This is a genomic window from Enterocloster citroniae, assembly GCF_040545455.1.
GTDB lineage: Bacteria > Bacillota > Clostridia > Lachnospirales > Lachnospiraceae > Enterocloster > Enterocloster citroniae.
In genome coordinates, this window is the sequence record NZ_JBEPLZ010000027.1 from 1 (window position 1) to 57,671 (window position 57,671).

A 57,671-nucleotide genomic window follows, 5' to 3' on the forward strand; every position below is an offset into this window, starting at 1 on the left:
TAAGGTGTTTCTTGCTCATAGATACCTCCAATCCGAAGGCAGAACCGGAACCACTATACCGGAAGATGACCGAAAAAGGAACCATGAAGTTGCAGCTGCAACTCTATGGCTCCCTGTTCATGTAATTCTAAGTGCAACAGCTTATGTTGCATTTAACTTTTCAATTAACCACATTTTATCGAACTCCCCCCTTCTCTTTATCCGCTACAATCTCCAAGAGCTCTGCTGCCACCTGCGCTGACTTAATTCTCATCAAATTGTCCCAGGCATCTTGTTTCCCCAAAAGATTCATACCGCCATGCCATACAAGCTCATCATCTATGATTGCAAAATGCTCTGCAATATCCTCTCCTGTGATCACATGAATACCGTTTCGCTGCATTTCACATATTAGTCCGTAACAAAATTCCGAACTCCCATAAGAAAGATTCTGAGGATCCAATGTAACAACAGTCACCCCGCATCCAGCTTCCTGTCTTGCTTTCACAAGATAAGAAAAACGTTTTACCTTTTCCAGTGTAAGCTTTGGGCTTGAAACAATAATTCTCTTCTCCGCTTCTACCAGATCCTGTTCAAATACATCCGTATAATTATCACTGTCATAAATAGCATTTGCAGTCTGCTTTGGAAAAATTCCATTTGCAATCAACTGAAATCCTGTACGTTTGTATGTTCGCAGCCGCTTAGCATACATATTATCAAAGGTTCTGATGTGTGAGTCTATATAATCATAGACAATAACTTCGCTCTTGCCCTCATAATCACGGTTCAGTCTTCCCAGGTACTGCTCCAGCCGTCCGGAAAATGAAACCGGCGCGGCCAGCATCAGCGTATCTAGTCTCGGATAATCAAAACCTTCTCCTATCTTCTGACCTGTCGCCACCAAAATAAGGCTCTGATTCCTGGAGATCTCTTTTAATTGCTGCCTTACATGTGAGTTTTCTTTATCACTATTATCTCCATAGAGAATCAATACATGATCCGCATCCATTTGCAGGTGATCATACAGATACTTTGCCTGTTCTTTATATCTGGTCAGAATGACCGGCGTTCTTCCTTTTTTCACACATGCTCTCGTATCCTCAAGAATCATATCGTTTCGAACATGGCTGCTGCTGATCAGGGAATATGCTTCATTAATATCATTTCTGCTCTCATCGGTATCAATTACTCTTGTATATCTCGGATACACATAATGACCGATTCCCTGCTCAATAGCGCGTTCCTTTGCTGTATAACGGTGACGGACCGGTCCAAGCAACATATAAATGATTTTATCCAGATTATCACTTCTGTTAGGCGTTGCCGAAACCCCGTACACATATCTGGCATTGACCTTTTGCATCACTACTACCGAGGTATTAGAACCGCAATGATGACACTCATCCATCAAAACCATACCATAAGAATTAATGCGGTCATTAAATTTCCCTTTACTATAAACAGATCCTACCATCGCCACATCTATAATACCGGTCAGCGTATTCTTACTTCCATGCAGAACTCCGATCACACTTTCCCTACGTTTTTCCCTGCCGCTTTTTGTTTTATAGATTGGCGGTTCCTCATCTATTATCAGGAATTTATTCAGTTCATCTACCCACTGTTCCAGCAGTTCCTTACTTTGAATCAATATGAGTGTGTTTACTTTTCTTTCTGAAATCAGATAACTGCATACTACCGTTTTTCCAAAGGCAGTTGCTGCACTAAGCACTCCCTGATCATAGGCAAGCAGCCTGTTTGCCGCCAAATCCTGCTGCATCCGAAGATCTCCTTGAAAGGTAATCCTTATCGGTCTTCCCTTTTCCCTGTGGTCCTCGATTTCATAGTCGATTCCTGCTTCCCGGCAGGATGCTATCAGACTGTCACGAAGTCCTCTCGGAATACAGATATAGCCATCCTCATCCTTCCCCATATATACTGCACTGAAATTATAATAATTGGAATAACCAAGTCTTTTATTTTTATAAAACACAGGGTTATCAAATGCCGCCATGCTTCTAATCTGATTTTGCAGATGCGGCATTAAATTCAGTGCATCAACATATACACCGTTCCCCAGTATAATATGCATTTTTCCTATAATATCCGACTTCACAAAGCCATCCTTTTTTCTCCATGGTTTAGGTCTGTTTTGTTGCATAACCGCAACTGGAATGTCTCCATAACCCGAAAGTTCTTCCTGCCAGTCTTTCATCCGTCTTATGATATCCTCCATGGAAAGTTTCTTTGTATGATTCAAAAGAATATCCCACTGATCCGGATAAGCATTCCAGTTTTTATCGACAAATGCACTATTTCCAGTTTTAAGTGCCCTTCCCTGTAATGGCAGCGCTATCAAATTTCCTATACTGCTTGCCACATCCTGTGACGGGTACATGCGGTCATAATAATGAAATGATTTCAGATTAATAGATGCAGACCCTTTGTCCAATAACAAAAATCCGAAATTTCTTGCAAGTGATGCAGATACCGGTTTCTTAAAAAAGATCCATACATGAGCACCCCTGCCGGACCTTGACCGTTCCACCAGGGGTGTAATACCGTTACTCTCACAGATTAATCGCAGTGCATCAACTTCCTCATTCCATTCTTCCGTAACATTAGCAAAATCCGTCTGCTCCGCTCCTTTTTCATGATTATCAAAATCAAATACAATAAATCGGCAAGTGCCATCAGAAAATAGCGGATATACCCCCAGTACGTCAGATCCATCTTCTTTATATCCAACAAGATGATCTATTATTTTTTCCGGCGTAAGCTTCGTCCATTCCCTATGTTCACAAGCTTCACAGCTTAATTTCTCTTTGCGCTGCTTCGGACATATCCTGTCATTCCATCTGTTATTGCACTGTGGAAAATAGCCGCCTTTTCTTCCTCTTTTAGCATACACATCCGTTCGGCCCCAGAAAAATGAAAAAAACTGGTTAGCCAAATCCTTTGTAATATATCTGTCCAGGATGCGCCCACCCTGATCCGGATCATACTCTTCAATTTTCTCAATTTTCTCTATAAAAATATTGGACGTTTCACAGGGAATATTGGCCCTTGACAGCTGGTCTTTTAATCGTCTGTTTTCGTCTTGAAGACTCCGTATTATTTTTCGGAGAGAATCCAGATTGTATGCTTGTATGTGCATGAAAATGGCACCTGCCTTTTTATAAATTTCCTGTCGCTTTTATTTTTACTCATTTCTATTAGCTTTTACTATCAGTCTATATGGTCCGTCAAAGAAGATATCATTACATCGGACATCTTATAATTACCAGGTATTAAACAGGACGTCATTTGGCATACTTTCGTTTTCCCTTGGTGGATCTCCACCACAACACTTATCAAACCAGCATTTTATATTCTCTGTAAACCATTTTCTAACCAATCTATAAGCACATAAAGACTATACCATATATTTTTAAGCTTATATATTGATGTATATACGGAAAAGTAATGTTATTGCTAGTTGAATATACGTAAACATTCTAGAACCAGTACCCTTTCACAAAACAAAAATGCCTTTGCACTTCATAATACCACCTTCTCCAAATTCCCTACGTCATCCTTTAATCCTCTTTTACAACAGGACAATACTTTCTATATGTATCCTCTTCTTTCAGATTTTTTGTAACAACTATATCACTGACATTTTCATAATTTTTGTTTAATTCACTATTATTGTAAGTTGCCTTGGCGGAAGCGTCATACTCTACTCCACCATCCTCCGTTTACCGTTCCATTATCTTTCTGCTGACCTCTCTCACTGAACCTAACTGCCTTTCAAACATTATATCCCATAATTCCAGACATTTAGCAGCAATCTGATTATCTGTAACTTTATTAGAATTAGCCGTTTCATCATATAAAGTTATAATTAATTTTGAAATCTCATCTTCTATACCCCATTGCTTTCTCAAATCTTCTAGTTTCATCTGCAAAATATTTTCACATAGCTGTATAATAATGTCTGCATAGTCAACAATAGAAACTGCGTTTTCCTCTAGATAATGAATAAACGCCTGTACTGTCCTTCTGCTTATCTTAGCTTTCATAAACTCTTGCAAGAACTGTCTATCGTGCTTGGCATCAACATATTTATCATAGAATATTCTAGATAACGGAAACTCTACATCCATATCAATATTATTATAATTAAGAATTATATTTTTTGCCTTCTCCCGATAATCGTTAACATTCAAATAGATTACTGCCATATCCAATATGGCCCTTATTTGATCTTCGCCATTAGATTTGACAGACAATATAATCGTTTCAAATTCAGCATACCGTATATAAAATTCACAAGCAGCATGTCCTCCCATCTCTACAAGTTGTTTATCCTCAGATTCAAAACATTTCTTTATAATATTAATAATCCTTTCTACTACAATATATTTATGGTTAATATCCCTTACAGCCAGTAAGGAATTATCCATCTTGTTGCTTAAGCTGTATAATGATGGAGCAATAGGTATGTCGTCTTCCTTTCTTGGACTTCGCGTCCGTAACAAAGACTGATAACCAGCTCCTCATTCGCAGCGTTCGTTTTATGCAGGTTGAATCGCCTTAGGTGCATTCGTGTCACACCACAGTAGATTGAATAGGCAATGAGTAAAACTGGTGCTTATCCATTGCATGATTAAATCTTAAGGAGTGACAAATTTATGAACGCAGTAGGTATCGATGTTTCTAAAGGTAAAAGTGTGGTTGCTATCATGCGCCCTTTCGGTGAGATTGTTGCTGCGCCTTTCGAGGTCAAACACACGGCCAGTGACATTCAGTCTCTTGTTGGACTTATCAATTCCGTTGACGGTGAATCCCGTATTGTCATGGAGCACACCGGACGTTATTATGAAGTCCTTGCACACCAACTTTCCGAGGCCAACTTATTCGTCAGCGCCATCAACCCAAAGCTTATCAAGGACTTTGATAATGATTCCCTTCGTAAGGTTAAGTCTGATAAAGCGGATGCCGTCAAAATCGCCCGATATGCACTTGACAAGTGGCAAAATCTCAAACAGTATAGTGTTATGGATGAATTACGCAATCAGCTCAAAACCATGAACCGTCAGTTCGGCTTTTACATGAAGCACAAGACGGCTATGAAGAATAACCTCATCGGCATCCTTGATCAAACCTATCCTGGCGTCAATACCTACTTTGACAGTCCTGCACGTAATGACGGCAGCCAGAAATGGGTTGATTTTGCATCCACTTACTGGCATGTGGACTGTGTTCGTAAGATGTCCTTAAATGCCTTCATTGACCACTATCAGAAGTGGTGCAAAAGAAAGAAGTACAACTTCAGCCGGCCAAAAGCTGAGGAAATCTATGGAAAAGCAAAGGAACTTGTTCCTGTACTTCCAAAGGACGAAGTAACTAAACTCATTATCAAGCAAGCGGTTGACCAACTTAACAGTGCCTCTGTAACTGTGGAAGAATTGCGTTCCCTCATGAACGAAACAGCCTCTAAGCTCCCAGAATATCCTATCGTCATGCAGATGAAAGGCATAGGTCTATCACTTGGTCCACAACTCATGGCTGAGCTTGGCGATGTGACCCGTTTCACTCACAAAGGCGCACTCACAGCTTTTGCCGGCGTGGATCCTGGTGTGAATGAATCTGGCTCTTATGAGCAAAAGAGTGTTCCTACTTCCAAACGAGGCTCCGCAGATCTCCGCAAGACCCTGTTTCAGGTAATGGATGTTTTAATCAAAACCATGCCTCAGGATGATCCTGTTTATCAGTTCCTCGATAAGAAACGTGCTCAAGGTAAGCCTTATTACGTCTACATGACTGCCGGAGCCAATAAATTTTTACGAATCTACTATGGTCGGGTGAAAGAATATCTTTCATCACTTCCAGAATCCGAATAGCTTCCTAACGATTTCCTTTAGACCAGCACGGGTGTGGTGGTCTTGTTTTGATACCTATTTTTCAACCTGTATAAAATTTTCAATTTTCATAAATTTAGCCTTGACTTTTTATTTGCAGGCTTTGTATTTAGGATATAGAAGAAAGAACATATCTTTTGAATCATGAAAACTTGCCATTCGAATATCTAACTCATATAAATATATGATCTTTTCTTCTGTCCACTCTCTGTCAATATTATAGGATGGCCATAAAGCATACAAGGCCGCAAAACGTACAGCCGGATTTTCATCCTTTGTCAATCCTTCAATAACATCTTTAAACTGTAAAAATAGTTTTTCATCTTCCCAGAGAAAATGTCCAATTGTTCTTGCGGCACTTCCCCTAACACAGTTTAATGCATTACTATGTAACATTTCGCAGCTTTTCATTTCTTTATCTTCAGAATTTGTTACATTGGGTTTGTTTAATTCTGGATTACAATGTTTTAAAGCAATATTCTTTAATTGTTGCATTATTTCTGATGACCAACAAAAATCACTTATTTTTTCAAGTATTCCACAGAAATACGAAGCTCTATGTGTTTCCATATCACACGGAAATGTAAGTAACATCTTTTCTATAACTTTAAAATCAACTGTCTCCAGAGTTTCCGACATTTCCACACCCAAAAACATAGCATCAATAAAAGCAGGTAACACCCGTTCCTTATTCTCTAAGACAAGTTCTATCATTTCTTTTGGATGCTGTTTTACTGCTGTTTGGAAATCGTTCGCATACATTTTATAGGAACTTTCAATAAATCCATCTTTTACTTCAACCGAATTGAAATGGTTTCTATTTTTTAATTTATTGTTAGTTATTATTTGAAGCCACTGTGCCTTACCAATATTTTTTCCTGAGACGGGCGATTTTACCCATCCTAAATGGCCATTCAGATTACCATAAAGTAACGGGACTTTATAAAAGCGCCTATCAAGTACATGCAATAAATCTTTTGTTTTTTTACTAATCCTATCTTCTGGTAAGCATTGTAACAGTTTATACTGCAAATCTCCCCAAAAACTCCAATATACAGGATTATAATCTTTACTTTTGTTCTGTTCAATTCTTCTCTTATACCATTCAGGCGCATTGGGCGAAATATATTTGCAAATTACATTTTCTATCACTAATAATTCTTCTTTGTCGCATCTGATTGCATGAATTTTCAAAACTTCTTTTACAAGCCCCAATTCATCTTCTCCCCCACTGGTATAATCAAAAATATTTTTATTCAAATCCATGCTAAGATAACGTATTACCTGATTACTATATTGAGAAGATAAATATGCTAAACTAGTCAAAATTATTTCATTAAATACATAATATCCCTTCCCCATATATAATTCATAATATCCCCAAAAAGCATCTGGAGATTTACGGATTAATGCTATAGTGGCTTTTTTGACTAACTCAACACAGGCTCTTTCAATATTTCTTTTATGCATATACCTTCCTGACCAATCACTATACTTTACTTCCCATCCATTTTCTTTTGGGATATATGAAAGTAATTCATCAAGCACAAATTCTGAATTTTCTATTAAAAAAGGATTATCTGAATCTACTAATTCTTCTTCATAACGGTATATGTAACTTCCCTGACTTTTAACCTTATTTTTTAACCAAAATGAAATAAGTCTGATAGTCCTTGTTTCAAATTGTTTCATCATAGATATTATATTTATATAAACTTCTTTTGCGTACTCAGGATAATGTTCATAAAACAGCATCCTAAGTTCAAACATTTCATCACTTTCCTGTGTAATATCATGAAGAAAGCATCTCATGAACTGTTCGTCATCATTTCTATTACTAAAAGCATACTTCTTTATGAAAGATATATCCTCACCATCTAAATTGGGACTAATGCTCTGCAATAAATTAAAAACTACAACTTTTTTTTCCGGCTCCGAATACCATCGTTCTAATATGCCTTGATTTCTTAAGATTACCACATATTGCTTTCTCGAAAATATTGCATTATCCAATAAATAATTTCCGTAAATCTTATTTTCACAATTATCAATAATAAATTGCGAGATATTATCATCTGGTTCTTTAATTTGTCCTAGTGTTTCATAAAAAACATATTTTACATAATATCTTACACTATCTGAAATTAACATTTTCTCGCCAGCAAAAATAAAATCTCTACTGTCATATTCCAGTACATTTTGTAAAAACATTTGTACCTGATATCTTCTTCCAGGATTTTGTTTTTCTTTTTCTCCTATAATATTTTCTATGGTTTGTCCATCAAAATATTTCTCCATCATTCTCTGAGAAATAAAATAATCTAAAATCGATTGATGTACAAATCCAACTTTATTATTTTGAACCATAATAATTTCTGATGATATCAGATAATCTAAACCGGCTTGTTCAACATGTAAAATTTGTTTTGGAACATATAAACGGCCCGTTTTATCTAAACTATCAACGATACTTATTTTAGTTTCATTGATGACCCTCTGCTGCAATCCTACAACTACACCTTTTTTACATATTTGCTCAAACCATTTATCTATCAAATGGCTGGTAGTTAAACAATCTATATAGAATTCTTCTTTGTCCAAATGTTGCCAAATATATAAATTGCTAGGTATTCTTAATAATTTTTTTAATTTATATGACAATTGCTCATAATTTTCACCTATGATTTCTTTTACTACATCTTCTTCGAAATCGTTTACTCTAACTATTTCCCAATCATTCTCCGGTGAGTCCTGCTTTTCGAATAGTGAATTTATATTATTATCATTTTCAAGATCATATGTCCTACAGACAAATACTAAAACTATTTTCTTCTTTCTTTCATAATTCAAATATTTTATCTGCCTAATTAGTTCCATACAAACTGCAAGAGCTTCACTAGAATATGCCTGTGTCCACCTTAAAGCATCTAATTGGTCTAAAATAATTACCGCATTTTCATTTCTCGAAATAAGATGTATTGAATGTGCAATTGAATTTGGAAAGCCTAACTCTTGTCCCCAAAATTCACAGTTCTTATGTGGTATTCGCCGGTCAAGTTTTATTGCAATATGTGGAATATTCTTTTCCTCACAGTAATTTAAAATTGCTTCTGTACACCCACTTTTTCCATAGCCTGCATTTCCAGAAATAATTATCGATTCTTCATTTGCAATTTCCTTTATGCAATCGTCAAACTCTTTTCTAAATATCAAGCCCCCCTGTAACGGCCTGAAATTCTCTCTATATTCTTGATTAACCTCACTAATCCTTGGCAAAATCCTTTTATCACCATCTTTCAAACGGAATGCAATCCCTTGTTTTGTAAAATACTCAATTAATACTGTTTGTGTAATTTCTTTTCCCAATATATCTTCCATGACTATAAACGAAAGAAAAGCATTATAAACTGTTTTTCTTTCGCTGCTAAATAAATATTTTATATTTTGAAATATAAGTTCTTGCAATTCATATTCGGATATCTGCTTATAATAAATTCTCTTTAAATAATCTATACTTTTTAAAACTTCAGCCTCTACATCGCTATTTAGACTCATTTCAGAACAAAAACTTTTATAGAATTTTCGAAATTCCTTGCTGCTTTTCATAATTTGTATAGAATAAAATTCTTCTGCTATACCACTGGTATTACATGCCCGATTATGTAAATCAAATAAAAAGGTACAAGCCATCGGACTAACCAATGCCACTTTTCTACTACAATCCCTGTTTAACTGAATTTTCCACGCAGATAATATATTTTTCGCCTTTAAATCAGAGATATCCCAATACTCTTTACTTGCATTTCGTGCTTTACATTGCTGATTTTCCTTTTCACCATCAAGAGTTGTTATTAGGATATCTGTGCCAATTTCATCAGTACCAAGTGCTTCTACTACTACACTGTAATTTATTTCATTTAAAATGTTAAGAAGCTCATAAATTATACAGTTTATTTCATACCTATTACCCTCTTTATCTGCTCTTCCACCTTTTTCAAATGGCACTGTTTTCTTCCTCCTCCAGAACAAAATGCTTTTAATAATTATCCGATGTTTCTTGTCCCGCTTTTTCGGTCAAGAAAATGAGCTGTCCGATCTATTATCTTTACTGTACATAAGTTGTTTTTCTTTAAATGCCCCACTATTTTTATCCTCGTTAGTCTGTACTCATTCCTATTCTTCATCTACTTTCGACACAATTCGACACAAACCTCGCAATGCGGTGGGACAAAAAGTTTATACTACATGGCAAAAAGATATATACAGATACACAACGGGGTGAATTTACCTGCTAATTTACCCCACTTACCCCTTTCAGTTGTAAATCACCCCTTTTATTAACTTTACTCCACCTATACTTATATAGAATAGGAACTATCTAATCTTTCTTACTCAATCCTTTTGATAATTGCTTCTGGGCTAGTTGATTGATTCTAAATGAAATTGCTTTTAAAATTATCAGACACCTATTAAATAAATCATCATCAATTTCAACAATTCCACTTTTAGGTATCGGAACCAATTTCATATTTTTCCACCTACTTACATTAACTACCCCCTTATCATGTACAATCGTATTTCTTATTTCTTTTATATCTATTAAAGTGCAATAATCAATTTGATATTTAATTCCATCATAAACATACCAAGTATTATAAGGATCCTCATTCTTTAGGAAATATTCTTTAATAAGATTAATCAAAGAATGTATTGATTGCCCATTTTTTTCTTGATTACAAATTATATTATCAGCTATCATTCTTTTCATCTTCTCAATATTATTAAATGCATCTGAATATTCGTAAATTTCTTTATATGTTATAGTTTCTTTACCCATTTTTTTGCTCTCAAAAATTAGGCTTGGATTAATGTCCAAAAATGTATATATAATATTCTTAATAAAAGTCTCAAAAGCAGACCAACAAGAAAGAAAAGTATTTTCATTAAGCCTATAATCAGCTTCCTTTTCAAGAACATTCATTGTCTTGGTACTCTTTCCCATTAGCGCTAATACAAAATCTCTTGGGTTTTGTTCTATATTGATTGAGGCTAAAGCCTTTTGTTCCACTTCTACTTTGTAAGTTTTTTTCCCAAACTTCGGTAGTTCTTCAGAATTAATTGATTGTTGATCTTTTGGCCATATTATATAAGTTACATCTTTTTCAACTATTGTATACCCTAATTCATGATTATTCGCCATCTGTTCTACTTTTGAAATAGGTAATTCTAACCGCTTTGCATATTCCTCCGCTGTAATCCATTCACATATTAGATGTATATCCTTTATTTCACGATCAGCAGCACAATAACTATACTTTTTACTTTCTTTCCATGTGTGGCTTTAATTGATTTCGTATTTGTTTCAATGATTCGCTTGAACTATCTTCTAACATTTTATTAGTTAAGCAATATGATAACTGTGTTATGTTCCTAAAATGTTGTATTTTATTTATTTCCTCACAGAAAAAAGAATAGTCTTTCTTTATGCTACGCATTTTTTTCTCCATTCTTAATAGATTTAGGTTATTTTATCAGTCAAATCGGTATTTTGCTTAATAATTTAGGTTTTGCCACATAATTTATTTAATCGTAACTAACTACATTTTCATACCTACACCGCTTTACCCCATCCCCGTTTTAGGGAAACTTATCCATCTCACTTCCCATTAAAACACAACTCCATTTTTTCAAAATAATCCCGAAAATCCGCCTGGAATCAAAGTTTCTGCACAAGAAGGCAGACGGTTTCCACATGTGGTGAGTGGATAATAATGATGTCTGAAAGACATGGCTCATCCCTGGCGGAGTTTCGCTTGTCTAACTTCATTTACATCACAAATAAAAGCACCGTTTCATGTCACACCTACTTTTATTCTTACCAGCTTTGTTCTACATAAAGTGGACTAGAATATAAGCCTACCAAATACGACTTTCTTCATCTTTTAGTTTGTCCATTAAAGAAATATTTGTTCGCCATGGTATTTGTGCAACGACCCGTTGCACAATTTCAAAGTCAGGCCAACTTTCCGCAAACTTCCTCATATATTTTATGTTTATTGGCGAAAAACCTAACATTTTTGAGAAGGCATCCTTTAATTTATTGACCATACGGTCAATGATTTTTGTGCCCCAGCCTTCCTCCTCTTGCTTTTTTAGAATACCTCTGCCGATATTCCCTTTAGAAAAATCCCTCTACTTATACTATACGCTTTTGCAACATCCAAATTATAGGGAGCAACCCGTCTCACTACGGTTCTTGCCCCGTCCTTTTGAACTATCGCAAAATTTACAACAGTTGCAGGCTGGTCTTGCAATTCCTCTTTCATAGCGTTATTCCCCCAAAGCGAAATCCAATCTTGGCGGAACCAAAAGATGTGTCCCCGCCTCAGGTTTTCATATCCTCGAGCAGCTCTTTCAGCATATTTTCCTGATATCCGGCCAGCCGTTTTTCCTTCACGCATTCCGCCGTTTTCTTCAATATAGGATGGCTGATATTTTCAAGCTTTGATTTTCCGATATCCCCTATTTTTTCTTTTGACAGGCTTTTTTCATAATCCGCAGGCGTCATTCTCCATATATGAATGCAATCCCCGAATTTCAGCCAAAGCCTGTCGGCGATACAGATCCCATCCGGATCAATATCCCCATTATAATAAACTTCGGCCCCACTGGCCAAAATATAGGGTATCAGTATCTGGGCCACGGAACGGGGCTGACCGGAAGTACACAGAAGGGTATGGTCCGAACTTTTCAGATTATGGATTAAATAGCTGAAAACCATCTCATTCTCAACTACATACACCTTCTCCCCAACTGCCTGCACGCCGATGATCCCTTTCATATTCTCCATGGTAATCACATATGTTTCTTTTCGGTCGCAGAACGTATCATAGGCCAAATGCCATCCCTGTTCCGTGAGCAGCCGAAGCCCATAACCGTGGACCATGGAAGATATGTTGTCCGGAACAATTGAAACCTGCATCAGCAGTTTCCGCCACTGATGTGCGCTTTCGGGCAATTTCATTTTTTCGCACCAGCAAATTGCGTGTATAAAAAGCAGTCCGGCAGTTGTGCCACGGTCGAAATAATGAGGATTATCTGTTATCTCAGCGGCCAGCACGGCTAACGGATATTCCTCTTCGCCGTTTTCCGGCTCTTTTAGCTTAAACACTGCGTTTCCCACATTTTGCACCAGTTGTTCCGCCTGCTTCTCATCTTTTGCATACTCCCTCATCAACAGCTGATATCCGTATTTTTTCTCAGAAATCATTTCACGCATCCATAAAAGCGCCGCCGAATTACTGCCGGCATTTTTTTCAAAATATCCGCAGATTCTGTCCAGAAACTTATTTTTTCTCTCCAGCTCTTCTTTCTGCCGGCCCTGAGTAGTAATAAGCGTCTCTCCGAAATATTCCTCCAGCACCTCTTTCATATCAACCGGCGCAAAACGTGTTTTTTGCAGTCCTTGTTCAAATTCCAGGAAAGAAAACCGGATTGTTTCCTCATAAAACACTTTGCCGATTATGCCGCCTACCGCCCGCCGCTCTTCCTCTGAAGTCCGCTTAAGCGTAATGTTTCCGGCAGCTTTTCCGTAAGATCTCCATTTTTTCCAAAATTCTTCAAAACATCTATGATATGCCTGCTGGCTTTTAAAGTATTTTGCACATTCTTTATTATTGCACATCTAATATCTTCTCACGTCCATTCCATGTATAACGGATCACCGAAACAACCTGTGAATCCTGAGGCCTTGAAAGTTCTGCAATCCGAAGTCCTTTTACCGTCTCAAAACATCCCCACAATGCCTGGGAATTCATAATATAATCAAAATCCAGCTTATGCACAAGCTCGAACATGCTGCTGATATTTTTGTCATCCACTCCTGCAAATGCCTCATCCAAAGCAATGATTCGCGGATGGTCTTCCTGCTCCGCTTTTTTATACTGTGCATTGACTGCCGCAAAAAGAGGAACATACATCGCCATAGCCTTTTCTCCGCCGCTGAAACGGTTAAACGCCGCATTGGTCAAAAACTTCCGCTCCCCTTCCCCACGTCTGAAAAACATGTGGAATTCAAACCATTTGCGATAATCCAGCGCATCCCTGACAAGGTCCATATAATTGATCATATCGCCTTTTTCTTCCAGTTTCTGCTTTTCCGTGCGGATTCTGCTTCGAAAATGCGCCGCAACCTTTTCAATATCCTCTATGGTCAGAAGCGTATAATCTCTGAGCAGAATCTGTTCAAGCTCTGCGGTATCTAATTCCATATCATTTTCCGCTTTGCAGGGTTTCCAGTCCAGAGAAAAGATAAGGCCCATAGAGGTATCCATTTCCTTCATGAGCTGCGACATATCCGAAACCCATTTCCGGCTTTCCGCAATCCGGTCCGTAAGCTGCCGGCTGATGGTCTGAGACAAAATATCCTCAAACAGCTCCCTGTCCTTCTTCTGGATCAGCAGTTCCGTCTCATCAATGGCCTGTTTCAGGATTCCGTAAAATTCTTCCAGATATACCTTTTTCCCATTCCACGAGGAAACGACCCGTACCCGCTTTCGTATTGCGCCCGCCGCGGCCTCTGTTTCCAGAGCCGCCTCTGCCGGCGTGTCAAAGCATTCCTCCAGAGATGTGCCGTAATTGACCAGACTGCCGTTATGGCGCTGATATACCTGATGAAGCGCCTGCAGCAGGTCCGTCGGCTCTCTGTTCTTATCGCTTTCCCGAAGTACCGACACCGCTCTCTTGGCACACTCAAAAATCCCCTGGCTTTCTCTGGCAAATACCAGCTTTAGTGCAAGTTCCTCTTCAAAATAATTTCTCAGGCAGGTTTCTGCTATGATTTTCTGCCGCAGACTCTCCTTTTGTTTTGGCTCATCTTCCAGAATCACCCGCAGCCTTTCCTCCAGAATAGCCAGATCTCTTTTTAAAGCATCACACTCGGTCCCAATCTCGTCCAGCTCTTTCTTCAGCTGTTTTAAGCGGTTTGCCTTTTCTGCAATTTCCGGACGGTTAAGGTACTCCTCAAACTGCCGGATCCGAATCCCGCTCTCTTTTTCTTTTGTGCTCCAGCTGCGTTTCTCCACAAAAGCATCATCCATCAGCTGTTCACTTTGAATGAGCCTATCCTTCTCTGCCCTGAGATTCTCCTGATCCGTCCTAAACTGCAGTAACGCCTGCCGGATCTCCTGCCAGATACGGCTATATTCTTCCAGCGCATCATCGGCTTCCTCATAGGCCTCTTCTGTTCTTCCGTATGGAAATGGTTTGCACTTTTGAAGCATTGTCTGGTATTGCCGGTTCTTTTTTAATATCAGCTGCCGCTCCTGCGCTTCTTTTTTTCCACATTCCTCACATATCTTCTGCAGCTTGTATTCACATTCTTTTTCCTGGTCCAGGGCAGCGTTAATCTCGGAAAAACCAGGCAGCTTCTGATATTCCTCCTGCAATTTTTCCAAATGCTCCCGCACCGCTGTAATCTCTTTTTCCAAAATTACAATTGCTTCTGTTATCTCAGAAATCCGGCCTTCCAGCTCACGGATTTTCTGTTCTTTCCGCCTTTTTCTTGCCAGAACTCCCACAAACTCAGCACTACCTGTTTTGCCTGCTTTTCCAGCCAGAATTCCCTGTTGGAAACTTCCGTCTTTTCCAAGGTGAATTCCCTGTCCATGTTCTTTCTCTTCATAAATATTGCTTAGAATCCTCTGAACAGTCTCTTTCAGAGCAGGTTCCAGTTCTTCACTGGCAGTCAGCTTGGAAAAACCGGAAGTTCCGCCCTCTTTCACATACAAAACCGTATCCAAAAAACCGGGACACTGCTTCCTGATATTCTCGAAATCATCCGCGGATACTACAAGCGCATCTAAAATCCCCATTTTCTGGAGCTGCGCCTCCAGCCTTGCACAGCCCGTCTCATCCAGATTCTCAGAAAATTCCACCGTTTTATAAAAAGGTACTGCTTTGATACCAGCCTTCTCCAGCGCCTTTCTTGAACCTTCTGCACTCTCGTCCCTCTCCGGCTCCAGATCCCCAGAATTTTGCAGACATGTGAGTTTTTCTTTTTCCTGATCCAGTTCCTCCTTCTGGATTTTCTTCTGATACTCCAGACTGCTTTTTTGATCCATCAGCTCCTGACGCTGGCGCTCATAATCCGTGCGCAAAAGCTCCTGCACCATTTCTGCATCTGCTGCCGACTGATACTCCCGGATCTTCTCCTCCAGTTTTGGAAGCAGCTCACTGTCAGGCCTCCACTGAGCAGATTTTTTCTCTGCTTCATAGACAGCTGTGATCCACTGATCCATACAGCGGACAACATCTTCCTGTGCAGTCTTAAGTTTCTGCTGATCCTCTGCTTTTTCAGTCTGAAGCATTTCCAGCTGCGCCGCCAGTTCATCGTACTGTCCGGATAACTCCTCATACTCACGTATTTCTCTCTTGCATTCAGCCAACAGTTTTTTCAGCAAATCAAGGCTTTTTGCAATTTCCCCACTTTTCTCATGATCTACTCCGTCTATCATCTGAAGAGCCTCTTCGTGCTGATTCCACTGAAGGATTTCCTGCTGCTCTCCCAGTTCCGACTTGGCATCCCCTATCTCCTGCTGTATTTGATCCAGGTGATCCTTAATTTCCTTTATTCTGCGCTCTTCCCGCCAGATTATTTCCTGATAATCCCGGATTTTATTCTCCCAAGCGGTAACCTTCCCCGCAGCCTCTTCTTTCTCTCCCCTGGCCTGCTCCAGCTTGCGGTCGATTTCCTCCAAATCTGCGTCCAGGAGTCCGACCCGCTCAATTCCTTTTAGCTTTTTTTGCTCTTCTAAGTCAGCCAGACGCTGACTCTTGCTGTTCCTGGCCGCCTCTGTCTCCTGGCTTTTCTGTTCCTGTATGTTAAGCTGACACTGTTCTGCCTCTATCTTCTGCTTCATCGCCATATAAGCTTGTGCCTTTTTAGCAAGCATATATTGATTATACCGGGTATATTCATTCCGTATGATCTTCACATCATCGAAGGCCCGCTTCAAAATCTCCAGACTGTCCTGAATCTCATCCATTTTCTCCATGGCGTCCACCATAGCGCGCAGGTCTTCATCCGTCAGCGTCTGCAAAGAATCATTTAATATCTCATATACCCTGGTAGGCTTAAATTCCTTGGAAAGTTTGGGAGCCCGGACCTTCACAAGCAATTTAATAAACTGTTCATACTGCTCTGCTTTCCGGAATCCGAAAATGTACTGGTTGACCGCTTTTTTATATTCACTTTGGCTTGTCGTAAAAAAATTGTCTTCTCCAAGCTCTGTTTTCATTTCCCTCCTGTCTAAAGGGATTTTGCTCGAACCGATCTCCTTGTACAGCTGCAAATCATAACCAATCCTTCGTCCGTCCAAAATGACAAATCCCCAGAAGTCAATGGGTTTTCCTTTTTTTGCCCTCTGCCCGATGGCAATGGTACGGTATTCTTCCGCCCCCTCTTTTTTGAGTTCCAAATATAAATATCCTGTGGATTCGTCCTTTCCTTCCTCCCCCAGGAAATAATACTCCATTCTACGGTCGCTGGACCCAAAGGGATCCAGCCGGCTCGGTGTACGGTCACCGTCCAATATGAAGGGAATAAAGCTCTGGGTCGTAATGGATTTACCAGACGCATTTTGTCCCCGCAGCAGAAGCTTTCCATTCACAAATTCAAAATCTTCTTCATCATATAACCAGAAATTCACGAACCCTATGCGGTTCATTTTAAAGCGGTCTTTCACTCCCCGGTACCTCCCTCGAAATCCTCCGGATAAACTCCTGCTGTTCTTCCCACAGACGGAAATATAACAATCTGCGTTCCATCATATCGAATCATCAGCCAGGATTTCATATATTTCAACACATGTTCCAGAAGCAGGTCCTCATCCATTTCCCGGTATTCTTTGCTCCATCCGCTGTTCCACTCTCTGCGGCAGGACAAAATCACGTCCGAAATGCGTTCCCTTGTCATGTAAATACATTCATTTTCCTGCTTTTCTAAAGTTCCTTCCGCTACCTCTTTCTGTATCTTCCCACAGACCAGAAGCACAATCTCCGGAAGCATGGCATCTCTTGGATGAACAGAACCATAACAGTCATCCCCGTCCAATGAGATACATGCCATATTTTTGTATAGATCCAGATTGCCTCCCATATTATCATTGATATATTTTGCAACCCACTGACGCTGATTTTTTAAATAAAGTGAATCCGCGTCCTCACTGCTTTCCCAGTACATAGACGGACACACCGTCAGCTGCCGATACACACGGTTGATGCGCAAGGCGCCTCTGTTTTCCTGAAATTCCTCAAAATCCGTCTTTTCAAAATCCTCCCAGGATTCAAACCCGGAGATGCCGGTTGGAAAGCTGGTTGCAAAATACTTTGAATATCCGGTATTTTCATACAAAACTTCATGCCCGGCCTCCGAGCCAAAGGCCTCGCTGCGTCCCTCATATACCCGGAGCATCTGCAGTTTCTCCATATATTGCAGGACACGGACCAGAGACTTTCTCTGAGTGAAAGAAGTCCAATCTATGGATATATAAGATTTTAGCTGCGTTTCCACATAATCAATCAACTCCGACAACAGAAACTGCTCCTGTTCCTCTTTGTCCTCCAGATACATCAGCGCCACGCACAAAATACAGTAGTCCCTGATTTCCAAAAATTCTCCGATTCCCATAAACGATTCCGCATGGGCCGGTCTTTTCTCTAATTTCAACAAATTTTCCGTGTGAACGAGTTTCCAGCCGAGCTGCTCCCTGACAAACCTCTGAAAATTCGAAATATCTCGTTTCACTTTATAATACGTTTCCTTATCCGAATCCTTACAAATCCAGAAATTCTCTAACAGTGTTCTGAATTCATTCATAATGTTTTAAACTCCAATACAAACGCCGGCATGACCAGATCCCCATCCTCGCACTTTAACACGCATTTTCCTTTCGATCGTGTCAAACGATATTCCTGCCCATATTCTGTCCTTCCTGTTTTCCGGGAATTCATATTGGCCTGCGTGATCCACTGCAAAAATGTAATCCTTGTCTCCTCTGAAATAACCTCTTCTATCTCTGAAAACGTGATCTTGTCAGCCTTGATGTAATGCATAACAATCTCTTTCTGCCGTTTAATCTTCTGCAGATACTTCTCCCTCTGTATGTATTTCTCCAAAGACTTGTCGGTAAATCCTCTCCGGTCTTTTTTCTCCCGATAAGATCTTGTATGAGGTTTCAGCAGAAAAACAGCAGGCTCATCCTTATAAATGCTTTCATTGATTCCATCCCCCTCGCGGGGTTCCAACGTCTTAAAATGCTGAATTTTTTGTACTCCAAAGACATGAGCCGACAATTTCTGCGCCTCTTCCAAATCCTCACATTTCAAAAACAGCTCCAGAAACTTGCGATAATCATCCTTCCTGCTGATTCCGCCGTTCTGGAACTGAACGATCAGCGCTGCATTCTGAATAATACTTCTTATTACGTCATTCGTGATTTTCAGAACTTTTTTGCACTCACATTCGTTTCCCTGAGAATCTATAAACCAGTTTTTCAAAGAATTCCATTTACCCATCACATTTTCACGAATACCCGGCTCCGCATTCCCATGAAGCTGCAAAACCGCATGTGGAATGTCCAATTCACTCTGTATCACTCTTTCCAGAATATTCTCTTCAATTACGGACATATTATCTGTCAGAATCTGCTCAATCCGCTTGGAATGGCGCTGCAATTCCTGCACAAATTCATTCAAATACTTAATAAACTTGTCCTTATGTACAACAAATTCCACTGACTTCATGAGCTGTTCCGTTTTTCCGGAATAGAAATCCCGCAGATAATCCTGATAATTCTGGTTTAACCTCTTAAAATCCTCCTGAAGCATTCCCCACCACTCATTGATCTCCTTCAGGCTGCTGTCTTTTATTTCTTCCGCCTTTTGCAGACTTTTTTCCAAACGCACAAAAAAATTCGTGGATAAATTTCCGGATTCCAAAAAGAGATTTTCCAGACGCACCGTGAGACGTTCAATCTCAACCGCATACTCCGACATGGTATAGCGATACTGCTTATTCTTGTAATCCGCTATGGTGTAAACCCTTCCCGGATCCTGGATCGGAGTAAGATTTTTCCACTTGACCAAGGCTTCCAAATCTGTCATCAGCTGTTCCATGGTATAATCCGTGAACGTCTTATCCTGCTTAAGCATCTGGTATATATCTTCTTTATATATCTGGAAATGCATCTTCTCATATTCACGGTAAAAACACCGCATAATTTTACGGTATACCGGTGCATTGGGAACGGCTAAATAAGATGTCTCATTAATTGGTTCAAAATATTCCATTTTTATAAATTGCCTCCGAATATGTATTTACAGGAAATTCTAAACATTCTGTAAACCAGCAGAAATGATAACATCAAGATTATAAAGTCCAAATGATATCATATTCCATACCTTAGTTCACCTCTTTCCTTTTCAAACCACAATTCCTCATCATTATTACCTACTTAATTGTTTTTTTCGTCCAACTTATCTAATTCCCCTATACTTTCTAAAAAATGACATTCCACAGGAGACAATATATATTCCTGATTTCTTTTATATTTCTTATACTCCAAATACGCTTTCTCCAAGGCCTGCTGATGTGTTACTTTCCCCTTTGTTGTTAATATATCACGTCTGGTCATCCTGAGATAATCATCAATCGTCTCCAGCCAGTCTTTCATATACATTGGCTCCTGATTTAAAGCATGTACCTCTGCAATATCCAAATATGCCGTTACAATTTTATTGAGTGCATCCAACTCTTTTTCATCAAGATAATTTTTCGCCACTTCTACATCCGAGAGTTTTATACGTTTGCCACTCCATGTAGTCAGTCCCATATTATCTTTATCTGCATCTGCCCTTTGGTAAATCACCTCCGCCGCTGTATGCTTATGTGCTGCCCAATGCATCTTGTTTTGAACCTGTTTAAAAAACTGTACGGAACTCTCCGCTTTCGGATTGTAGTCAATACTGGTCGCATAGATTTCCAGCACTTTTCTCCAAAACACTTTTTCTGAAGACCTTATATCCCGGATACGCGCCAGCAACTCATCAAAATAATTTCCTCCACCAAGATTCTTTAATCGTTCATCATCCAGCGCAAATCCTTTAATCATATATTCTTTCAGGATATTTGTAGCCCAAATCCTGAATTGTGTTCCTCGCAAAGATTTCACGCGATAGCCAACAGAGATAATAACGTCAAGATTATAAAAATCCACATGATATCTTTTTCCGTCGGAACCAGTTGTTGCAAAATTTGCAACAACTGAATTTCGGCTTAACTCGCCTTCTAAAAAAATATTTTTTATATGTCTGGATATCGTGGATTTATTTCTTTGAAATAGATCTGCTATCTGATCTAACGATAACCAAACAGTATCGTTATCAAACGTAACTTCAACTTTGGTAACTCCATCCTCTGTTGTGTACATCAATATATTAGATTTTTCCACTTTCTCTTCCCCCGCCAAAAGATCTCCGAAAAAAATTCGATGATTATACTACTCCTTAAGTTTCCATATCCATTTCACTATATTTTACCATACTCCCCTCACCATTACCATCTGAAAGATTCCTTCATTTCCGTTTATTTTCCCCTCTGCAACATAACATCCTCATTTACCTATTATTCAAACTCACATATCTGATATCCCTCTTTTTCAGCATAACAAATTATCAACCGCTTCTCATAAACATCTATTCTCTTCACTCTATCCTTTACGACATTTTCATCATATTTCCCATTACATACAACTTTTCCCAACATCTCTCTTACATCTTGATCGTTCAAGGTAGGTGAATTTTCACACTCTGCCTTTCCTTTTTCCATCCTTGTCCCACATCTCCACACAATCTTCCCACGCTCCGTTCTACGCCTGAATCCTCCGCCACAATACCCACATACCAATAAATTACTAAGCAAGTATTTGCTGCTATATCGGTTACCACTGCTAATCTGATTGCCGTTAGCTGTTCTATTCAGCCTGGCTCTATTAAGCATTTCCTCCTGCACCTTATCAAATATCTCCGGAGAAATAATAGCCGGATGACTTCCTTTCACATAATATCTGGTACGCTGTCCAATATTTTTCTTTCGTATACCATTCAGATAATCCTCCGTAAATGTTTTCTGAAGCATCATGTCTCCCTTATATTTCTCATTCTTTAGCATCTGCTGGATTACATTTGCACTCCATACCGTTTTGCCTGTTACCGTTTTTACACCACTTTCCTCCAAGTGTTTTTTTATCTGTGAAAACGTGTAACCCTTTAAATATAACTCAAAAATCAACCGTACTATTTCGGCCTGCTCCGGAACGATTACCAATTCCCCTTCCACACACCGATACCCCATAAAATGTTTATAGCTGCTAAATAATCCTTCCTCAAATTTTCTTTGAATCCCCCACTGAATATTCTCACTCAAATTTCTGCTTTCTTCTTGTCCCATTGCTCCTGATAAGGTTATTGCCGCTTCTGCATCCGGATCAAACGAATTCACATTTTCAATTTCAAAATACATTTGAATACCCCTTTCTTTCAAATATCTCATAATCTGCAATAGCTCTACCGTATTCCTGGATACTCGTTTTGCTGATTTAGTGATTATGTAATCGAATTTCCCCTCTGCAGCGCTTTCTAACATATGTTTCAATCCGTTACGGCCTTTTTTCCTTAATCCACATCTTCCGCAATCCCAGAATACTCCTGAAAATACCCAACCCAGATGATCTGATATCTGTTCTGTATATGCCACAATTTGATGAGCCAAACTGGCTAACTGCGTCTCTTTCTTAGTGCTGACGCGGCAATATGCCGCCACACGCAGCGGTTCCATATTCTCTTTTTTCACAGGCATATAATATATATTTTTCAAAACACATCACCTCGTTTCATCAATAAGGAAAAGGCGCGAAAGCCAAAAGCCTTCACGCCTCACCACACGGCAACTATCCAATCTCACCTAATCATCATTTAACACTCTTTTGCAACAGGACAATACTTTCCGTATGATTCGTCCCCGGAAACATATCCACCGGCCACACCTCCCCCGCCACATATCCCAGCTTCCTCATATACCTCACATCCCTGGCCAAAGTCTCAGGATTACACGACACATACACAACCTTCCCTGCTCCCATCTTTCCAACAGAGTCCAAAAACTCTTCCGTACTGCCGCTCCTTGGCGGATCCATAATCACCACATCCACCTTTTCTCCCCGTTCAGCCATATTTACCAGGAACCGTCCCGCGTCATTGCAGTAGAAACGCACGTTCTTCCTATCATTCATCTTGGCATTGCTCACCGCATCCCGCACAGCATCCTGATTTAATTCCACGCCAATAACCTGCCCAGCCTGTTTGCTGGCAATAATCCCAATGGTTCCAATGCCGCAGTACGCATCCACCACCAGTTCCTTTCCGGTGAGTCCTGCCAGTTCCAGCGCCTTTCCATACAGCACTTCCGTCTGGACCGGGTTCACCTGATAGAAGGATCTGGAAGAGATACGGAATCTGCAGCCGCACAGTTCGTCCACAATATATCCCTTGCCATACAGCACATGTTCCTTGTTCCCCAGAACCATACTGGTACCGCGCCCATTGATATTCTGTACAATGGTGGTGATCTCCGGATGTTTTTCCCTCAATGCCTTAACAAAATTATTTTTAGATGGAAATACAGGAGATGCCGTGACAAGCACCACCATGATCTCATTGGTTGTAAATGCCCGGCGGATCAGCACATGGCGCAGTAGTCCAAAGCCAGTATCCTCATTATAAATACGTATCTTAAATGACTTGAGCATATTGCGAATTGTGCCGATAATCTCATCCGCCTTTTCATCCTCTATCATGCACTTCTCCACAGCAACCACATCATGGCTGTTCTCCTGGTAAATACCGGAAATCACATTTCCCTTTTCCCAGGCAAACACAGCATGTACTTTGTTGCGGTAATGGAATGGATCCTTCATTCCAATGATCGGCTTAACAGGGCAGATACCCTTAAACAGTTCCTCCACCTGCTTCTGCTTTTGCTTCAGCTGTTCACTGTAATCCCGATCCAGTATCTGACATCCCCCGCACCGTTTCATAACCGGGCAAAGTCCTTTTCCCTCCGGCTTTCCTTTTTTATCTACCATCCGGTCAGATACAGGTCTGCCCATCTTCCGTCTATCCGGGCTCTGCCAATCCGTTATCCGTTGATCCACTGTCTGTCTTTCTGTCCTTCCCTTTCCTATCCCCCTTTTATCATTCAAACCGCCAATATTCTCACTGGACTTACCCATTCTAAATCCCCGGTCATCCCTGCCGCTGCGCAGTTCCCGTTCATCCCTCTTATCCTTACGCCGGTCATCACGCTGCGGCCCTCTATCCCCTCTCTTGGCCGCTGCATCCTGTTTTCCCCCGTGATTTCTCCTGGACATTTTATCCAAATCCTTACCAGAATGTTTATCAGTATCCTTGTCCGAATATTTACCGGTATGTCTATCGGTATATTTATCACTATATTTATCGTCATATTTATCACTATGTTTGTCCATATATTTACCGTCCCCCCTGCCACGAGTACCGCCAACTTCCGCCTTTTTCACCGGTCTCTGCTCCCACCGCTTCTCTGCTTTCCCCCCGTTCCTCTTCTCCGTTCTGTTCCCGCTTTCATTTCCACCAATTCGGCTCATTGTCTTATTCTCCCATTCTGACAGCTGTTTTTACTTAAAAACAGTACAGACAGCGGCTTGATCCCCGCTCTCCTCTGCTATAACATATTTGTCATCATCACTTCATGTCGGTTTTTGGGGCGCTTGATCCCGCTAAAAACCCTATCGACATTTTACCATATATTTAATATAATGTGTAATTTTATCATATATCCGCCCAATCCCCTCCCACATCACCACCAGCTGCCTGCAATTATCACCCAAGTTATCACCCAAGAACGGATACAGACATGATCACACATTCCCACACAGTCTCCGCCGTTCCATCCACATACACTTCCACACATAATCTCACATATAATCTCACATATAATCCCACATCTGCTCCCGATCCCCCATACAAGATCGCCCCCACTCGATACATTGGAAGGCCATCCGATCCCACCGGACGCATTTCTCAGGAGATCCGCTCCTACGAACTTTTGGGCTCCCTCCTCATTCCCTACATTCGCCTGGACCACGATGCCATGCCGACCGTAGAGGCATGCCAGGAGATCGACAAACTGCTAGCACTGAAGGTATACAAAAACTTATTTCTGCGAAATGCTCAAAAGACCGGTTTCTACCTGCTTATGCTTCCCGGCAGTAAAAAATTTAAAACCTCTGTTTTATCCAGACAGCAGTACTCACCTATCATTTGCGAAACCGGAATATATGAAAATACATCTGGATATCACGCCCGGTTTCGTCAGTATCCCTGCCCTTATGAATGATGCAGAGTATCATATCCAGCTGCTTATTGACAGGGATGCAATGCAAAAACAGGAATATTTCCCCTGCCATCCCTATGTCAATACATCCAGTATCAAATTCCGTACCCGGGATCTGTTGGAGAAACTCCTTCCGGCCATGGGCCATTCCTATATCGTGGTAGACCTTCCAGGTGCGTAACAAACACTCCCCCCTATTGGCAGCCACACCACTCAAAAACCGGAGCCATCAAAGACAGTCATTGATATGCTCCCATATCACATGCTCCGCCTGATGGTACTCCGGTTTCTTTTTCACCGATTTTCCTTATAATCTCCGCCTTAGATCGCCGCTGTCACATCCTTCAGCCACGCCCTCTCATCCTCATTCAAATGGGGGCCGATCTTCTCATATACCTGTCTGTGATACTCATTTAAAAGCTCCACATCACGTTCTGTCATCAGCGTTTTGTCAACCACTTCCAGGTCAATGGGGGCAAATGTGAGAAATTCAAACTTCAGGAACTGCCCATACTCATTTTTTTCATCCTTTACGCACACGGTCAGGTTCTCTGTCCTGATACCGTGGCTTCCCTCTATATAAAGTCCCGGTTCATCGGATGTGATCATACCGGGCTCCAGAACCCCGTTATCCTGGCGCTCAGGCACCATTTTAAACCGGATCCCGTTAGGCCTTTCATGGCAGTTAGACAAGTAGCTGACGCCATGGCCTGTGCCATGTTCAAAGTTAAGCCCCCTGCTCCACAATGGTTCCCTGGCCACATAATCAATACTCAGTCCTCTGCAGCCGTGAAGGAACTTCACCGCTCCCAGGCGCAGCATGCTCATAAGTACCAGTGTAAAATGCTCCTTTTCCTCGTCTGTCACCGGTCCCAGCGCAATGGTCCTGGTGATATCCGTGGTTCCCTCATAATACTGGCCGCCGGAGTCCACCAGATACAGCCCCTTTGGCTCCAGGGGGATATTGGTCTCTTCCGTAGCTGAGTAATGACACATTGCCCCATGTTCCCCGTATGCGGATATGGTTGAAAAGCTGAGTCCTATGCAGCCCTCCTGTTCCATCCGCAGTTTTTCCAGGTAATCAGACACACTGATTTCATCCATGGGAATCCTGCCAATGTTTTTCTTCAGCCAGTAAATGAATTTGGTCACCGCCACGCCGTCCTTGATATGGGCATTCCTCTCATTTTCAATCTCCACATCATTCTTAACAGACTTCATCAGCGCGGTGGGGTTCATCCTGTCAATGATCTTATTGGAGCTGTCCAGCAAACGGTAGATCGCATAATTGACGCGGCTTTTCTCCAACAGCACCTTCTCATTCCTGAAACCTTCCACCATATCATAAAGTTGGTCATAAGGCAGCACCGTAACCCCAATATCTTCCAGATACTGCCTGGTGGTAATGTCCTCTCCATTATCCATATACGGATATGCCCGATGCTCCAGTACCTCCTCATTTACAAACAGATACAGCTGTTCCATGGTAACCACCACATAGGACAATACCACGGGATTATGGCGTATATCGCCACCCCGGATATTTAAAAGCCATGCAATGTCATCCATGGATGTGAGCACATGGACCGAGGCATGAGCTTTCTTCATGGCCTCTCTCACATCCTGTATTTTATCTTCGCTGCATTTTCCTGCATACTGCTGGGCCAGAACCCAGGCCGACTTTGCCGACAACTCGGGCCGGTGATCCCATATGCTTCCGATCAGATCCAGTCCATAGGATATCCTGACGTTCTTGTCTTCCAGCACATCCTCCAGATTTAACCCGGCCGCCGCATTAACCACCCGGCCGTCAAATCCAAGGCACCCCTTTGAGGGAAGCGTCTGCTCCAGATATTCCTCTACATCAGGTACGCCCTCCCGTCCCATTTTCATCATGGTCACCGAGGTTCCCTCCAGTTCATGGGAAGCCTGGACAAAATAGCGACCGTCCACCCACAGGCAGGCCTCATCCATGGTCACCACGGCCGTTCCTGCCGAGCCTGTGAATCCTGTGATATATTCCCTGCATTTAAAATGCTCTCCCACATATTCAGACTCATGAAAATCTGCTGTTGGAACCAGATATGCGTCCATCCCCTGCTCCTTCATCAAAGCACGAAGTGCACACAGTCTTTCCTGAATCACACCCATCATCTATTCCTCTCTTTCTCTTGATTAACACTTTTTCCCAAACAGTGCTGTCCAAACCTTCAGCCCATCTATCTCCCGCACCTGCGCGGGTCGTCTAACCCGTGCCATGTAACCCGCTCCATCTAACCTGCGTCATCTAATCTAACCTCACCCATGGTTCCCTACACCGGCTCACGCCTCATCGCATCCTCAATGGCGGCTCCAATCCCTTCATTATAAGTGGGCTGCGCCCTCATGGCAAAGGACATTTCTTCCGCAGTGAGCCCATTGGCGATAGCAGTGGCAATCTCCCCGATCATGTCCGTTGCACGGGGACACATCATCTGAGCGCCCACAATGGTATTGGAGTACGCCTCGAAAACCAGGCGGATAAATCCGTTCTCCTCACCGGATATGATGGACTTTCCATTGTCCCTCATGGAAAAATGTCCGCAGCGCACCTTTAGCCCGCCCTGTTTTGCCCGCTCCTCCGTAATTCCAACCGTGGCAATCTCCGGATCCGTGTAAATACAGTTTGGCACAATGGGAAGGGACACAAACATGCCGTTGGGCACTACCTCCAGCTTGACGCTGTGAGCCCTTCCCGCGATCTTTTCCACTACGTACGTGCCCTGGGCCGCCGCCACATGGGCCAGCTGTGTCCTGGCAGCCACATCCCCTATGGCAAATACGCCCGGCTCACTGGTCTCAAAATCACTGTTCACTGCAATCTTTCCATTCTGCATTTCCAGGGAAATGTCCTTGCCAAAAAGCTTATCCACATCCGGGCGCCGCCCAATGGCCATCAGCACCTGTCCTGCCCTTGTCTTTATGGGTTCACCCCCATGGTTGGGCGTGATCACACAGCTGAGGCTTCCCTCTTCCTCCATGATCTCAGTGACCGTGGCATCGCAGTATACCTGGATACCTTTGCGCCGAAGCTCCTTTTCCAGTTCCGCCGACATGACGTCATCCATGGGAGCCATCAGGTGCTTCTGCTTTTCCACAATGGTCACGCTGGAGCAGAGATTGCTGAACATGGTTGCAAATTCCACTGCGATCACGCCTCCGCCCATAATGGTCAGGCGGTCAAAATTCCAGTTTTCCGCTGCCAGAAGCCTGTCGCTGTTCCACACTCCCGGCAGGCTTGCCCCAGGTATGTCGTTCATCATGGGGACGGCTCCTGTTGCTATTATGACTGCATTTCCCTGAAGAAATTCGCGTCCGCCTTCCGCCAGTTCTACCTCCACGGTCCTGTCCCTGCGCAGGGTGGCTGTCCCGTGTATGATCTCCACTTTCTCCCGGTCAAATCCGGCCTCTATGCCTTCGCGGTATTTTGCCACGGCCTGCTTTTTGTATTTCTGCATCTTTCCGAAATCAAAGGCAATAAAGTCCGTTGATACGCCAAACACATCGCAGTTCTGCATCATATGGAACATGTTGGATGCATGAAGCAATGCTTTTGTGGGGATACAGCCCCTGTTGACGCAGGTACCGCCTATTTTCTTTGCCTCAACCAGCGCCACCGAAAGGCCAAACTGCGATGCCTTTTGTGCCGCTGTATATCCGCCTGGTCCTGCCCCAATGATTACCACGTCAAAATTTCTTGCCATATCAAATCTCCATTTCTTTTATGTAACTGTTCAGGGCGGCTCATCTTCTTGACCGGAAAACCGGTCAAGAAGCATCGGATGTCCATCCGATGTGAAAATGGGGACGAAAACGGACTTATAAGCAAGCTTAACGCCCGCTTTTGCCCCCATTTTCCCGCCGTCCTGAACTGTTACCCTTTTATTTTAGATCCATCCAAAATGCCTGCAGGCTTTCCAGACCCCATCCCTGTCAATATCGTCCGTAACATAGTCAGCCACTGCCTTCAGCTCATCCACTGAGTTTCCCATGGCGATCCCGATCCCCGCCTCCCGGACAATCTCATAATCATTCATGCTGTCTCCAAATGCAATGGTGTGCTCCATACCGATCCCGTAAAACTCGCAGATACGCATAAGCCCTTTTGCCTTGGACGCCTCCCGTTCCACCACATCAGCTCCCATATTTCCAGAAAACATGGGGAATTTAAAATCCGGAAAATGCTCCTCCATCTCCTTGGCCCCCTGGGGCCCTCCTATGTATGCCAGGGTCCTCACCGGCAGCTCCATCAGCTCCCAGCCATCCCTGTAATTGCGCTCCGACACTCCCCAGCGGATCTCATCCATGCGGGTAACCCCTTCCGGATGAATATAATAATCATATCCTCCCGTGCTGATCCCCATGGAATAGCCATGCTCATCCGCATAGGACAGCAAAGACCTCAGCCGGTCCTTGTCCATCAGATGCTCAAACAGGACATTTCCTCCTGCTACCACCCGGGTGCCGTTCATATGAATGACCCCGTCCGGTTTGATGATATCGCAGTACATGGAACTCATTTCGTGGTCCATGTTTCTTCCGCTGGCAATGACGATCACGGAATCCTTCCTAATATGCTCCAGGGCCTCCATTGCGCTGGGAGGGACCTCCCATGTCTTGTGATCCAGTAACGTCATGTCAAGATCGAAGCTGAAAATCCGCTTTTTTACTGCATTTTCCTGTGTCATTCTTATTTTCTCCTGAATAAATTAAAATTAGGGCTTTTCAAAATGAAAAATCTTTGCTATAATCATAGAGGTTCGAGAACGGAGTATGGCGTAGCTTGGTAGCGCGCTCGGCTGGGGGCCGAGAGGTCGCAGGTTCAAATCCTGTTACTCCGACTGTGGAAACCCTTGATTTTACTGGAAATCAAGGGTTTTTTGTTACCTTGTCATCAGTTTACATAAAGCATTTTCCCAACAATCTTCTAACAATCTTCCAACACTTTTTCTACGCCGGCAGCCGAATCAAGTTATTTTACCTTCTCTTCCGCACCTTTTTCTAATGCAAGTACACTGAATTTTCCACTTAGAACAGAGCCTATGTTACTCTCGGGATACGTTCGGGATACGTTTTCCTTGTGTATTGTAAAAGTTCAATACTGCATAACAGCACTTTCCTTTAGTTTGTAAGCTACCAGTCATATATCCCATCTTCCTTTGTCCGGCAACTCTGCAAATGAATCATTGCTATTATACCCCAAACACAGATAATCTTCAAGATAAGCTGATTGGATACGGTAAAGACACCCAATTCTTTTGGATTTCGCTGTTCCTGACCGAAGCAGTTTGTAAACACTGCTTCGGCTAATACCGAGAATCTGTGTTATCACGGATATAAGACCGGCCACTGCATCTAAACAGTGCCGCAAAGGCCAGATTAAAGCGTTTAAAGCCGGATGTGAATGGCGCATTACTCGACTTGCATCAGAGCATTATATTTATGATGCCAGTCATTATTCACCTTAGAAACATGATACCCATAGATTGCTTTTCTTCTAAATTTGGGTGCAAATATAATATGGTATTTACACATCCAACTCATATGTGTTAATGTATTTTTGTCCATTAGGGCACCCCAAGTTTTTTATTTGTGGCTTGTTAACCTACTTTTATTATAGCTGGAAGTTTTGAATATAACTAGAAGTTTGACTCCCTCCCCCTGTAAAACAGGGTTAAAAACCATCTGGCAACATCACCTTTGCCTGTAATTTACCGTACCAGAGCTTTACTCTTTTGCATGTTTATCATTAATTTGAGCACCCAACACTACTTGTTATCCACAGATACATCATTTTTGCCAAGAGATACACGCAGTATTGATTCATACTTACCCCTTCCCGTTTGGAGTGCTGTGTCAGCTGCCGGTGCAATGATTTCGGCAAACGCAGTTTAAACTGGCCTGAATACTTTTCCAAATCATCCGGCTCCAAAATATCACAGCCTGACTCTAGAGCGTATTTGAAAATAACATACAGCCGGCAGAAAGCAATTTTCAAACAGGCTCTAGCGCTGCTTCCAGCCATGCCAACTTTGCATCCTTAACATTGGCTATTGCCGCTTCCATCGTATCCGTGCAAGTAATACGCCCCTTTAAATCAGGATATGACACCACATAACCTCCCTCGGATATATCTTCCACTGTCTCCATTCTGTACCCTCAGCGTACAAGGAAGCTTGATATATTCATCAATCGTTCCCATGATCTGACGCCCCACTTCCCACAACTTCCTTTACCATCTGGACATATACTTTTTTAATCGGCTCATGCTTTGGGTTCGTTATCGGCATACAGCCTGGCTTACAAAATGTATTAGGTTGTAACCACCTCCGAACTCCTTTGGGACCATCTGCTCCACCGTTGTATCCCCAGGGCAGCGAAAGACGCTTTTGATTCACTCCAGCCGGCCATAATCAACCTATCTCATGGTCTTTCTTGCATCCAAACCGGCAAAGTTAAGCATAGGAGCCATTTATACGGATGACAGGGGTGGTGATCACAGCAGATGTTCGGCAGTCTGAACTCCATGGAAATACACATATATAAAAGTCACGGCCTTTAGAAACCAGGACCGTGACTTTTCTGCATACAGATAATAACTTCCACTCACACATCTAAAGAACCGATGTCAAATCCTTCACACTGGACCTCACAACCAGCCGCCCGGTGATCTGCGTTTTCATAGGCATGAAACGCGGATCCTCAATCAGCTGCATCAGTTGGATGACAGACTGCTTGCCCATGATGTTCCGCTGCACATGGATGGTGGTGAGGGCAGGGGAACTGATCGAGGAATAGGGGATGTCGTCAAAGCCCATAAGGGACACATCCTGGGGGATTTTATATCCCTTTTCCTTCAGGGCCTTCATTGCCCCCAGCGCTATGGTATCATTCTCAGCGAAAAAGCAGGGCGGAAGGATTGGCTTTTGCTCCAGAACCCGTGCAAAATCATCCCGCGCCCCCAGCATGGTGGGTTTTACACGAAATTCATTGCGCGGGTCAAAATGGAAATCCATTTCTTTTACGTATTTGATAAAAGCATCGTGTCGCTCGTTGAAGTTCTCGGCTCCCGTGGTACTGCCCAGGTAGCCCAGTTCGGTGTGTCCGCATTTTCTTAAATACTGCAGGGCGATGTACACATTCTCTCCATTGTTCATGCATACACTGCTGCAGTAATGGTTGGGAACCGTATTATCCACCACCACATAAGGGATGGGGATGGAATCCAGATGTACGAAATCCTCCCTCATGACTTCTGTGGCAATCAAGAACATTCCGCAGTATTTGCTGTAATCCAGCGAATCAAGGGCGGATTTAAGGCCTGTCTTTACCACGGTCAGGGTCATGCCAATCTGCTCTGCACGGAGCTGTTCTTCAATTGAATCAATAATCATGGTAATAAACCCCTGGTTCTCTTCTACCAACAGACCGCTTTTATAAAATTTCACCACAAGTACATTCTTACCGCTTTTAGGTTTGCGGACAGGAGGCATGTACTGGTAAGTCTTAAGTGCGTCTAATACCTTTTTACGTGTCTCCTCGCTTACCCCTTTTTTACCGTTTAACACAATGGAAATGGTTGCGGGTGAAACACCAATCTGCTTGGCCAGTTCTCTGACAGTCATATGGTTTCTCCCTTTCCGGAATGCAGAAAGAATGCAGTAAACATCTTTAAACAATCCCTGTAACTTACGAATCATACTATGATGAGATTATAGCACACGGTATGAAATGGGTCAATTCTTTACAGAGAAAACAATATGTGTTTACTAAACAACATATAATACAGCAGTAACCAGGGGCATATTATTTTTTGATTTGTTCAACCAAAATGCACAATAAATATAATTTAATATGTAAAATAATAACAAATATGTCAAATATATATTGACACGCCAAAAGAATCGTTGTACTATTTAGTTAACACGTAGGGAGCAGTTCAAATAATGTTTAGTAAACAATTCCAATAAAAAGGAGGAAACGTACGAATGAAAAAAATGAAAAAAGTGGTCAGTGTGATTGCGGCAATTACCGTGGCAGCATCATTGCTGGCAGGGTGCGGCGGTTCAGGCGGTTCAGGAGCCACCACGGCAGCTGAGACCAAGACGGCGGAGACCACGGCGGCGCAAGCAGAGACAAAAGCAGCACAAGCAGAAACCGCAGAAGCAACAGCTGCAGAGGAAAACCCGGTGGCAGGCAAAAAAGTAGCTTATATCATGCTTCTGCCATCCGCAACCATCTTCCAGATGTGGAAGGATTCCTGCGCATCCCTTTGCGATGCCCTGGATGTAAAGTTTGATTTCTTTTTCTGTGACGGTGATTTTAACAAGTGGCAGGACACCATCCGTACCTGTGCATCTGCGGGATATGACGGACTGCTGGTCAGCCATGGCAACCAGGATGGTTCTTATGTATTCTTAAAGGAGATCACAGAGCAGTATCCGGACCTGGAGATTGTTACATTTGACACTCAGTTTTACACCGATGGCGAGTATCAGAAGCTTCCGGGCGTTACCCAGATGTTCCAGCAGGATGAGTCTCTGGTAACCGTTCTGCTTGACCAGATGATCGAGGAGTACGGTGAGGGCGTCCGCCTGATTAAGGTATGGAGAGGCCCTAACTACAACAGCCCGTTTGACCGCCGTGAGGTCGGCTGGCAGAAATATGAGGCGGAAGGCAAGATTGTGACGGTAGGCGAGGTACAGCCGCTGCAGGATTCAGTTGATTCCGCCAATACGGTTACAGCCGCATATCTCCAGGGCGTTAACCGTGCGGATGTGGACGGCATCATTGCTTATTATGATCTGTACGGCCAGGGTGTTTATAATGCAATTGCTGAGAATGACAATTTTAATGGCAAGAATGGCGATGCACTTCCCATGGCGTCTGTTGACATTGACCCGGTCGACATTACCAATATGCAGACCCGTCCCGACATCTGGACCGCGGCAGGCACCACTGACTGGACCATGAACGGAGAAATCGGAATGCGTATCCTGATGCTGCAGCTTGCAGACCAGTATGACAAGATTTTTGACCCGGCAACCGGAAAGAACGGTGTGGACGTGGTAGAGGTTCCGGGAACCGCAATCAAGGCTGATGCGCTTCAATCAGATTCCACAGTAGAAAACCTGGGGACTATCGCAGGTGAAACTTACGGTAACCTGGACTATCTGTCTGAAGCAGACTGGATGCCAAAGGATTTAATCCACTAATAAGCTGACAGTGAAAAACGAGGTTTTCTTTCGCACACAAAACCATAGGCAATCGTTTTTTAAAGGGAAGCGCGGGTTTTGGCCTGCGTTTCCTTTTTTTAAAAAGATTTTATCGCTGAAAAGAGGGACTCCATGGATAGGATCAAATTAGAGACAAAACGTGTTTCCATTGAATTTCCAGGTGTCAAAGCACTTGATGATATTGATTTTGAAGTGACAACCGGTGAAATCCGCGCAGTGGTTGGAGCCAACGGCGCGGGCAAGTCAACGTTGATGAAGGTGCTGGCAGGGGCCAATTCCAATTATACGGGGGAAGTGTTCTTAAATGATAAAAAGGTTGAGATCAGAACACCGGTGGATGCAAAAAAACTGGGAATACAGATTGTTTATCAGGAAGTGGATACTGCATTGTATCCTACTTTATCAGTGGCAGAGAATATTGTCCAGAACGATATGGTCATGGGAAAGAGCGGCTATATCGTAAACTGGAATAAGGCATATAAACAGGGGCGCGCGGCCCTGGACCGGCTGCATATCAGCCGTGACCAGGTGGATGAACATGAGCTGGTACAGAACCTGTCCCTGGCTCAGAAACAGATGGTGCTCATTGCCAAGGCTATCCGGTCAGAATGCAATTTTCTGATTCTTGACGAGCCGACAGCTCCTTTGAGCAATACGGAAACAGAGGAACTGTTCCGTATTGTGCAGCATTTACATAAAACAGAAAATATAGCAATTCTTTTTATCTCCCACCGGTTAAATGAAATTCTGGAAATATGTGAGAATTATACGGTGATGCGAAATGGTAAGATCATTGACACAACGCCGGTAACAGGGCAGACAACCACAAAAGAGATTGTGGAGAAAATGCTGGGACGTGCCTTTGAAGAAAATTTTCCAAAAGAAGCCTGTGAAATCGGTGAAATGCTGTTTGAAACCCTGCATTTATCCGGCGCACGCGGCAAGGTAAAGGATGTTTCCATCCAGGTAAAGAGCGGCGAGGTGGTTGGAATCGCAGGTCTGGTGGGCGCAGGCAAATCCGAACTCTGTAAAACCCTTTTCGGCGCATTTAAAATGACCGATGGCAAAATCATGCTTAAGGGCAGGGAGTTGAAGATAGCAAACCCATCGGGCGCAGTGAAGAACCGCATGGCCCTGGTGCCTGAGGAAAGACGTAAAGAGGGGGTTTTGGTTCATGAAAATGTCAGTTTCAACTTATCAGCCGCATGCCTCTCCCGATTTTGTACCGGTCCTTTTATCCGCAGGCGAAGGGTTGACGCCAATGCCAAACGGTATGTAGAGGACCTTGGAATCTCCACGCCCAGCGTGAGACAGCAGGTAAAAAATCTTTCCGGCGGTAACCAGCAAAAGGTTGCGGTTGGAAAATGGCTGGCAGCGGACTGTGATATCTATATCTTTGACGAACCCACAAAAGGAGTGGATGTGGGAGCAAAGCAGGATATATTCCATCTGATCAACCAAATCGCCAAACAGGGCCACGGAGTGATCTACGCATCCTGCGAAAACTCTGAGCTGCTGTCCTTAACAGATCGGATGTATGTGATGTATAACGGAACGGTGATGGCGGAACTGGAGACAGCTAAGACCACGGAGGATGAGATCATGTACTACTCGGTTGGCGGAACAGATAATAAAAACCGGATTCAATAGACAGGAGGGATACTGTAGCAATGAAAAGTCGTACAAATGTTAAAAGGTTTCTAGTGGATTGGGCTGCAGTCCTGGCATTGCTTGTTTGCTTTATCGCATTTACAGGGTATAAAGGAAGCGCCTTTATGTCGGGAAGCAATATGGTTAATATCCTTAGGGCAATGGCCATCAATACGGTATTTGGAATCGCAGCAACCATTACCATGGCACCGGACGGATTCGATATGTCTGCCGGAACACTGGCAAGCTGTTCTGCCTATGTGTTCGTATCAGCCTATCTGTGGCTTGGGATGTCCCTGGGGATGTCCATCATTACCTGTATTTTTGCTACCCTGGTCATGTACCAGCTGACCATGTTCCTGATCCTTGTGTGCAAAATTCCGGACATGCTTGCCACTTGTGCACTGATGTTTGTCCATCAGGGTATCGGTCAGTGGTATATTGGCGGAGGCGCAGTATCCACGGGCATGAAGACCTCCTGGGGGGCTATGCCTGCCCGCACCGCTCTTTCGGAATCATTTTCAGCCATCGGACGTGCGCCGTGGATTATCATTATCATGCTGGGATGTGTGTTTGTGGCTTATCTTTTCCTTAATTTTACCAAACATGGCCGTTATCTTTATGCCATGGGCGGAAACAAGGAGGCCGCCAAGCTGTCCGGCATCGATGTTAAGAAGTACCGCTATCTGGCAGGTATGATTACCGCAGTGTTCATTGCGGTCGGCGGTATCCTGGTGGCATCCAGAGGAAGTTCCGCACAGGTTATGTGCTGTGACAATTACCTGATGCCTTCGCTGGCAGCTGTTTTCGTGGGACGCACCGTAGGCGGCGCGGAGAAGCCCAATGCGCTGGGAACCATGATTGGCGCCATGCTGGTGTCCACGCTGGAGAACGGGCTTACCATCTGTGCTGTCCCGTTCTATGTTCTGCCTGCAGTAAAGGGCGCTGTTCTGGCACTTGCGCTTATTGCAGCTTATGCATCTAAGAGAGAAGATTAAGTGGGAGGTTACTACATATGTCAAGATTTAATCATTATTTTCAGATGAATGTGGATGATGTTATCGAATACACGCTGGAGAAGGCAGGGGAGATTCCCTGGGACCGCGATTCCATGGAAGCAATCGTACCATCGTCCCATGGCAACTTAAACTATGTGTACCGGGTCTGGGACGGCAAAGGCCATTCCATCTATATCAAGCAGGCGGGAACCGAGGCCAGGATATCCAAGGATATGAAGCCTTCCAGGGACAGAAACCGCCTGGAATCCGAAATCCTTATGCTGGAAGATAAGTTCGCGCCCGGTATGGTGCCTCATGTGTATTTCTTTGATACCATAATGTGCGCCTGCGGAATGGAAGACTGTTCTGACTATGCGGTCATGCGGGATGCCATGCTGAGACATGAGACTTTTCCAAAGTTTGCTGAAGACGTATCCACCTTTATGGTAAATACGCTGCTGCTGAGCAGCGACATTGTCATGGACCACAAAGATAAAAAAGAGCTGGTTAAAAAGTTTATTTCACCGGACCTCTGTGATATTACGGAAAAACTGGTACTTATGGAGCCTTACAATGACTTGAATAACCGCAACAATGTATATGCGCCCAATGGGGATTTTGTAAAAAGGGAGCTTTACGGTGACGAAGCCCTTCATTTGGAAGTTGCAAAGCTTAAATTCCGTTTTATGACTGATGCCCAGGCTCTTTTGCAGGGGGACCTTCACACCGGCTCGATCTTCATCCGTCAGGACGCCACAAAGATTTTCGACTCTGAATTCGGGACCTACGCCCCCATGGGCTATGACATCGGCAATGTGATCGCAAATCTGATTTTTGCATATGACAACGGCCTTTCCACGGATGACGCACCTTTCTGCGGCTGGATTTTAAAGACCATTGAGGAAACAGTGGATCTCTTTATAGAAAAGTTCAGCAAAAAGTATGATGAAGCGGTAACCGAACCCATGGCCAAGGTAAAAGGATTCAAGGCGTGGTATTTTGACGGTATACTTCGGGACACTGCGGGTTACGCGGGAACAGAACTGCATCGCAGGACCGTGGGCATGGCCAATGTTGTGGATGTGACAACAATAACGGATGAAAAAAAGCGCCTTCTTGCGGAACGGATCAATATCCTGGCCGGAAAAGACTATATCATGAACCAAGGTTCCTTTAGGACCGGTGCCGATTTTGTGGCAGCGGTAAAAAGGGCAAAGGAAGCGGCGGAAAAGACACTTTGAAATGGACAGCATCATACAAAACTGCTCTTAAGGTAAAGGAGGCATGAAGCCATGACGGTTGAAGAATTTTTTGACAAAGTAATTACGGTCCGCATGAAGGAGGACAGGAGCGCGCTGGATATTATTGACCAGACCCTTCTTCCGGGCACCATTAAACGAATCCGGATCAGCACAAAAGAGGAAATCTGGGAGGCCATCAAGAAGCTGAAGGTACGGGGGGCGCCGGCCATCGGAGCAGCGGCCGCCTATGGAATCGCATTGCTGTCCTCACGCATCACCGCGGACCGGTACGAAACCTTTTATCCGGAATTTAAGGAATTAAAGGATTACCTGGCTTCCTCCAGGCCCACTGCGGTCAATCTGTTTTGGGCGCTGAACCGTATGGACAGAACCGTGGCTGCCAATCAGGAAAAGGATGTTGCAGAGATTAAGGAACTTCTTTTTCAGGAAGCAGATGCTATCCGTGAGGAAGATGTCCAAATCAGCCGAGTGATCGGAGAGATTGGTTTTGGACTGTTAGAGGAGCTTAAGCAGGAGGGAAAAGAGATTGGCATCATGACCCACTGCAATGCAGGCACACTTGCCACTGCAAAGTACGGCACCGCAACGGCCCCCATGTACATTGCACTGGAAAAGGGCTGGCCGGGAACGGCCATGCACGTTTATTGTGATGAGACCAGGCCGCTGCTCCAGGGCGCCCGTCTTACCTCATTTGAACTGTATAACGCAGGTATCACAACAACTCTGCAGTGTGATAACATGGCCTCTATCCTAATGCAGTCCGGAAAGATAGATATTATTTTCGTGGGCTGTGACCGGGTTGCAATGAACGGTGATTCGGCCAATAAGATCGGAACCAGCGGCGTGGCGATTCTGGCAAAGCATTATGGGATTCCCTTCTATGTGTGCGCGCCCACATCCACCATTGATATGGACACACCAACCGGAAAGGAGATTCCCATTGAGATGCGAAGCCCCGATGAGGTGACACAGATGTGGTATAAGGAGCGTATGGCTCCTGAGGGTATCCATGTGTATAATCCTGCCTTTGATGTGACGGACCATTCGCTGATAACAGGCATCATCACGGAAAAGGGAATGTGCCACGCACCCTTTGACAAGGCGTTTGAAATACTGGGAATCGGAAAGTAGGAGGAACATGATATGCTTGAGGTATTAAAAGAACAAGTGGTTGCAGCGGCAAAGGAAGCGGACCGGCTTGGCATGTGCAAACATAAGTCGGGCAACTTCAGTATATATGACCCGGAAACAGGGTATGCGGTCATCACACCCAGCGGGGTGTCCAGGGATGTGCTTACAGCAAAACATATTTGTGTCATGGATCTGGACGGCAAGGTGATTGAGCGGCTGGAGGATTTAAAACCGTCCAGTGAGGCCATGATGCACCTGTATATTTATAAGGAACGAAAAGACATTCTGGCAATTGTACATACACATGCCCGGTATTCAACTGCATTTGCCATCATGAACAAGCCGATTCCGCCTATTGCGTATGAAAGCGCGTACCTGGGGAAAACGGGCATGGTTCCCGTGGCGCCCTACGGAAGGGCGGGAACCGTTGACCTGGCATGGAAGGTGGCAGATGTTATGAAAGATCACGAAGTCTGCCTCATGGAAAGCCATGGCGCCATTGCGGCAGGAAGCAGCCTTGAGGATGCCTTCTTAAAGGCACAGTATGTGGAGGAAATTGCTGAGATGTATTATATTACCCTTGCCAGCACAGGCGGAGCCGAGCCAAAAGCGCTGCCTGTGGAAGAACTTGAGAAATGGGCCTATCCAAAAGAAATCATTCTCTAAGGAGGACGCTATGAAAAAGATAATCAATGCCCCCGAGCAGTATACGGATGACATGCTTAACGGTATTTACGCGGCGCACCCCGATATGGTTAAATACACTGAAAATGATTTGCGCTGCTATTGTATTGCGCAGAAAAAGCAGGGCAAGGTGGCAATCATAACAGGCGGAGGAACCGGGCATCTGCCCCTGTTCCTTGGCTATGTGGGCGAAAACCTGCTGGACGGCTGCGGTGTGGGCGGCGTGTTCCAGTCTCCTTGTGCAGAGCAGATATATAATGTGGCAAAAGAGGTGGAATCAGGAGCCGGAATCCTGTTCCTCTATGGGAACTATACAGGCGATATCATGAATTTTGACATGGCGTCCGAACTGCTGGAAATGGATGACATTAAAACCGCAAGCATTGTGGGTGCGGATGATGTGCTCTCCAATAAGGATGTGGCGGTGCGCCGGGGGGTGGCAGGCATATTCTTCATGTATAAATGTGCCGGGGCCAGAGCCGCCCGGATGGGGACACTGGAAGAGGTACTGGCAGCAGCAAAAAAGGCAAAAGACAATACCCGCACCGTTGGCTTTGCCCTGACTCCCTGTATCATCCCGGAAATCGGCCGCTCCAATTTCACACTGGCAGACGGCGAGATGGCATTTGGAATGGGCATCCATGGAGAACCGGGTGTATGGAACGGGCCGGTGAAGACCGCGGATGAACTGGCCGGCGAGTCGGTGGACAAAATATTAAGTGATATGCCTCTGGGTGCAGGTGAGGAAGTCTGTGTGCTGATAAACGGACTGGGCGCAACCAGCCAGGAGGAGCTGTACATCCTTTCAGGAAGCGTACACAAGCTTCTGAATAAAAAGGGTATCAGGATCCACCGTACTTTTGTAGGCGAATATGCCACCAGCATGGAAATGGCCGGGGCATCTGTTTCCATCTGCCGTATGGCGGATGAAGAGATGAAACAGTGGATAGATATGCCTGTGCACACGCCGTTTTACACCCAGGTATGATGATTCCGGATCTGTGAAGGAGGAAAAGGATGGACAGCATAAGATATCATGAACTCCCTGCATTCTTTCAGGGTGCAGCGGAAATCTTTGCAGAGAAAAAGGAGGAACTCTGTGAGATGGATGCAAAAATGGGTGACGGAGACCTGGGTCTGACCATGGAGAAAGGCTTCGGTGCCCTGCCCCGGTTAATTCGTGAGAATGGGGAGGATGGGAATATTGGAAAAACATTAATGAAGGCAGGCATGAAAATGTCCGGTCTTGTTCCGTCCACCATGGGTACCCTGATGGCCAGCGGAATCATGGAAGGCGCCAAGGTCCTTGGCGGAAAGGCGGAGATGGGGCCAAAAGAGTTTTCTGAATTCCTGGATGGCTTTGCCAGGGGAATTGAACGCCGGGGAAAATGCCGTCCCGGCGACCGGACACTTCTGGACGCAATGGATGCAGCCGCTAAAAAAGCACTGGAAGCCAGCAAAGACGGAGCGGATATGGTTACGGTAATCCATGCAGCTGTGGAAGGTGCAAGGGCCGGTGCCGCAGCCACCAAAGATATGCTGCCCAAGTTTGGTAAAGCCGCAGTGTTCTCAGCCAGGGCCAAAGGGATTCCTGACCAGGGGGCGGTGGCGGGACAGTATTTGCTGGAGGGAATGGAACGATATTTCCTTTCATAAAATCATTATGGAGCTGTCGGGAAACAGGCAGCTCTAAAAAAATCCCCCTAGATATTTCTATCCGTGGGGAAGCGTTCGTCACATTTCCGGGCTCCGATCAACTCCATGTCAATCGGAGCTCATCCCCTGCGCCCATTCTCTTTTTAGAATCCGCCTAACTATATGGAAACTAAATATTCAAGTTTAAAATATGATTTGACAGTCTAGTTAAATACCGATCCTGCCGCTATGAACATCATAATCATGCCTACTGTTTCAATGACCTTTTAATTACATCATCTCCTGCCGGCAATTATTTTTCAAAATATGCCCATGGTATCCGGTAAAGTTTTCCACCAGATATAAAATCCCAAAAAAGGCACCGCAGCACAAAGCCTTACCGCTCCGTACCGCAGCACCTTATTTCTTTTATCCCTTATCCCTTTGCCAGGTATATAAAACATAATACCACCCGCTACCCAGGAAAATATGTCTCCGCATCATATAAAAGTACCTTATCCGAAAATACTTCTCCGTCCACAACCTCTGCAATTACCAGAACGTGGTCTCCCAGGTCGATACACCTGCTCACTTCACAATCCAGCCATGCCGCTGAACCATTGACCACAGGCATTCCTTTTTTATTCACCTCACAGGACACCAGCTTGGACTTGTCCACGTTTCTCCCCGACTGGGTACCACAGATCCTGGCAGCCTGTTCCTGCCCCTCTGCCAGCACGGAAAGCGAAAACTTCTCCTGCTCCCTCACAAGCCCGGCCGTGAGATGGCTGGCACCAATTGCCACTGCCAGCTGGTTGGGATTTGCCGACACCTGCGTCACCCATGCAGCTGTCATTAGATTATATGTTTCATCCTTCTTTGATCCGATCACATAGACTCCCTGGGAAAGGGAATTCATACATTTTGATATGGTTGACATATGATTTCTCTGCCTCCTTGCGCATATTTACTTTTATCGTTCCATGAAACAGCTCTTGAACCTATTCTAGTATCAGTTTGATTATACGCCTTTTGTGCAGATACTTCCATCCTATATTTTGCCTGTCAGCTATCATATTTTGCGCAGATGACTATTAGGCATAATTATCTATTTTAGTGCAGTTAGCCAACCATCCCTATCCATCCTTAATCATCCCTGTTCCCACGCTTTAACTCCAAAGCCCCCGCGGCCAGATATCCATGGCTTTTCCCCTCCGCGCTGTCAGTGATCCAAAATGAATATAGTTTTCCATTTTTCAAAATGAACCTGAGACGTATTTTGTCCCCCGGCAGGTCCAGGAAGTCCCTTGTTTTCCACCGGATCCTGTATTTTGTCCGGTCCTGGGCCATTGTGACACAGTCCGCAGCCGAATAGCCTGGGATCACATTTCCGCCTTCATCCAGGACTTCCACTGCCAGCTCCCCTTTGGGACAGTCTGCATTTACAAACACATACTCTCCCTGATATTTCAGTATTTCTGTGGTCAGTTCCCCCTTTTCGTCCTGCGGTTTCATGGCTGCAAACCCGTCACGCCTCAGTTTTGCGATTCCCATGGCTCCCCCGGAATATTTATGGGTACCAAACACAGGGGATTCTCCTGAAAATGCCGAATAAAAAAACCATATCTCATCTCCCACAACCGTACAGATGCCGTTGGCCGGATGGAGATATCCATAATCCCATTCCCCACATATGCGGGAAGATGACAGGAAATTATCATAGGTCGGCCTGTGGAAATGAAACCCGTCCCTGCTGAATGCCAGTTTCAGATCATTTATCTTTGGCATCCCTGTCTTTTCACACACAAAATTGGGAGGGCCCATAAAAACGGAATAAACACCCAGCATCACACTTTCATATGCCACCGCATCCAGATTGTATAGTTGTGTGTAATATCCCATCTCCGGGTCCGGCTTATCATAGATATCCGTCCTTGCCCAGAATCGGATATCATCCTGCGTCCATTGGCTGCCCCTGAAGAAATCATCTGTTTCATAATATCCCCGCACTCTTACCCGGCTGTCCAGCTTGGAAAATGTCCTCATGCTGTATACCCACTTGTTCCGGAAAGGGTTGTGGAAAAAGGTGGTGTTATCCCCTGAAGGACCTGTCTGCCCCGCCTCCTTCCAGTGGATCCCATCTGAAGATTGGTATAAAACAGTCATCTCCCTGGGGGGAATGGATTGGGGATCGTCATGTGCATGCTTGGGTTTTAAATGATAATATCTGTAGTCTTTGTCAAAACACCTGTAAAAGGTCAGCATTTTATAGCGTTCTTCCAGGTTATCTGTATCCGGGTCCATCCAGACCGCATCCCCATCCCTCATATATCCGGGAACATGCTCCAATACCCGGTCCGTTTTGGAGCCGGATGCAAGTTGGCTTAAACGGGTCCAATGCAGCCCGTCTTTGCTCTCGGCATAGGCGCTGCCGTCAAACCATCCGGCCTGGTACCACATTTTAAACATTCGGTCATAAGTATCATAAAACACGCCTCCATTAAAAGGGCTGGCACAGGTGCAATAGCCATCATTTAATTCCATATCTGTCTCGGGCCGGAAAACAGGGGCTTCTGATGTCTTTGGAGACGGGAACTCGCGGATCAGATCTGTGTGACTAATCAGGAAATCATCCACAAACAGCTGCCTTCCAATTGAAATATCGATGTAGTCCGGTTTATTTTCCAGGTACGGAACCGGCAGCGGCTTGTCCAGCGTCTCCTCCTTGTAACGGGGTGGCCATATATCAGGCAAAATTATATTATTATACAGTCGTTCCATGATACTCCTTTTATTTCTCAATATTACTCTTCAACTGGTTTATACATCACATAGTTCAATACAAAAGCGGTTATAAACCCAATGAGGCATGCAATCAAATACGTTCCAAGCTGCCCGTTTAAATACAGGAGCATGCCCGGCAATGCGGTGATGGACATACCGGTTCCTGCCAGACCCACAATGGAGGAAAATACTCCTGCGCATCCGCCTCCGATGCATCCGCAGATAAAGGGAGTCAGCCTTGGCAGGTTTCCGCCAAAGATCAAAGGCTCTGTGATGCCTAAAAATGCAGGTACCACGGATGTAAAGTAAAGGGACCTCTGCTTTTTATTTTTTGTCTTGAGCGCAGCCGCAATGCCTGCAGCCCCCTGTGCCACGATCGCGCCGCACACCAGTGCGTTAAAGGGATTGGCTCCTGTATTTGCCAAAAGCTCGATCTCAAGCGCCTTAAAGGTATGGTGTAATCCGGTTATGACAACCGCCTGCTGCAGGGCGCCTACCATAAAGCCGCCAATGCCAAAGGGAATATTCATCAGCATGGAGATCAGGACCACCAATCCCTGTTCAACCATGTGCATGATCGGGCCAATCACGATCAGTCCGATAAAAAGACTGCTGAGAAGTGTGATAAACGGGGTTACGATCAGGTCCAGGACATCCGGTACGATTTTTCTCAATCCCTTTTCAATCTTTGCAGCGATCGCGCCCAGGATCAATGCCGGAAGCACCGAACCCTGATATCCTATGATTGGAATGTTCAGCCCCATCAGACTTAAATAGATGGGTTCCACGCTACCGCTTGCCACCTGGTTTGCATTGGGCAGCTGAGGTGCAACCAGCATAAGGCCGATCACAATACCCAGCGCAGGGGATGCGCCAAACCGTTTCATTACAGAATATGTAACAAGAGCCGGCAGGAACGAAAATGCCGTGTCGATCAGAACCTGTGACAGTGTCAGGAATGTGGGGTTTAATTCCACTCCCAGATTGGTGATCAGACTGCGCAGTCCCATAAAAAGTCCTGTTGCAACCAGGATTGGTATGATTGGAAAAAATACATCCCCCAACAGCCTGGATGCCTTTTGAACTGCATTCATGTTCACGGCCGCGGCCTCTGCCTTGGACATCATCTTTCCTGTGTCCATTCCTGTAATCTCAAGCACCTGCTGGTAGACCTTATTTACAAATCCGGTGCCCAGTATGATCTGATGCTGGCCGGATGCAAAAAAGCTCCCCTTTACGCCGTCAATGGCTTCAATTTCTTTTTTATCAAATTCAGATGCATCCTTAAGAACAAGTCTCAGCCTTGTGGCGCAGTGTTCGACATTTAAGATATTCTCCTGACCGCCGATATGTTTTAATATCTCCTGTGCTGCCTGTTTCTCTTTACTCATAATGACCTCCTATAAAATTATGCAACAATGTACGCGCGTTCATTTGATGAAATAAGCTTAGCTCAGAATTAAATCTCTGTCAAGCAGTTTCATAATTTTTGTACCTTTTCATAAAATACCCACATGATTTTTATAAAATATTCACAATAAACTGGAGGTGGATTCACGGATTACCAGTCTTGGAGACAGATTGACCACTTCTTCCTCCAGATCTCCCTCGATTCCCTGAATGACCAGACCGACTGCGTTTTTTGCAATCTCCTCTATGGGGGATGCAACAGAGGTGAGGGTGGGGATCATCTTTTTTGCCAGCAGTGTATTATTATAGCCGCATACGATCACGTCCTTTGGGACGCTGATCCCACGCTCCACCAGTGCTTTTATCACATCACTGGCAGCAATGTCGCTGTGTGCAAACCATGCAGTGATCTTAGACGGGTCGTGGGATTCAAAATATTGATCAATGATTTCATAGGCCTTTTGATTTTCTGCTGTCTCATGCTGGCTGCACTCCACAATGGCTTTTATCTTCAGTCCGTTTTTTTCAAGCTCATCCCGAAAGCCTTCCAGCTTATTGTTGCCTGCCAATGATCTCAGCGGTCCTATATACCCCACATTCCGGTGACCTAGTTCGCAAAAATGGCGCGCCACCTGCATGCCGCCCTCCTCCGAACTTATAATGATATTTTTCTTATCCGTAAGTTTAAAAAGACTTACCAGGGGTACGCTGATCCCGCTGTACAGCTTCCTGTTAGGCGTTCCGATAGGCCTGACAATGATTCCGTCCACTTTCCTGCGCTTAAAGCCATTGATGATATTGGCTTCCCTAGCCCGGTCTCTCTGGGCATCCCCCAGGATCACGCTATAGCCGTAGATCTCCGCCTCATGTACAATGGCGGTCATAAGGGATGCATACAATGGATTGGATAAATCTGAAAACAGCACTCCGATAATATTGGTCCTATTCCCCGCCAGGCTCTGGGCCACCTGATTCGGCTCATATCCCAGCTTTTTTACCCAGTACATGACATGACTGCGCGTCTCCATCTTGATGGAAGGGTGATTGGATAAAACCCTTGATACAGTTGCCCGTGATACATTTGCCGCCTTGGCGACATCTTCCATTGTAACCATGCTACCTCCCGTATTACATAAACATTCTGTTTTCAGTATACTTTTTTTTTGCAGGATATGCAATGTGAAAAATGATTCCCCATCGGTTTCAGCAAAAAGATACCATCCGGCAGATAATAGTCTTCCTGCCTGATGGTATCTTGATTTTCCGGTTCAATCATATATAGTTATATCTTTGTCAGGTTATAAAGTGTCCTCTCTAACAAAGCATACACCTTTTCAAAGGAATCCATATAGAGGTGTTCATTGGGTGTATGGCAGTCCCTATAGGTGGCCGCCGTGGTGACCACATCCATATCCGGTATCCGCTGTTTTAAGATCACACAGTCATTCCCTCCATGGCTGATGTTAACCACAGGTTCCGTCCCAAACAGTTCACAATAGGTTCTTACCATAACATCTCTGATAGGAGAATGCTCTTCCCAGTCCCATCCATAGTCAAATTCCTCCTGTTCCACCTTCCAGTCCCTCAGTATCAGGTAGGTTCTCATTTCTTCCTTCAGAGCGTCTCCTTGTTCCTTTTCCTCAGATGATATCACTGAATAGATTCTGATTGCATCATCCTGGGTATAAATTTTTTTAACGGCAACGGAACACGATACCTCATGATGGAAGGGTTTTCTGTTTCTTGCTCCGTAGGGGACCAGGTAAATACTGTGGATCAGATTATCGCTGCATTCTTTTGTCAGCATAAGGTTGGTCTGAGGAGTTACCGAAAAAGCGCGTATCCTTATGTCCGGGTCACACTCCCTGTACTCCCTTCGTATCAGGTCCTGCTGCTGGTTCAGGATCTCCCGCATCCGACATTCGTCACCTGATTCCAGAGAGATCACGGCCCTGCAGCTCTCTGCTATTCCCGAGCCCAGCCGTTCCGCACTAACCACCCTGGCATCCATTTCCTTGTTAAGGAAATGAAGTACCCTAAATGTCATCTTGATCGCACAGATCCGCTCCTTTGGTATGCTCTCTCCCTGGCTTCCCCCGCGCAGCCCATCCACTACTATTTCATATGTGTTCCCACTGATTGTTTCCCTGTTCACAGGAAGGGCTGAGGTCATCTCTATTTTGGTGGTGGTTCCCATTCTGAACACCCCTTCCTCCCCTGCATCTAATCCAATCACCCGCCGGGATCTGATCTGGTTGATATCAAAACCTTTCATTCCATCCATTCCCGTCTCTTCCTGCGTGGTAAACAGGCATTCCAGGGGTGGATGCACCAGGCCGTCATGGTTAAGAAGTGTGAGCATAACGGCAACCGCACACCCATTGTCCGCCCCCAGGGTGGTGCCATTGGCCCTCAGGATATTTCCCTCTGCCACAAGTTCAATGGGATCCTTGTTAAAATCATGGGATGACCACTCTTCTTTTGCTCCGACCATGTCCAGATGCCCCTCCAGCAAAATAGGAGGCAGGGCTTCAAATCCCTTGCTTGCGTCCTTTCTCACCAGAACATTATACATATGGTCCTGATAATACCACAATCCCCTCTTTTTAGCAAACTCCACTATATATCCGGAAACTTCCTTTTCATTTCCCGTGACCCTTGGTATCCGTGATATGTCCTCAAAAAATTGGTATAATGCCTGTGGTTCCCTGTCTGTGATTAAGTACCTGTCCGTCATATACTTTTCCCCGTAATTCTGTAGTCTGTAAGTTCTACTTCAGGCTTTCTATGGCCTGATTCACTCCGTCTATTACCATATCCGCGCATTGCTCTGCGCTCATCTGTCCATAACTTTGAGACTGGATCGTCAGCAGGAAAATCCCGTCATCGGAAGACAGGACACTGTTGGAAAATACTATATCCATCATATACCCGCCCCAATCCATCACATGCTCATTGGCCTTTGCCGCAAGGCTGTCGGAAAGGTCCAGCGCAGCAAGCCCCTTCGCATTGCAGGGTACTCCCCGGCTGTCCCCAAGGAAACGTGCACCCTCTTCGCTTCCAAACAGGTATTCTATGAGCATTGCCGCTTCCTTTGGATGCTTAGTGGTAGCAGGAATTGCCAGGCACTGAGATATTTTCAGCAGTCCGCCATGATAATCTCCCATCTCCAACATAGGCCCAATGATACATTCCCCATCCTCCAGTGCTTCCTGATGCTTCTGCAGATTGCTGTCCCACATATAGATGCCTGCATAATGTCCGTCAATCCAGTTTTGGTTCGTGTCAATCAGATCCGCTCCATCTCCGGCCATCTTTTCTGAGCTTGGAAGTACATGATTGTCTTCCAGCATTTTCATAAACTCAAATCCATCTATCAGCTCTTCCCTGGAGTATTGTAATTCCATGTCATCCACCCATGGTTTCCCATATTTGCACTCCAGGAAATACATCATCATATATATTTTTTCGTTTTCAAGGATCACCAGAGGATAATAGCTTCCATTTTCATATTCAGAAAACTTCTTTCCTGCTTCCACCAGTTCATCCAGAGTGGAAGGGATGGGAACTCCTATTTTATCAAATGTTGTCTTATTCCAGAAAAATACACGTCCGGTTTTTGAAATAGGAACAGCCTGGAGAGAGCCGTTGATAGTATAAAAGTCCAGGTCTGACTGCTCATAAGCGGTCAGGTCCAGCACATCCGATACAGTATTTAGATCCAGAAAGGTGTCACCCTTGGGTGAATAGTCAAAAATCCAGTTCATATTCATCTGAAGCACATCAGCCGCCACCTTGGAGTTTAAAGCCAACGCAATCTTTTCCTGGTGCCCGCTGTAGGCTTCATATTCCGGCTCCACATGGATATTGGGATGCAGTTCTTCAAATGCATGTATTCCCTTTAACGTGGCCTCGTGCCTACTGTCCCCTCCCCACCAGTTCATGCGGATCGTAGCTTCCCCCTCTGATTCCTCTGATGTTCCTTCCTTTCCCCCTGTTTCAGAGGGTTGTCCCTGTTTCTCTGTCTGCGCAGCTGCCCCCGCTGCCGAGGACGGAGCCGCACTGGGCATACACCCTGTCAGGGATGCTGCCAACAGGCCAGTTAATACTGCCAATGCCAATTTTTTTCTCATAATCGTCTTCTCCTTTTATTTATTCCATCCCTCAGGAAGGTATTTTTGGGTGTTCCGTATCATATCATCAACCAGCCGGACGATTGCCTCCTTGTCCCTGCATTTTGCCCTGACCAGCGGATCTCTCATAAATGCTTCCACTACAAGAGTTCTGTCATATGTTTTTGATGCCTGAAGGATCCGTTTGTGATTCTCCAGATGGGGCAGGATCAGATTCCGAATCCCTTCCGGCAGCGCTCCAGCCGACACAGGTCTAACATGGTCTTTATAAAATACAGCGTTTGTCTCCACCACGGATCCAAGAGGCAGGTCCGGGCATTGGCCTGTATTGGGAAGATTTACATTGCTGACCAGTCTGTCCAGTCCTGTAAGGGCCTTTATAAGAAGGATTCCCTCCTCCCCGGACGGCTCCATATCCACATCCATTTCTCCTGATACAAGTTTTTTACTTTTTTCCAGTTTTTCTTCTAGATTCCGCTTGCGCCACTGTACTGTGGTCAGTCCAAATTTCCAGCTTTCAACGGTTTCCGGATCATTTAGGTACCAGTCCCCCGGCATAAACTCTGCCAGATGGCGGTCCCCCGCAGCGGCGATCATGCCATACCGCCTGAACAAATCAAATTTCACACGGTGAGCACAGCAAAATGTAGAATTAGCCCAGTTCCTATCAGGATCATCAAAACCTTCCTCATAATGTCCATCTATGAACTCCTCATAGATGGGGAACAGATCAATTCCTTGATAGAAGGCCTCACTGAACCATGTAAAATGGTTAATACCCTGAACATTTACAATAATTTCTCTTCTCTGAATATCCTTGATCCCCAGTTTCAAAGAACAAATATCAGCCAGAACCCTCTGTGTACCGAACACTTCATGGCAGCATCCAAAGGCTTTTATTCCCGGAAATACATCATACAGGATCTGTATACAGAGACTCATGGGATTGGTGTAGTTGACGACCCAGGCATTGGGTGCGTATTCCCTAATAGCCTCCCCGATTTCCACAAACATGGGAAGAGTTCTCAGCGCCCTGATCATACCTCCCGGCCCGGCCGTATCACCCACAGACTGGTAAATTCCCAGACGCTCCGGAAGATGGACATCGGATTCCATTTCATCAAATGTTCCCGGCAGGATAGAAATGACCACAAAATCGCATCCCGTCAATGCCGCCTTCAAAGAATCAGCTACTATATAGTTCCACTTCCCCACACTGTCAGACCTGGCATTTACCTTGTTACCGATTATTTCATTGGCCTTAGCTGCCTCCTGATCAATATCATACAGTATGATTGTTCCGCTCATAGAGGGTTCGATTGCCAGGTCGGTCATAAATTTCCACGCCCATCCCCTGGACCCCCCTCCAATATACGCAATCCTGATATCACCGGTTTTTCCATTTTCATAGATCATTTTCTCAAACCTGCCTTTCTTTTTTCAGTCTTTATATATCTATCCCTTGATCCCGCCAGCAGCAATCCCGTCCACAAAGGAACTCTGGGCAAGGAAGAACACAATAAGTGTTGGAACAATTGCCAGAAGCGACATTGCCAGCACACGATTCCACTCAAACCCCGTATCCATATCCATGGACATTCTAAGGAAAATGGACACTGGATATTTGGAAACCGTATTGACGTAGATCAGTGGTCCCATAAAATCATTGGAGGACCACATAAATTGAAACAGTGCGCATGAGACAATAGAGGGTTTCAGCATAGGGGCGATCACATACCATAGCCGTTGAATGACATTACATCCATCGATCTCAGCCGCTTCCTCCAGTTCCCTTGGTATGCCTCTCAGGAACTGGATCAGCATATAAACAAAATAGGTATCTCCCGCAAGCAGAGATGGAATGACCAGGGGGAGATAGGTATCCAGCCAGCCCAGCTGGTTAAAAAGGACGTATTGAGGCACGTTTAGGACAACCTGGGGCAGGAATAAGGTGGACAGCAATATGACAAAGGACGCCCTTTTTCCTGGAAACTCAAATCTGGCAAATCCATAGGCAGTGATCACTGCTGATACGACCGTGACCAGCACCTTAGGAATCACAAATTTATAGGTGTTAACCATAAAATGCAGGAAATTCATATTCTCGTATCCCGCCATTCCCTTTTTATATCCGCTCAGCGTTGGGGCACGAGGTATAAAACCCGGGTTTGAAAATATCTCCGAATTTGTCTTAAAGGAGGCTCCCACCATCCAGACAAGAGGGTATACCATAAGAAATCCAACAATGATCAGTACGGTATACCTGAAAAATGTATTGATCGTATTTCTGGTCTTTCTGCTCATGCCCCTACCTCCCATCCTCATCTGAGTAATAGACCCAATACTTCTGGCTTACAAAGGCAACCACAGTAAATGCCATAATGACAAAGAACAGCAGCCACGCAATCGCGCTGGCCATACCCATCTCATAGCTCTTAAACGCATTATTATACACCAGCAATGAAACCAATGTGGTGGATCTAAGAGGACCTCCCTGGGTTATGATATAGGGACTGTTGAACTCCTGGAATTTATGGCAGAGCTGTGTTACAAAATTATAAAATATAACCGGAGTTATAAGCGGGATGGTGATACTGAAAAATTCCCTCCATTTTCCTGCCCCATCAATGGAAGCGGCTTCGTAAAGATCAGTGGGAACTCCCTTTAAGGCTGCAAGAAAGATGACCATGGGGGAACCAAACTGCCACACCTTTAACAGCACAATGACAAAGAATGCTCCATCCGGTTTTCCCAGCCAATTATATGGCTCAATAGAAAACCAGGCCAGAGCCATATTGACCAGTCCTTCTGTCTTAAACAGGAACCGCCACAGAACAGCAATGGACACAGAGCCGCCCAGTATGGAGGGAATATAGTACGCCACACGAAAAAACTTAACCCCCCTGATCTTAAAGTTTAAAATATAAGCAATAAACAGCGCAAAGATCAACTCCAGCGGAACTGTTATAAACGCATATTTAAAAGTTACGGAAAAAGCTTTGATCATCAGCGGATCCTTTAGTATTTTTATGTAATTTCCAAATGCTGTAAATGTCGGTGTGCGAAACAGATTGTAATCATAAAAACTGTAAATCATGGATGAAATAAATGGGTACAGTTTAAAGATGACAAACCCCAGCCACCATGGAATGATAAAAAGTAATCCATAATTTTTCTTCAAAAACCTTTTCACTGTCACTCCTCCTTAACACCTTTGTCTATTCGCACTAAATATCCCTCGCACCTGAGATTATTTTATAACATTTGCACAATAATTGCCAATATACAATGTTCATTGCAACTATTGAAAAAATCAATGGTATTGTTTACAATAAACTTAATCTGCAGTATTGCTTTTGTCAATTAAAGGTTGGGGAGGATATGCCATGGATCTAAGACAATTAAACTATATAACCGTTATTGCAGAAGAACTAAATCTCACAAGGGCAGCGGAACGCCTTTTTGTTTCCCAGTCCACGCTCAGTCTATACCTGAGCAGGCTGGAGAAAGAACTGGGCATACGGCTTTTCAGCCGGAAAAACAATCGCCTTGTCATCACCGCCAAGGGTGAACTCTATGTGGAAACTGCCAGGAAGATGCTGGACATGCAAAAGGAACTGTATGAACAGCTTCATATCAATCAACATGAAATGACCCTGAATCTGGGTATCTCCTCCCTATTCATGCTGAAGATCTTTGCTGAGGTCTTTCCCCGATTCAAACCTCTTGCCCCACATTTTAATGTAAATGTGACCGAAGGGCGGGCCACCGCACTTTTACGTAGGCTGAGCGAGGGATCGCTGGATGTGGCAATTGTGGGGCGCGATAAAATAATACAGGATGAGAATTATCAGATTCAGGTACTGCGAAGGGAAGAAATGTTTCTTGTACTCCCCCCTTCCCATCCCCACGCATATGCAGCTTCCTCTGACTATTCCGATCCTCCCACGGCTGACATGTCCCTGTTCTGCAACGAAAATTTCACATTGTCCCCCCATGACACCTGTGATTACCAGATCGCACAGAGATTGTTTCATGATCACCATATGAACGCCAATGTCATATGTGAATTAAACAACACCCTTTCGCTTTGCCAAATGGTAATGGACGGACTCTGCCTGTCTGTGATTCCCGCCTACTGTATCCCCCGGAATATGGGACTTTTAGTCTGCCGTCCTCCCCAGCCCTATTACCGCTATCTGCTTTGCTTTCAGCACAAAGGGCAGAAAATGTCCAAGGAGGGAATTGCCCTGTTAGGTATGCTCATTGATACCTACAACCATTACTATGAGTAGGAATGTGGAGGATGCGATCAGCAAAATCCATAAAATAAGAGCGCTGCCGGCAACTTTCTCAAGCTGCTGGAAGCGCTCTTTTAAACCTCATCTAACTCTCACTCAAATCTCATGTAATTCCAGTATCTAATTCCTCTTTCACCGCCCTTATCTTGCCAGTTCCTGGGCTACCCCGTCCAGTACGATCTTTGCACAGGACATGGAATCGCTCTCCCCGTAGCTGGAAAGCTGAAGGGCGTTAAAGAATGTGCCGTCCGCACCGGTAAAGGAATTTCTTTCAAAGGTAGGGTCCATCTGGAAGCTGCTCCATGCCACTGCCTTTGCATTGGCCTCTGCCACCTGGCTTCCGCTTAAGTCCAGCATGGCCAGTCCCTCCTTGTTGGCAGGAACACCGCGGGTGTCTCCCAGGGTCTTTACACCGTCTTCCTCAGCTACCAGGAACTGGATCAACGCAGCAGCCTCTGCCGGATGCTCCGTGGTTGCGCTGATGCCAAATGCCTGGTTTACCTTGATAAAGCCACCGTGGTAATCTCCCATCTCAACGTAATCACCAATCACAAACTCGCCGTCCTTTACTGCCTCCGCATGCTTTACAACTGAGGTGTCATACAGGAAAATGCCGGCATAATGGCCATCGATCCAGTTTGCGTTTGTGTCGATCAGATCGGCGCCGTCTCCCGCCACCTTCTGAAGGGTGGGGATCACGTGATTGTCCTCCAGGTTCTTAAGGAAGTCAAACCCTTCTGCAACCTCCTCCTGACTGTACTGCAGCGCGCCATCCTTTACCCAGTCCTTGCCGTACTTACACTGCAGGTAATAAACCATGAGGAACGCGCGGTCCAGTTCCTTTGTGACCAGTGGATAGTAGGATTCGTCATATGCCTCGAATGCTTTGCCCGCTGCCAGCAGTTCATCTAATGTGCCCGGAATCTCCACGCCGATCTTGTCAAAGGTAGTCTTGTTCCAACAGAACACCCTTCCCGTATTGCTGATGGGGATCGCGTCCAGCTTGCCATTGATGGTAAACACAGCCTTGTCCCCCTCTGTATAATTGTCCAGGTTCAAGATATTGGATACCTTATTCAGATCATAGAAGTTGTCCCCGTTTGGCGAATAGGTGGGAACCCAGCTCCAGTCCAGCTGCATCACGTCCGCCGCATTGCCGGACTTGATTCCCAGGGCGATTTTCTCCTCATGGCCGTTAAATGCCTCATACTCGGCTGTCACCGTAATGTTGGGATATTTCTCCTGAAATTTTTCAATGGCAGCCAGGGTGGCCTGATGTCTGGAATCTCCGCCCCACCAGTTCATCCTCAGGGTGATGGGCGTCTGGGTATCCACCGCCAGTTCTGCTGCTGCTTCCCCTGCGCCCTGTGCAGCCTCACTTCCACCCGCATTTTCCTGCGCCGTGCTGCTCTCCTGCGTGTTCTGTGCCGCTGTGGCATCCTGCTGCTTTGCCGTTGGCATACAGCCCGCTGTGCTGACAGCCATTGCTCCTGCCAGAAGCAGGGCCCCTAATTTTCTAACATTCTTTTTCATTTTTCTTCCTTCCCTTCTACATTATTTATGATTAAAGTAAACTTCATAAGCATTTTCATAAAAAACCAGTTCTTTTTCCATGTCCGTAAGCACAGGAGATTCATCTATATAGCTGACATAATGTCCATATACATCTTCTTTCAGGGCCGAGGGCATATCCGTGCCGAACATCAGCTTCCCTGCTCCCACGATCTCCTTGGCCATTTGGATAAAATCAATGGCTTTGGGATACGGGTATTCATCCGGCCTGCAGTTATGGACCAGGCTTGACAGGTCAAACCAGAGGTTGGGGAGCCGCAGCAGCTCTAAGGCCCGGCGCAGCCTGTCTCTGTCCTTATCCGATGGGGCCAGCAGATGGCAGGCCACAAATTTCATTTCCGGATATCTTTTAACCAGGTTTTTAAGCTCCGGAACCTGCCAGCTGTCACTTCCGCATTTTCCAATGTCAATTACAAACACATGACCATGGTCACAGGCGTAGGAACAGGCTTCATCCATCACAGTCCCGTCCAGCTTAAATTCTGGGTGGATGGCCATCAGACCGGAACCGGTGCTCACCTCGAACTTTTCTATCATAAAGCCCAGCTCTTCAAACAGGTATCTGCGGATTCCATCCCTGTCCCTGGAAAATGGGTCGTACGCGCCGGCACCGGCAAACCGGTCCGGGTATTTTTTGACTGCCAGGTGGGTGTAATAATTCTGATAACCGTAGAAATTCCCCTGAAGCAGCACTGCCTTTTCCACCCCGTTCCCATCCATCACCTGCAGCAGCTGCTCCGGTGTCACGCAGTCCCCGCCAAACTCCTGGGGTATCATCCTTACGGTCTGTCCATTGGCATATACGGCCATTCCGTTTCCAATACTGCGCAGCTCGCCGCCCGCACCTGTGCCGGCAATGTACTGGACCACATGGGCATGGCTGTCAATGATCCGCCGGTTTCTCATCCTTTCACACCTCCTGCCGCAATTCCTTCCACAAAGGAATCCTGGGCTGCAAAGAATACAACCAATGACGGAATGATGGCAATCAGCGACATTGCCAGCACCCTGTTCCACTCAAATCCCACGTCCGCGTCCATGGACATGCGGAGGAAAATGGACACCGGGTATTTGGCCACTGTATTGACATAGATCAGAGGGCCCATAAAATCATTGGACGCCCACATGAACTGGAACAGTGCACAGGAGACAATGGAGGGCTTCAGCATAGGTACGATCACATACCACAGCCTCTGCATGATCCCGCATCCATCAATCTCAGCCGCTTCCTCCAGTTCCCTTGGTATCCCCCGAAGGAATTGGATCAACATGTATACAAAGTAGGTATCCCCTGCCAGCAGGGAGGGAATCACTATGGGCAGGTAGGAATCCAGCCATCCCACCTGGTCAAAGAGTATATACTGGGGCACATTCAGCACCACCTGAGGCAGGAAAAGGGTGGACAGCAATACTGCAAAGGAAAAGCGTTTGCCCATAAAGTTAAACCGTGCAAACCCAT

At 44.6% G+C, this 57,671-nt stretch carries 40 protein-coding genes, 1 tRNA gene and 3 pseudogenes (1 of these 44 running past the window's edge); 12 read left to right on the plus strand and 32 right to left on the minus strand.

Translation table 11 applies throughout. From position 1 onward, the window contains the following. Positions 1–175 precede the first annotated feature (175 nt). Together ABID13_RS24060 and ABID13_RS24065 are read right to left on the minus strand one after the other, a co-directional pair. Complete coding sequence (locus ABID13_RS24060) at positions 176–3,139, minus strand: TOTE conflict system archaeo-eukaryotic primase domain-containing protein (RefSeq protein WP_048929557.1); 2,964 nt, start codon at positions 3,137–3,139, stop codon at positions 176–178. 583 nt (positions 3,140–3,722) lie between these two features. Then, complete coding sequence (locus ABID13_RS24065) at positions 3,723–4,505, minus strand: hypothetical protein (protein ID WP_048929558.1); 783 nt, start codon at positions 4,503–4,505, stop codon at positions 3,723–3,725. 153 nt (positions 4,506–4,658) lie between these two features. On the opposite strand from ABID13_RS24065, the gene ABID13_RS24070 reads away from it, so the two are divergent. Further along, on the plus strand, positions 4,659–5,870 hold the full coding sequence (locus ABID13_RS24070) for an IS110 family RNA-guided transposase (protein ID WP_048929559.1): 1,212 nt from the start codon (positions 4,659–4,661) through the stop codon (positions 5,868–5,870). Between the two features lie 108 nt (positions 5,871–5,978). On the opposite strand, the gene ABID13_RS24075 is transcribed toward ABID13_RS24070, so the two are convergent. The 12 genes from ABID13_RS24075 to ABID13_RS24130 all read right to left on the minus strand — a co-directional run bounded on the left by ABID13_RS24075 (position 5,979) and on the right by ABID13_RS24130 (position 25,031). Then, on the minus strand, positions 5,979–9,893 hold the full coding sequence (locus ABID13_RS24075; RefSeq protein ID WP_197092171.1) for a hypothetical protein: 3,915 nt from the start codon (positions 9,891–9,893) through the stop codon (positions 5,979–5,981). 373 nt (positions 9,894–10,266) lie between these two features. Then, a complete protein-coding gene (locus ABID13_RS24080; protein ID WP_048929560.1) occupies positions 10,267–11,088 on the minus strand; it encodes a hypothetical protein in 822 nt (273 codons plus the stop codon). A 716-nt stretch (positions 11,089–11,804) separates the two neighbouring features. Further along, on the minus strand, positions 11,805–12,059 hold the full coding sequence (locus tag ABID13_RS24085) for a DUF1016 N-terminal domain-containing protein (protein ID WP_227162500.1): 255 nt from the start codon (positions 12,057–12,059) through the stop codon (positions 11,805–11,807). After that, positions 12,041–12,214, minus strand: a complete 174-nt coding sequence (locus tag ABID13_RS24090) for a virulence RhuM family protein (protein ID WP_147338554.1) — start codon at positions 12,212–12,214, stop codon at positions 12,041–12,043. The genes ABID13_RS24085 and ABID13_RS24090 overlap by 19 nt, the downstream gene beginning before the upstream one ends. A gap of 59 nt (positions 12,215–12,273) precedes the next feature. Next, entirely contained in the window at positions 12,274–13,572 is a 1,299-nt protein-coding gene (locus ABID13_RS24095) for a TIGR02679 domain-containing protein (RefSeq protein ID WP_048929561.1), read from the minus strand. Next, complete coding sequence (locus ABID13_RS24100) at positions 13,562–17,632, minus strand: TIGR02680 family protein (protein WP_048929562.1); 4,071 nt, start codon at positions 17,630–17,632, stop codon at positions 13,562–13,564. The genes ABID13_RS24095 and ABID13_RS24100 overlap by 11 nt, the downstream gene beginning before the upstream one ends. Further along, positions 17,629–18,765, minus strand: coding sequence for a TIGR02678 family protein (locus ABID13_RS24105; RefSeq protein ID WP_048929563.1), 1,137 nt, complete (start codon positions 18,763–18,765; stop codon positions 17,629–17,631). The genes ABID13_RS24100 and ABID13_RS24105 overlap by 4 nt, the downstream gene beginning before the upstream one ends. Next, positions 18,762–20,237 carry a TIGR02677 family protein gene (locus ABID13_RS24110; RefSeq protein ID WP_048929564.1) on the minus strand — a complete coding sequence of 492 codons (1,476 nt, stop codon included), beginning with the start codon at positions 20,235–20,237 and terminating at the stop codon, positions 18,762–18,764. The genes ABID13_RS24105 and ABID13_RS24110 overlap by 4 nt, the downstream gene beginning before the upstream one ends. A gap of 164 nt (positions 20,238–20,401) precedes the next feature. Then, positions 20,402–21,415, minus strand: a complete 1,014-nt coding sequence (locus ABID13_RS24115; RefSeq protein WP_048929565.1) for a virulence RhuM family protein — start codon at positions 21,413–21,415, stop codon at positions 20,402–20,404. 155 nt (positions 21,416–21,570) lie between these two features. Further along, positions 21,571–22,821 carry a recombinase family protein gene (locus ABID13_RS24120; RefSeq protein WP_048929566.1) on the minus strand — a complete coding sequence of 417 codons (1,251 nt, stop codon included), beginning with the start codon at positions 22,819–22,821 and terminating at the stop codon, positions 21,571–21,573. Between the two features lie 94 nt (positions 22,822–22,915). Further along, positions 22,916–24,628 carry a 23S rRNA (uracil(1939)-C(5))-methyltransferase RlmD gene (gene rlmD / locus ABID13_RS24125; protein ID WP_156200047.1) on the minus strand — a complete coding sequence of 571 codons (1,713 nt, stop codon included), beginning with the start codon at positions 24,626–24,628 and terminating at the stop codon, positions 22,916–22,918. A 247-nt stretch (positions 24,629–24,875) separates the two neighbouring features. Continuing rightward, complete coding sequence (locus tag ABID13_RS24130) at positions 24,876–25,031, minus strand: hypothetical protein (protein ID WP_197092173.1); 156 nt, start codon at positions 25,029–25,031, stop codon at positions 24,876–24,878. Between ABID13_RS24130 and ABID13_RS24135 the strand changes: the two are divergent. Continuing rightward, positions 25,012–25,558 (plus strand): annotated as a pseudogene (locus tag ABID13_RS24135) (prolyl-tRNA synthetase associated domain-containing protein). The gene ABID13_RS24130 and the pseudogene ABID13_RS24135 sit on opposite strands and share 20 nt — an antisense overlap. A 140-nt stretch (positions 25,559–25,698) precedes the next feature. Here ABID13_RS24135 and ABID13_RS24140 read toward each other — a convergent pair. The 3 genes from ABID13_RS24140 to ABID13_RS24150 form a co-directional block, all read right to left on the minus strand. Beyond that, the gene (locus tag ABID13_RS24140) at positions 25,699–27,528 is read right to left on the minus strand and encodes an aminopeptidase P family protein (RefSeq protein ID WP_048929626.1); all 1,830 of its coding nucleotides are present in this window, start codon (positions 27,526–27,528) and stop codon (positions 25,699–25,701) included. A 161-nt stretch (positions 27,529–27,689) separates the two neighbouring features. Beyond that, positions 27,690–29,120 carry a dihydrolipoyl dehydrogenase gene (gene lpdA / locus ABID13_RS24145; protein WP_007868139.1) on the minus strand — a complete coding sequence of 477 codons (1,431 nt, stop codon included), beginning with the start codon at positions 29,118–29,120 and terminating at the stop codon, positions 27,690–27,692. 183 nt (positions 29,121–29,303) lie between these two features. After that, complete coding sequence (locus tag ABID13_RS24150; RefSeq protein WP_048929567.1) at positions 29,304–30,104, minus strand: HAD hydrolase family protein; 801 nt, start codon at positions 30,102–30,104, stop codon at positions 29,304–29,306. Between the two features lie 79 nt (positions 30,105–30,183). Here ABID13_RS24150 and ABID13_RS24155 point away from each other — a divergent pair. Further along, positions 30,184–30,257, plus strand: a tRNA-Pro gene (locus ABID13_RS24155). 637 nt (positions 30,258–30,894) lie between these two features. On the opposite strand, the pseudogene ABID13_RS24160 reads toward ABID13_RS24155, so the two are convergent. The 3 genes and pseudogenes from ABID13_RS24160 to ABID13_RS24175 all read right to left on the minus strand — a co-directional run. Then, positions 30,895–30,984: pseudogene (locus ABID13_RS24160) on the minus strand (IS200/IS605 family transposase); the annotation flags it as partial. Between the two features lie 181 nt (positions 30,985–31,165). Next, positions 31,166–31,618: pseudogene (locus tag ABID13_RS24165) on the minus strand (toxin-antitoxin system HicB family antitoxin). Positions 31,619–32,030: 412 nt separating this feature from the next. Continuing rightward, positions 32,031–33,116, minus strand: a complete 1,086-nt coding sequence (locus ABID13_RS24175; RefSeq protein WP_117451968.1) for a LacI family DNA-binding transcriptional regulator — start codon at positions 33,114–33,116, stop codon at positions 32,031–32,033. A gap of 288 nt (positions 33,117–33,404) precedes the next feature. Here ABID13_RS24175 and ABID13_RS24180 point away from each other — a divergent pair, with 288 nt between their 5' ends. The 8 genes from ABID13_RS24180 to ABID13_RS24215 all read left to right on the plus strand — a co-directional run bounded on the left by ABID13_RS24180 (position 33,405) and on the right by ABID13_RS24215 (position 42,033). Further along, positions 33,405–34,631: a type 1 periplasmic-binding domain-containing protein gene (locus tag ABID13_RS24180; protein WP_048929568.1), complete on the plus strand. Its 1,227-nt coding sequence runs from the start codon at positions 33,405–33,407 to the stop codon at positions 34,629–34,631. 132 nt (positions 34,632–34,763) lie between these two features. Further along, complete coding sequence (locus ABID13_RS24185; protein ID WP_007868322.1) at positions 34,764–36,302, plus strand: sugar ABC transporter ATP-binding protein; 1,539 nt, start codon at positions 34,764–34,766, stop codon at positions 36,300–36,302. A 20-nt stretch (positions 36,303–36,322) separates the two neighbouring features. Beyond that, positions 36,323–37,300: an ABC transporter permease gene (locus ABID13_RS24190; RefSeq protein WP_007868324.1), complete on the plus strand. Its 978-nt coding sequence runs from the start codon at positions 36,323–36,325 to the stop codon at positions 37,298–37,300. Positions 37,301–37,317: 17 nt separating this feature from the next. Next, positions 37,318–38,541, plus strand: coding sequence for an S-methyl-5-thioribose kinase (gene mtnK / locus ABID13_RS24195; RefSeq protein WP_007868325.1), 1,224 nt, complete (start codon positions 37,318–37,320; stop codon positions 38,539–38,541). Between the two features lie 51 nt (positions 38,542–38,592). Beyond that, positions 38,593–39,693 (plus strand): S-methyl-5-thioribose-1-phosphate isomerase, encoded by a 1,101-nt coding sequence (gene mtnA, locus ABID13_RS24200; RefSeq protein WP_007868326.1) that lies wholly within the window; start codon positions 38,593–38,595, stop codon positions 39,691–39,693. A 12-nt stretch (positions 39,694–39,705) separates the two neighbouring features. Further along, positions 39,706–40,359: a class II aldolase/adducin family protein gene (locus tag ABID13_RS24205; protein WP_048929569.1), complete on the plus strand. Its 654-nt coding sequence runs from the start codon at positions 39,706–39,708 to the stop codon at positions 40,357–40,359. A gap of 10 nt (positions 40,360–40,369) precedes the next feature. After that, positions 40,370–41,365: a dihydroxyacetone kinase subunit DhaK gene (locus ABID13_RS24210; RefSeq protein WP_045091739.1), complete on the plus strand. Its 996-nt coding sequence runs from the start codon at positions 40,370–40,372 to the stop codon at positions 41,363–41,365. Positions 41,366–41,394: 29 nt separating this feature from the next. After that, the gene (locus ABID13_RS24215) at positions 41,395–42,033 is read left to right on the plus strand and encodes a dihydroxyacetone kinase subunit L (RefSeq protein WP_048929570.1); all 639 of its coding nucleotides are present in this window, start codon (positions 41,395–41,397) and stop codon (positions 42,031–42,033) included. 454 nt (positions 42,034–42,487) lie between these two features. Here ABID13_RS24215 and ABID13_RS24220 read toward each other — a convergent pair whose 3' ends face one another. The 9 genes from ABID13_RS24220 to ABID13_RS24260 form a co-directional block, all read right to left on the minus strand. Beyond that, positions 42,488–42,952, minus strand: a complete 465-nt coding sequence (locus ABID13_RS24220) for a flavin reductase family protein (protein ID WP_048929571.1) — start codon at positions 42,950–42,952, stop codon at positions 42,488–42,490. 206 nt (positions 42,953–43,158) lie between these two features. Further along, complete coding sequence (locus tag ABID13_RS24225) at positions 43,159–44,793, minus strand: hypothetical protein (RefSeq protein ID WP_048929572.1); 1,635 nt, start codon at positions 44,791–44,793, stop codon at positions 43,159–43,161. A gap of 23 nt (positions 44,794–44,816) precedes the next feature. Then, positions 44,817–46,187: a PTS transporter subunit EIIC gene (locus ABID13_RS24230; RefSeq protein ID WP_048929573.1), complete on the minus strand. Its 1,371-nt coding sequence runs from the start codon at positions 46,185–46,187 to the stop codon at positions 44,817–44,819. Positions 46,188–46,328: 141 nt separating this feature from the next. Continuing rightward, positions 46,329–47,321: a LacI family DNA-binding transcriptional regulator gene (locus ABID13_RS24235; RefSeq protein ID WP_007868340.1), complete on the minus strand. Its 993-nt coding sequence runs from the start codon at positions 47,319–47,321 to the stop codon at positions 46,329–46,331. A 167-nt stretch (positions 47,322–47,488) separates the two neighbouring features. Then, positions 47,489–48,943, minus strand: coding sequence for a beta-Ala-His dipeptidase (pepD, locus tag ABID13_RS24240; protein WP_048929574.1), 1,455 nt, complete (start codon positions 48,941–48,943; stop codon positions 47,489–47,491). Between the two features lie 34 nt (positions 48,944–48,977). Beyond that, the gene (locus tag ABID13_RS24245; RefSeq protein WP_195415832.1) at positions 48,978–50,339 is read right to left on the minus strand and encodes an ABC transporter substrate-binding protein; all 1,362 of its coding nucleotides are present in this window, start codon (positions 50,337–50,339) and stop codon (positions 48,978–48,980) included. A 15-nt stretch (positions 50,340–50,354) separates the two neighbouring features. After that, the gene (locus ABID13_RS24250) at positions 50,355–51,755 is read right to left on the minus strand and encodes a family 4 glycosyl hydrolase (protein ID WP_048929576.1); all 1,401 of its coding nucleotides are present in this window, start codon (positions 51,753–51,755) and stop codon (positions 50,355–50,357) included. A gap of 39 nt (positions 51,756–51,794) precedes the next feature. Further along, positions 51,795–52,643 (minus strand): carbohydrate ABC transporter permease, encoded by an 849-nt coding sequence (locus ABID13_RS24255; RefSeq protein ID WP_048929577.1) that lies wholly within the window; start codon positions 52,641–52,643, stop codon positions 51,795–51,797. A gap of 4 nt (positions 52,644–52,647) precedes the next feature. Then, entirely contained in the window at positions 52,648–53,532 is an 885-nt protein-coding gene (locus tag ABID13_RS24260) for a carbohydrate ABC transporter permease (protein ID WP_048929578.1), read from the minus strand. Positions 53,533–53,725: 193 nt separating this feature from the next. Between ABID13_RS24260 and ABID13_RS24265 the strand changes: the two genes are divergently transcribed. Then, positions 53,726–54,634: a LysR family transcriptional regulator gene (locus ABID13_RS24265; protein WP_048929579.1), complete on the plus strand. Its 909-nt coding sequence runs from the start codon at positions 53,726–53,728 to the stop codon at positions 54,632–54,634. A gap of 147 nt (positions 54,635–54,781) precedes the next feature. Here the strand turns inward: ABID13_RS24265 and ABID13_RS24270 are convergent, their stop codons facing one another. The 3 genes in view from ABID13_RS24270 to ABID13_RS24280 are tightly spaced (at most 21 nt apart) and all read right to left on the minus strand, a layout consistent with a single transcriptional unit that may run on beyond the window. Next, positions 54,782–56,173 carry an ABC transporter substrate-binding protein gene (locus tag ABID13_RS24270; RefSeq protein WP_007868343.1) on the minus strand — a complete coding sequence of 464 codons (1,392 nt, stop codon included), beginning with the start codon at positions 56,171–56,173 and terminating at the stop codon, positions 54,782–54,784. A 21-nt stretch (positions 56,174–56,194) separates the two neighbouring features. Next, the gene (locus tag ABID13_RS24275) at positions 56,195–57,118 is read right to left on the minus strand and encodes an amidohydrolase family protein (RefSeq protein ID WP_007868345.1); all 924 of its coding nucleotides are present in this window, start codon (positions 57,116–57,118) and stop codon (positions 56,195–56,197) included. Next, positions 57,115–57,671, minus strand: the 3' portion of a protein-coding gene (locus ABID13_RS24280) for a carbohydrate ABC transporter permease (protein ID WP_007868347.1). The gene runs 292 nt beyond the window's last position; 557 of the gene's 849 nt are visible here — the last part of the coding sequence; its start codon lies off the right edge, out of view — the gene reads right to left on this strand; it ends in the stop codon at positions 57,115–57,117. Before ABID13_RS24280 ends, ABID13_RS24275 begins: the two co-directional genes overlap by 4 nt.

Excerpts from the sequence above, each read along its gene's own strand:
- ABID13_RS24060 (WP_048929557.1), bottom strand. The coding sequence starts at position 3,139 with ATGCACATACAAGCATACAATCTGGATTCTCTCCGAAAAATAATACGG.
- ABID13_RS24070 (WP_048929559.1), top strand. The coding sequence starts at position 4,659 with ATGAACGCAGTAGGTATCGATGTTTCTAAAGGTAAAAGTGTGGTTGCT.
- ABID13_RS24080 (WP_048929560.1), bottom strand. The coding sequence starts at position 11,088 with ATGGCGAATAATCATGAATTAGGGTATACAATAGTTGAAAAAGATGTA.
- ABID13_RS24090 (WP_147338554.1), bottom strand. The coding sequence starts at position 12,214 with ATGAAAGAGGAATTGCAAGACCAGCCTGCAACTGTTGTAAATTTTGCG.
- ABID13_RS24095 (WP_048929561.1), bottom strand. The coding sequence starts at position 13,572 with ATGTGCAATAATAAAGAATGTGCAAAATACTTTAAAAGCCAGCAGGCA.
- ABID13_RS24105 (WP_048929563.1), bottom strand. The coding sequence starts at position 18,765 with ATGAATGAATTCAGAACACTGTTAGAGAATTTCTGGATTTGTAAGGAT.
- ABID13_RS24110 (WP_048929564.1), bottom strand. The coding sequence starts at position 20,237 with ATGGAATATTTTGAACCAATTAATGAGACATCTTATTTAGCCGTTCCC.
- rlmD (WP_156200047.1), bottom strand. The coding sequence starts at position 24,628 with ATGAGCCGAATTGGTGGAAATGAAAGCGGGAACAGAACGGAGAAGAGG.
- ABID13_RS24130 (WP_197092173.1), bottom strand. The coding sequence starts at position 25,031 with ATGTATCGAGTGGGGGCGATCTTGTATGGGGGATCGGGAGCAGATGTG.
- ABID13_RS24140 (WP_048929626.1), bottom strand. The coding sequence starts at position 27,528 with ATGGGTGTGATTCAGGAAAGACTGTGTGCACTTCGTGCTTTGATGAAG.
- lpdA (WP_007868139.1), bottom strand. The coding sequence starts at position 29,120 with ATGGCAAGAAATTTTGACGTGGTAATCATTGGGGCAGGACCAGGCGGA.
- ABID13_RS24150 (WP_048929567.1), bottom strand. The coding sequence starts at position 30,104 with ATGACACAGGAAAATGCAGTAAAAAAGCGGATTTTCAGCTTCGATCTT.
- ABID13_RS24175 (WP_117451968.1), bottom strand. The coding sequence starts at position 33,116 with ATGATTCGTAAGTTACAGGGATTGTTTAAAGATGTTTACTGCATTCTT.
- ABID13_RS24180 (WP_048929568.1), top strand. The coding sequence starts at position 33,405 with ATGAAAAAAATGAAAAAAGTGGTCAGTGTGATTGCGGCAATTACCGTG.
- ABID13_RS24185 (WP_007868322.1), top strand. The coding sequence starts at position 34,764 with ATGGATAGGATCAAATTAGAGACAAAACGTGTTTCCATTGAATTTCCA.
- ABID13_RS24190 (WP_007868324.1), top strand. The coding sequence starts at position 36,323 with ATGAAAAGTCGTACAAATGTTAAAAGGTTTCTAGTGGATTGGGCTGCA.
- mtnK (WP_007868325.1), top strand. The coding sequence starts at position 37,318 with ATGTCAAGATTTAATCATTATTTTCAGATGAATGTGGATGATGTTATC.
- mtnA (WP_007868326.1), top strand. The coding sequence starts at position 38,593 with ATGACGGTTGAAGAATTTTTTGACAAAGTAATTACGGTCCGCATGAAG.
- ABID13_RS24205 (WP_048929569.1), top strand. The coding sequence starts at position 39,706 with ATGCTTGAGGTATTAAAAGAACAAGTGGTTGCAGCGGCAAAGGAAGCG.
- ABID13_RS24210 (WP_045091739.1), top strand. The coding sequence starts at position 40,370 with ATGAAAAAGATAATCAATGCCCCCGAGCAGTATACGGATGACATGCTT.
- ABID13_RS24215 (WP_048929570.1), top strand. The coding sequence starts at position 41,395 with ATGGACAGCATAAGATATCATGAACTCCCTGCATTCTTTCAGGGTGCA.
- ABID13_RS24220 (WP_048929571.1), bottom strand. The coding sequence starts at position 42,952 with ATGTCAACCATATCAAAATGTATGAATTCCCTTTCCCAGGGAGTCTAT.
- ABID13_RS24225 (WP_048929572.1), bottom strand. The coding sequence starts at position 44,793 with ATGGAACGACTGTATAATAATATAATTTTGCCTGATATATGGCCACCC.
- ABID13_RS24230 (WP_048929573.1), bottom strand. The coding sequence starts at position 46,187 with ATGAGTAAAGAGAAACAGGCAGCACAGGAGATATTAAAACATATCGGC.
- ABID13_RS24235 (WP_007868340.1), bottom strand. The coding sequence starts at position 47,321 with ATGGTTACAATGGAAGATGTCGCCAAGGCGGCAAATGTATCACGGGCA.
- pepD (WP_048929574.1), bottom strand. The coding sequence starts at position 48,943 with ATGACGGACAGGTACTTAATCACAGACAGGGAACCACAGGCATTATAC.
- ABID13_RS24245 (WP_195415832.1), bottom strand. The coding sequence starts at position 50,339 with ATGAGAAAAAAATTGGCATTGGCAGTATTAACTGGCCTGTTGGCAGCA.
- ABID13_RS24250 (WP_048929576.1), bottom strand. The coding sequence starts at position 51,755 with ATGATCTATGAAAATGGAAAAACCGGTGATATCAGGATTGCGTATATT.
- ABID13_RS24255 (WP_048929577.1), bottom strand. The coding sequence starts at position 52,643 with ATGAGCAGAAAGACCAGAAATACGATCAATACATTTTTCAGGTATACC.
- ABID13_RS24265 (WP_048929579.1), top strand. The coding sequence starts at position 53,726 with ATGGATCTAAGACAATTAAACTATATAACCGTTATTGCAGAAGAACTA.
- ABID13_RS24270 (WP_007868343.1), bottom strand. The coding sequence starts at position 56,173 with ATGAAAAAGAATGTTAGAAAATTAGGGGCCCTGCTTCTGGCAGGAGCA.
- ABID13_RS24275 (WP_007868345.1), bottom strand. The coding sequence starts at position 57,118 with ATGAGAAACCGGCGGATCATTGACAGCCATGCCCATGTGGTCCAGTAC.